Origin of the sequence: Arcicella sp. BE140, from assembly GCF_031456255.1 — a bacterium.
Lineage (GTDB): Bacteria > Bacteroidota > Bacteroidia > Cytophagales > Spirosomataceae > Arcicella > Arcicella aquatica.
The window spans coordinates 1-57671 of record NZ_JAVDUE010000005.1; the positions used below are offsets into that span (position 1 = coordinate 1).

Here is a 57671-nt window from a genome sequence, read left to right on the forward strand (position 1 = left end):
CCTTTTCAGGTTTATAATAAAGCAAAAGAAGGTGTATTGTAACTAATGAAATAGTTGAAAACCGTAAATTTTCGCACAAATGTTATGAGAACCTCGTATTTAATGATAGTACTTTTTTGAAAACATTAGACGAGCGTGACTGGCGTTCGGGTATTTCAGAAGCGGTAAAAGTGGCTCTTATCAAGGATATAACCTTCTTTGAATGGCTAGAAAACAAATCTGTTTTGTTGGCTCATAGAGATGAGGAGTCTATGAACGAGCATATTTTCCGTTGTGCTGAACTCCATGTACAGCATATTTCTAGTGGTGACCCTTTTGAAAGCGGTTCTGCACGTCCTTTAGATTTTGGTCACTGGGCGGCTCATAAATTAGAATATCTTACCAATTTTGAAATACGTCATGGCGAAGCCGTAGCTATTGGCATTGCCCTCGACTGTGTATATTCTTATTTAAAAGGCATGATTAGCGAAGATGCTTTGGATAGAATTTTGTTGGTTTTAGAAAATCTGGGCTTTGATTTATATCATCCTGCCTTAGCAGAAAATGACAAAATTAATCTTTGGAAAGGTCTTAATGAATTCCGTGAACATTTGGGCGGTCGCCTAACCATTACTTTATTAGAAGGTCTTGGAAAAGGAGTAGAAGTACACGAAATAGATTTCGAATTGGTAAAACAAGCAGTAGATTTTCTCGAAAAACGCTCATAAAAAATTATGCAAACTGCCTTTGGACTTTTAACATATTGTAGTAATATTCATCCTGGTGTAGACTGGAATCACCATTTTTCAGTACTCCAAAGTAGCATTCCTGAAATTAAAAATTCAGTCAGTAAAGATGCTTCGATGGGTATAGGCTTGCGTTTGGCTAATCAAGCGAGCATAGATTTATCCGAAGCAGAGAACTTTAAGGCTTTTCAACAATGGTTGACTGAAAACGATTGCTATGTATTTACCATGAATGGTTTTCCGTATGGTGGGTTTCATGACGTAGTAGTAAAAGACCAAGTACATGCCCCTGACTGGACAACCGTTGACAGAGTACAATATACTATCAGGATGTTTAAGTTGTTGGCTAAACTTTTACCTGCTGAGATGAACGAAGGAGGAATTTCGACATCACCACTTTCCTACCGTTTTTGGTGGAAAGTTGAAAGTCATACTCCATCTGAAAGCCTTCATTATGCTACTACATTAGCTACCCAAAATATGCTTTTGGTAGTTGATGAATTAATTGCGCTTAAAGAATCAACAGGAAAAACATTACATTTAGATATTGAGCCAGAACCAGATGGTATCTTGGAAAATTCTACCGAATTTATCACTTGGTATGAAGACTATCTAAGACCTCTCGCTATAGAATTTTTCGCAAAGAAAGGGATTTCTTCTGACGAAACATTACACATTTTACATACTCATATCCAATTATGTTATGATGTTTGTCATTTTGCGGTAAGTTATGAAAAGCCTGCCATCGTAGTTAAGCAATTATCAAAAGCAAATATTGCTGTTGGCAAAATTCAAATAAGCTCAGCTATTAAAGTAGATTTTACGAAAGATGCCGAGGCAAAATTAAAAGCCATTGCTCAGTACGATGAAGTCAGCTATTTACACCAAGTAGTTGCTAAGAAAGCTGATGGTACTTTTGAAAAATACCAAGATTTAAACCTTGCTATTCAAGCATTTGCACCAGAGAAATACGTAGAATGGCGAGTACATTTTCATGTGCCTTTATTTATTGAACAATACGGAGAGCTTTCTTCAACACAATCAGACATTGTAGATACCATAGCCATTCATAAACAAAAACCTTTTACTAATCATTTAGAAATTGAAACTTATACTTGGGGTGTTCTACCTCCTGAAGTGCAAGTCCCTCTGAATGAATCAATTGCTAGAGAGATTAGCTGGGTGAAAAGTTTATTGTAAGCTATTAGAAGTGAGCTTTGAGCTTTTTATTTCTTAATAATATAATGGAGATTTACTCATGGCATGACTTGAAGTCATGCCATGAGTAGTTGACTTCTAACAAAAATGCTGAAAGCTGACGACTGACAGCAGATAGCTAAAAAATAATATGCAAAAAACAGTAGTCATTGATGTAGTCGGATTGAGTACTAGTGTCATTGGAGAACATACTCCATTCATTAAAAAATATCTTTCTGAGCATCACCTTACACATATAAAACCTGTATTACCTGCCGTTACTACCACTTCACAAAGCTGTTATGTAACAGGAAAATTCCCTGATACCCACGGCATTGTTGGGAATGGCTGGTACGACCGTGAAGACAATGAGCATAAATTCTGGAAGCAATCTAACAAAATAGTAAAGGCAGAAAAAATTTGGGAAGCTGCTAAGCGTCAAGACCCGAATTTTACTTGTTCTAAAATGTTTTGGTGGTATAATATGTATTCTTCGGCTGATTATTCTGTAACGCCAAGACCACAATACCATGCTGATGGCGTGAAAGCCCCCGATTGTTATACACAACCAGCAGATTTGCGTGATAAACTTCAAGCTGATTTAGGCACTTTCCCATTATTTAGTTTTTGGGGACCGAATGCTAATATAAAATCTTCAAAGTGGATTGCTGATGCGTCTATCTGGGTTGACAAAGCGCATGACCCAACCTTAAGTTTAATTTACTTACCTCATTTAGATTATTGCTTACAAAAATATGGAGTAGATTTTTCTAAAATCCATAAAGAATTGGGAGAGGTAGATAAACTAGTGGAAGATTTGGTAACGCATTACCAAGCAAAAGATACTAACATCATCATTCTATCTGAATATGGTATCAATAGTGTGAACAATCCTATCCATATCAATAGAATATTCCGAGAAAATGGTTTGATTTCGGTAAGAGTAGAACGTGATTATGAATTATTAGATGCTGGTGTTTCAAAGGCTTTTGCTATTGCCGACCATCAGATTGCTCATATTTATATCAATGATAAAACTGAGGAAGCACGTGTAAAAAGTATTTTAGAAAATACCAAAGGCATTGCTCTAGTGTTGGACGAAGAAGGTAAAAAGGCTCATCACCTTAATCACGAACGTGCTGGGGATTTAGTTGTAATGGCAGATGCCGACAGTTGGTTTACTTACTATTACTGGTTAGATGATGCTAAAGCTCCTGATTATGCTCGTTTAGTAGATATTCATAGAAAACCTGGCTACGATCCTGTAGAGATGTTTATGAATCCTGCTAATCCATTTATCAAATTAAGAGCTGGCTATAAATTAGCCCGTAAATTATTAGGATTCAGGTATTTGATGGATGTTATTCCACTAGATGCGACGCTTGTAAAAGGCTCTCATGGAGGAATTAATATTGGTAAAGAGTATTATCCTGTATTGATTTCTGATAAAAAAATAAGCGATGGCGAAATTCAAGCAACCGACGTATATGATGTAATTTGGGAAGCTTTGTTTTCAAAATAAGATTAACATATATTTTATTACATAAGTCATCCTGAATTTTTCCTAAAATTGTGCGTTTTGGAGACAATTTGTAAGGTTTTCTACTTGATTATCGTCTAGTCCTTACTTTTCTTTCCTTGATGAAAGAAAAGTAACAAAAGAAAATCAAGAATTCCTAAACTCGCTCCGCTCAAACAGTAGGAATTCGTTGCCCGTCAATCATAAAAAAGCGGTCTAAATTAGTTTTTCGACCGCTTTTTTATGATTTTAAAATTCGGGATGACTCATGTTTTTGGAGATAAAAACATCACTTTAAGCCAAATCGACATTTATTCTTACATATCTACATATCGTATTTTCTATCCCTTATTATTTATAACTAATTCCATCTCCAAACTTAAACAGCGCATAGCCTTTCGGTTTTAAATATCCCGGCACATCGGATTGATTTTCTGAAACGGCTTTTTGTGAAACAGGTGTAGTAAAAGGCATTTTACCTGTTGGGTTAAATGCTCCACTTACTACATCTAAAAGTGCATCAGTTGTAGTACCAAATGTCGCTATTACTGTTTTTAAGTTTATACCATCGATTTCATCAATTACCCAAGGATTAGTAAAGTTAATGGCAACCACTGTAGGCTTAGCCTTGCTAATTTCATTTACATGGGCTACATCTATTTTATTTTTGGATAAACTCAATTCAATCGGTTTTCCTTGCGAACTAAACAAACTCCCACCATTAGGAATTAGCCATAATAAAACAACATCTGCTTCTTCTTTGCTTCCTACAAATTCAATATTAGGGTTCGAAATACTAGGTTTATTAACAGTAATGGGATTGGGATTTCTACCATTGTCATAATATGTCTCAAAATATACTTTTGTCTTTTTAGTAATAGGCAAAACCTTTGTGTCATTACGCAATAAAACGATAGATTTTCTCAGGGCTAAATCTGCTTTTTTCTGAAAAGCTGTATTTCCAACTGTTTTTACAGCTGTTTCTACATCAACGTAAGGGTTTTCAAAAAGACCTAATTCAAATTTTTCTTTCAAAAGTCTAGTAATCGACTCATTGATTCTTTCTTCGGAAACCAAGCCTTTTCTAACTGTTTCTAGTAATAAAGACGGGTCTGCACTTCCTGAGAAAATATCAACCCCAGCATCAATCGCTTTTTGATAACGCTGTAGAATCGACAAGTTTTCTACCCCCCAAGGCATCATATCAATAGGGCCTGTATCTGAATTAATAATTCCTTTAAACCCAAGTTTTTTTCTTAGCAAATCTTGGATAATTGCTTTGTTGTACGAAAATCCAACTTCTTCAAATCCATCTCCTTTAGGGGCAGAATAATAAGGCATAATAGCCGAAGTCCCTGCTGCAATGGCTGCTATAAAAGGCTTTAAATGGTATTCAAACATTCCGCCAGGATAATGTGCATTTTTCCCCCAATCAAAATGGGAATCTTGCCCACTAACTTGTGGTCCACCTCCTGGGAAATGTTTGGTAGTCATAGCTACTGAGTTTTTATTCAATTTATTGCCTTGAAAACCCAATACAATTTCGCGAATCATGCTTGATGTAAAATCAGCATTTTCACCAAAAGTGCCTTCAATCCGTTGCCAACGAGGTTCGGTAGACAAATCTGCCATATACATATAGCCTTTTCGTAAGCCTACAGACGACCATTCTTTACTAGCTATTTCAGCAAATTCATGAGTAAGTTTTAAATCTCGCATAGCAGCCAAGCCTAATTCTCCGGGCCATTTTGAAAAAACAGTTGTACCTACACTCAGTCCTATTGAGGCATCAATCGTAACATGATTACGAGGATTGGAAGCAACGATAGCAGGAATGCCAAGGCGTGATGTTTCGCATAATGCTTGCAGATTATTTGACCATTCTGCCATGATTTTGGCAGTGGTATTCGCTCTTAAAATAAAATGACGTAGATGATAATTCATTACGCCTTTTGTTGTTCCAGCGGCTGACATAGTAGGAACTGGCAAAGGCTTACGGGTAAACATATTGATGGGTTGCATCAAATCTTCTTCATTAAAACCACTCGAAATTTCAGCTTTGGGTGCATTAGGTTGAAAAGAATAATCACCAGCCAAACGGGTGCTACTAATAATCATAAACCCTATTTTCTCTTCTAAAGTCATTTGAGCAACCAAGTCTTTTACTCTCAAGTCAATGGGCAATCGCCAGTCTTCATATTTATCGAGTTTAGCATTCTTGTTTAAATCTTTAAATGTCAGATTTTTTACTTTCAAAAGGCTAACACTTCTATTGCCAAGTTCGGGCTGTATTATTTTCTGAGCATTTGAGCCTACCACAAAGAATGTTTGAAACACCACTACTGCTGTAACTTTTAAGTAAATATTCATATTTTAACTTTATTTTTAATGAACCAATTAGAAACAATCACCATTATTATAGTTAATTTACCCTTCAATACAAGCTCTATCATAGCGAAAGGCTTAATTCATAAAGCCTACTGTTATTAATTTATACTTATTTTTTATAAATAAAGTTATATTTTATAATCATATAGAGATGACAAACAATCTTAATATTTAAAACCATGAGTGACTCGAAATTCCCAGAGAAATCAATCTTTATTTGTGATGGAAGCAAGTGCGGAAAACACAAAGAAGTGCGTAAGATTTTTAAAGAAGCCATTAAAGAGAATGACTTAAAAGATACTGTTGAGATTTTTAAAATAGAATGTACTGACAGATGTAAACAAGCACCAGTTATATGCTTTCAACCACAAAACAAATGGTTTACTGAGGTTTCGATGTGGAAAGCCGAGAAGATTTTCAAGGAGATGATTTTAACTAATTAACGATTCAACAGCCTGAATTGCTCGGGCGTTTGATGAACATCTTTTTTGAACACCCTTATAAAATATGAGCAATCGTCATAACCAAGGTGATAGGCGATTTCGCAAATAGACATACTTGAATGCAATAAAAGCCTTTTGGCTTCCAAAATAATACGGTCGCGGATTAGCTCTCCAGCAGTTCTCCCTACTATTTTATTACAAATAGCATTCAGGTAATTAGCGGTGATGTTCAGTTGACTGGCATAGTCTTTCACAGATTTGTATTTTAGGTAATATCCTTCTATTAAGATTTCAAAAGTTTTGAATTTTGAAATGCTTAATGTAGAAGTATCGTCTTTGTAATTGGGTTGATATACCCTCAGTGCCTGTATTAGAATTTGCTTAAGAATCGTTTTGATGTAAGATTCATAATGTGCTTTTTTATCGGAATATTCTTGAATAATTTCTTCAAAAAGAGCTTCAATTACTTTGCCTGTTGACTCATCAAAAATAACCATTGGTTCATCATTCGGACTATTGTTGAAAAAGGGTAATCCATTCAAGGAAAGATTATTTTCATCTACTTCATAGAATTCTTTCTTAAAGAAAAAGGAATACCCTTCAATATCATCACTAAGGTTCCATTCATGTACCTGCCCTTCATTCATTAAAAAAAGTTGGTGCGGTACTACCTCGTAATGCCTGAAATCAATATCATGAGTACCCGACCCTCTTTTTATATAAATCAAATTATAAAAATCATGTCTATGCGGAAAATCAGCAGGAGTCAATGTTTTAGCATGAACCTCCAATCTTCTAATATCCATATTCATCATGATATGTGTACCACAACTATTTAGTTGCTCGATGGTGATGATTGGAATTGGTTTTTTCATGAATGATTTTGGGGGACTTTAAGATGAAGGACTTGAGGACTAAAGGATTTTATAGCTGTATCACTTTAAGCACTTTTAGTCCTCAAGTCTAAAAATCCTTTAGTCATATAATGAAACTTAATGCGGTAATTTATCTCTTAAATATCCGTACACCCACGTACCAGCAATAGCACTTATTAAAGTGACACTTACTACCGCAAAACCGCTACCGATTTGAGCGAACAATGGCCCTGGACAAGCACCAGTAATAGCCCAACCCAAGCCAAAAATTAAGCCTCCATAGATTTGCCCTTTATTGAATACCTTATCATGGAAAATGATTTTTTCGCCAGAAAGTGTTTTTATCTTAAATTTCTTAATTAGAAATACAGAAGTCATTCCTACTATCACAGCCATACCAATCACACCATACATAAAAAATGATTGTAACCGAAACATCTCTTGTATTCTGAACCATGAAACTATTTCAGCTTTCACGAATACTATCCCAAAGATGATACCTACTAGCATATATTTAAAGTTGCTAGCGAAGGATTCTTTTTTAATTTGTTCGTTTGGTGCATCACACACAAACTCTTCATTCATTAAAACATCTTGTTTTTGCATGGTCTTAGAAAAGGTTAAAGATAAGAGGTAACAGCAGGAATGTCATCAAAAAGCCCCCAATCATAAATGAAATAGTAGCAATTAATGACGGAAGCTGTAGGGTTGATAAACCCATGATAGCATGTCCAGAAGTACAACCGCCTGCATATCTTGTTCCAAAACCAACCATAAAACCACCCAATATAAAAAAGAAGAAGCCTTTCAAAGTAAAAATATTGTCAACGTTAAATAAATCAGCAGGCATTAAGTTTGAAAAATCTGTAATACCCAAAGCTTTCAAATCCGTAACCGTTTGTTCACTGATAACAATTGTATTGGGATTGGATAAAAAATTGGTAGCGATAAAACCTCCAATTAATACGCCTGCTACAAAAAACAAATTCCATATTTCTTTCTTCCAATCATATTTGAAGAAAGAAATATTAGCAGGAAAACAAGCTGCACAGATATGACGTAGAGACGATGAAATCCCAAAAGATTTATTCCCAATGATGAGCAAAGTGGGTACGGTTAGACCAATTAGTACTCCGGCAACTGCCCAATGCCAAGGCTGACGAATTAATTCTATCATTTTTCTCGATGTTAAATATTATTTTAATTTAGAAGGACATACAAAATCTGTTGTAGGAACAGCTGTTTTAGCAATCTCATTAAAACCTCCAGCCACATCTACTACATTATCAAAACCTCGGGCTTTTAAAATAGAGCTTGCCATCATAGAACGATATCCCCCCGCACAATGAATGTAATTGGTCTTTGTTTTTGAAAATTCAGCCATGTTATCACTTAATACCGCTAAAGGAATATTCATAGCTTCGTCAATATGCTCGGCTGTATACTCTGTTTGCTTACGAACATCCTTCACAATTAATTGCCCGTTAGCTTCTTCAAATCTTTTAGCAAATTCAGTCGCTGATATAGATTCTATACTATCTGTTTCTTTACCTGCCTTTATCCAAGCCTCGATACCACCTTCCAAATAACCAATCACATTGTCGTAACCAACTCGTGAAAGACGTGTAACAACATCATCGATATTTTCTTCATCTGCAATAAACAGAATTTCTTGTTCGATGTCAGTAATCAAAGTGCCAATCCACGGAGCAAAATCCCCTTTGATACCAATATTAATTGAATTAGGAATAAACGCATCTTTGAATACTTGTGCTGAACGAGTATCCAACACAACAGCTCCAGTTTCATTGGCAGCCGCCTCAAAGGCTTCTACCGATAAAGCCTGTACATTATTGACAATTTCCTTCATCGTTTTGATACCTGTTTTGTTCATCATTACGTTTTTAGGGAAATAATATGGGGGAGGCAACAAGCCATCCGTTACTGCTGCAATAAATTCTTCTTTGGTTTGTTCTTTCAAAGCATAGTTAGTCGCTTTCTGATTACCCAGTGTGTCAAAAGTTTCTTTGCTCATATTTTTACCACAAGCCGAGCCAGCACCATGCGCAGGAAAAATAATTAAATCATCTGGCAATGTCATTATTTTATTTCTTAACGAATCATATAAAAAACCTGCTAAATCGTTTGTCGTGATACTTCCCAATTTCTGAGCTAAATCTGGACGACCAACATCCCCAATAAAAAGGGTATCTCCAGAAAACAGACAATGTTGATGATCGTTCTCATCTGTTAGTAAAAAACATGCAGACTCCATCGTATGTCCTGGCGTATGCAGAACTTTGATACTTACTTTTCCAATTTGAAATACCTGACCATCTTCTGCGACAATACAATCGAAACTAGGATTGGCATTTGGGCCATAAACAATAGAAGCACCCGTTTGGCGAGATAAATCTAAATGCCCTGATACAAAATCTGCATGAAAATGGGTTTCAAAAATATATTTAATTTTTGCATTATTTCTAGCAGCCTTCGCAATATAAGGTTGTACTTCACGAAGAGGATCAATAATGGCAACTTCACCTTCTGATTGAATATAATAAGCACCTTGTGCTAAACAGCCTGTATAAATTTGTTCTACTATCATTGTTAATGAATACATCAATGAAATGTATTAGTTTATTGATTATTGATAAATAATATTAAATACTTAAAGTTTTTTCTTTAGAATTAGCACTGAAACGATACAATAGAATGCAACTGGCAACCACAAAATGGAGAGTGAACTATAAAAAAAGGAAGCGATTCCCCCGACTATGAATCCTATAATATTCAGCATTTTAACACTGAAAGCTTTCAAAAAATCTTTTCTACAATCTGCTGAAAACCCTCCAAAAAAATACTTGGCCATATCAAGCCCTGAAGCCATTACAACACCTGTAATCTGTGAAGCTCGAATCTGATTGTCGCTATGATTAGCCCCTAATGCATTTTGTGTGCTGGACACTAAAAAAAGTAGCCAAATAATTAAGTGCTGTGACCAAAGTGCATATAACAGAATAGTCAGATTTAGAAAAATTGGGAATATTTTCACATACGTTTTATTGGTCTTTTTACCATAATAAAAACATGAGGAAGTCCAAAAGGACCCTAACCAATACATAAAAACATACGAACACGTAATAAGAATATCTTTATTAGTTTCTGTTTTATTTAATAAAATACTTGTGCTATAATGCCCCGTGATATTTGTTACTACTAATCCTAAAAATTGTATGCCCAAAATATTAATAATTCCCGAAACAAACGAAAATGAAAATGAGGATATATATGTTCTTCGACTAATCATTAATGGTGGTATTAAAAATTAATATATGTTGTTTCTATCATATATAAATGTCAAAAATCTTACATATTACAATCACAATTCTCAATGCATTGCAATAGTTTTACGATTTCCTTCTCCTTCAAATCATAATATACATTCAGTCCATCTTTATGAGATTGAAGTATTCCACGGAGTTTCATATTAATCAGGTGATGAGAAATAAGCGATTGTTCACAATCTAAGGCTTTACAAATATCATTTACTCCCATTTCGCCTTGCTGATTGAGCAACTCTATAATGGCTAAACGAACAGGGTGTGCCACAGTCTTTAAGATATAGGCAGCCTTCTCCATTTTCTGTTTACTAGCTTGAAATCTTTCTTTAGGGGTGTTTTCTAATATTTCCATTGCTGTCTTGTTAATCACAATACAAATATATGATAATATTTTCATATATAAGTAAAGAATTGTTCAATTCGATGCCATTTAGGTAAATTGTACTGTAAATTTGTTGATTTGTTCGATAAAAACCATACTTAACCTTCTTTACTTTTTTGAATATCTTTTAAAATTTTATGGTCAATATAAAAAGTACCAAACGGTAAAATACTGGCTACTAAGACCTTCCAAGTTGTGGTCGAAAACTTCCAGTTTTCTTCTACACCCACACTTAAAGCATTTAAAATGAAAAGGATAAATAATGCCCCATGAATAGGTCCAAGTATTTTTGTTCCTGCTGGACTATCAAAATAATATTTCATCGGCGTAGCGATAAAAAGTAATAATAAAAATGATACTCCTTCAAGAAAAGCAATGATGCGCAAACGCCCAATATTGGTCGATAATAATGTTTTCATCTTAAAATTGTCTAAAAAATGGTCTATGTGCTAAAGGAGAAAATGGCCAAGGAATGGCTATGAAAATGATGAATAAAGCTAATGAAAACCAAACTAACATTGTCTTATATTTAACTTCATCGTTTTTTCTACGTTTTGCTAATGCCGAGCCAATGGTTAAAACTATGATGGCAATCGACATTAAAAGGATATGTATTAAACCGAAAAAAGTAAATTCTAAGTGCTGAATAGCCTGCTTAAAATTACTTAAAAAATATTTAACTGTTGGGCTTTTAATATAAAGATTAATCCCAACAACCAATTGGATATGAGCAATAGTAGCTGTCCAATGTCGGACTGAATTATCTGTTTTAGAAAAAGTAGTTTGATTTTTTAAACCAAGGTAAGCCCTCAATATCGCATAAATGATGCTGATTAAGACTAGCCACCTTAACAGAGAATGAATAAATAAGAGTATATGCATTGATATTTTCAGTTTTAATACTGCAAAGATACCCAAAAACATACCAAATGGTATGTTTTTGGGTAAAAATTATTCTAGTCGATTCAAATAGTTTTTTAACTCATTTAAATAGGCTCGATAATAATCAGCGTTCTCATATAATTTTCCTAAATTTCTGATACCTCCATAGCTAGCAGAAACGAAGATTGCGACTTGTTTACTATTAACATCTGCCCTTACCAAGTCCAAAGATTTTGCTCTTTCAACAGCTTTCTCAATACTTTGCAAAACATCATCCATAATTTTAGTAAGTGCTTTGCCAAAGTTTTCATTCAAAGGAGCCATTTCTTGAATCAGGTTGTTAGTAGGACAACCATACTTAATTTGTAAATAAGGTTCTTGCATTAATAAATATTCCATCATGTGATAAATAGCCATTAATGGGTTTTCAGCCGTCAAAAGTGGCTCTAATAACATTTTTCCCATCGTTTGCTGCATCATTTCGTTAATGACAGCAAGCCCCATTTCTTCTTTATTTTTAAAGTGATAAAAAAAAGCCCCCTTTGTTACTTTAGTAGTAGCAATAATATCGTCAATACTTGTAGCCTGATAGCCATTGATATAAATCAACTCAAAGGCTTTTTGTAGGATTGTCATTCGTGTTTCAGCAGCTTTTCCCATATTACTATTTCTAATTAATCTTATTTGGTGATACAAAGATGGCTGATTTATTGAAAAAACTCTTTAGTTCTGATAGTCTGAAAATTAAAAACCCTTGAACATCAAAGTTAAAACCTTCATGTTCAAGGGTCAATTCCTCAATAATATTTAAATTATAGTCAGCTATATTTTAAGCTTACTCTTCTTTACTAAATCAAATTTATCTCCCTTTTTCAAAAAGTACATTTTCATTTCATTCTTCTTTTGTTGGGTATCAAAAATCAACACCTGACTTTCGCCTAGTACTTCAGCTAATTTATTGTCTTGTACGTATACAGCTGTGTTTTCATCTATACCAATTCCCAATAAAGTTGGATTTTGAAGAATCAAGCCCATTAAGCGATTCTCTCGTTGTCTCTTTACAAAATGTTGATCTACAATTACATTGGGTAATAATCCTAAGCCTTTTTTAGTTTCAACCTGCGAACCGTCAATTACATCCAGTTTACCTTCGCCCGTAATCATCTTTTCAGACATGATGGCTGTTCCTGCACTAGTACCAGCAAAAACGATTTGTTTGTGATAACGTTCGTGCATAGCCTTGAATAAACTTTCGTCTTCCAACACCTTCATAATCCTAACTTGGTCGCCTCCTGTAAAGAAAACGCCTTTAGCCGTTTTTAATTGACTTAACAACACCTCTTTAGACTCTACTGTCAACGGAGAAACTGGGGCATGAACGACTTTAATAGGAGATAATGCTGAAATATCTTTTTTGATAGATTCAAAACTGGCCTCTTGTTCGCCACTTGCCCAAGTAATGATTAATATCTCGCCTTGGTCTTTACCACTTAATTCAATGAATTTTGTCAATACATCGGCAGGACGTTTTCCCCCTCCGATAATAATTAAACGTTCTTGAGCATAAGTCAAGCCCGAACACAATAAAATGATTGATAGAATTTTTAGAAGCATGTTTGTAAGAATTATTTGTTGAAGTATTTTCTTACAATATCGTAAATGTAATTTGTAAAAAATAGTATAAAGATATTCTGTTTGAGGTTTCTTATCTCTGAGTTTTATATTAAAAATTAAAATGATACTTTAGAGAGTTGAATAGATTGTTATTCTAACAATGTAAAAATCACTAAAAAAAGAGAAGGAAAAGTTATGCCACCCTATTATGATATTTACGGGCTTTCAAAACAGAGAGACAAAGTAACCGTTGAAAAGTTTTTAGACTATTTTTCTTACAGAGATAAAATTGAAAACAGAGAAAAGCAAGAAATTTTTGTATACAAAAATGAGCAGTATGATGTAGAAGAAACTTGGACATCAATTAGGACTTTAACAGAAGTAATTGATTATGGTCTTATCCATAGAAACTATGGATTTGCTTTTTATATTGGAGATAATTTAAAAAAAGAAGTAAATCACATAATATTAAAATTTACATTCGATGAAAAAATTATTTTTGGAATATCTGTTGAAGAAAAAAAGCTATTAAAGAATGGTAGCTTAATTGACAATTATGATAAAGCTTTTGAAGTGGAAAAACTAATTATCGAATTGACAAACGCAACAAAAACGTCCATACAAGTTGAATATCCCCCTTCAGATGATGAAGAAGAATTTGACAGTGATATTGAAATATGGAAAAATATGAATGAAGAAAAACGAAAGAAATAAGCACAAATCGTTAGTAAAACTACCAAGAGCAAAATGTAGCGGTAACCGCAAGGGTTACCGCTACATTTATCCAAAATATTATTTTCTCAAGCCGATTCAAATCAGAGATTTTGAAGAAAATACATTATTCCTTCAGTAATCTAATACTATAAATTGCCCCAGTACTCTGTTTATTTTTAGCTACAAACTTGATATTGATAGCTTTTGTATTCAATGCTTGTGGCAATTCATAATCAATATCAGATGGCTTTCTCGACTTTTTTGCTTCTAGTTGAATCGTTTTAAACAACTCACCATTGATAACAATATCGAATTCTCTTACTTTATTTTCATTCCCTACAGTAACTCTTAATTTCTTAGCAGTCTGCTCAGTATTTCTTAAATCATAGCTAATCCAATCGGTAGTGCTTCTCCAAAAAGCACCTAATTCTCCTCCTGTGTTTGATTGATTTCCTTGAAAATGATGGTCGGCTTCGGGTTGTTGTTCTCCTAAAGCTATTTGGTCTATGGTTTTCTGTTCCAATGCTAATTTCAATTCTTCTTTTTCCTTTATTTCCTGAATTTTACCAGCCAATTGTTCTTGATTCATTACTGGAAAATACATCATATAACGGGCATCGTGCAATTGATAAAAAGGAATTAAGGTGAGTAATTGGTATTTGCTTGGATAAAGTGCATCACCCATTGAAAACTGTAAAGCTGTATTTTTGATAGGCTGTATTTTAGATAAGTATTCATTTGAATTACTTACCAAAATCGGTGCTTCGTCTAAAGGATATAACTTCCCTGATGCTTCATGTCCCATACGACTGGCATCCGCAAAAAGCCCTTTTAGGTCTGTGGTATCTGTTTTGGCTGCTAATACAATCGGGCCATGTAGAAAAGAAACCCAAGATGAACCATCTGGAAGTGTTTCAGCAGTAGTTTCCATCGGGAAAGTTAGCGATACTTTATCCCCTGATTTCCAAGTTCTATTGATGGCAATAAACGAAGAAGGCTTTTCATTCACCACAAAGGCTTTGCCATTAACTTTTACTTGAAAAGCATTCTCTTTTACCCATTTGGGATAACGAACAAAAAGCGTAAAGGTCTGTGGCTTTGTAAGTTTTAAGCTAATCTCTGAATTTGAAGTATTAGGGAACTGGGTATTTTGGGTAAGTACTATTCCTTTTTCTTTCCAATTCAACGTTGAAGCCATAAAGAGGTTTACATATAAATCTTTGTCGGTATGGGCATAAATCATTTCACCATACTTCCCATGATTTTCTAATCCTGAGCCGACACAACACCAAAAGCCTTCTTGAGGTTGTGAATAAACACGGTAGTGACGAGGACGAATAGGCGTAAAATATACAAAACCTCCTTTAGTAGGATGTTGAGAAGACAAAATATGGTTGTATAAAGTACGTTCAAAGAAATCCATATAACTGGCTTTAGGTTCTGACAAAAACAAAGATTTAGTCAGTTTGAGCATATTATAGGAATTACAAGTTTCTGGTCCTTGATTAGATTCTAACATTGGCGTAAAATCATTAACAGGATTAAAATGTTCTCTGAAACTATTTCCGCCAAAAGAAACACTGCGTTTTGAGCTAACATTTTCCCAGAAAAAATTAGCGGCATTAGCCCAATCTTGGTTATTCGTCAAACTTGCTATACGCTGAAAACCAATCACTTTCGGGATTTGCGTATTAGCATGCAAGCCTGTCAGCGCATCTTTTTGTGCTAAGAGGGGATTTAAAATAGCACGATGAGAAATCTTCTGGGCTATCTCTAAATATTTTTTTTCTTTCGTAATTTCATACAACTCTGCATACACTTCATTCATTCCACCATGTTCTGTTTGAAGCATCTTTTGGATTTGAACTTCATTCAAGTTTTGAATCGTACCAGCAAACCAATCGCCTAATTTTACCAAAACCGTTAAGGCTTGTTTATTACCTCCTATCGTATAGGCATCGTATAATCCTGCAAATAATTTATGGATATTATACAAAGGCACCCAAGTATTGTTCAACCCAAATCCGCTACCATCTAAATCTCCTTTGGCAATCCTCGACCAAAATACTTTTCCCTGTGGAATACCTCCAACATAACCATCTCCATTTTTTTCTTGACATAAAGCCAATTCAGAAACCATGTAGTTTAGTCTTTTTTGCATTTCAGGGTTATTGGTGGAAGCGTACATCAACGCCAAGGCTGATAAATAGTGTCCTCCGATGTGTCCATCTAATCCAGAATTTTCCCAGTTTCCATATCGTTCTGCTTTTAATGGCAAGCCTGCATCTATGCGATATGGAGCTAACAGTCTATCAGGATTTAAGGCAATGATATATTTCATATCTACCTGCTGTGCATTCAAAAATGGTCCTGCTTGCAAACGAACAGCTTGTAAAGGAAAACTTTGAAGCTTTGGAGTAGTAGAAGACGTTTCTTGTTGAGCATAACTTGTTGTTAAAATGCTCATGAAAAACAAGAATAGAGAAAAGTGTTTGATAGACATTGTATTGTTCATGGATTAAAAATTGGACTTTGGTAAAAATCGTCCACATTTAAAATGTGTATTTTTGACACAAATATAATTACGCTTTTATAAATATAAGTTTTTACTTGTAAAAACAAGGCTGTTAAGCACCACATCCATAACGAGGGACTTAAGTCCTTCGTTATGGATAAATGATTTTAAATTTTTTACAATTCTACTTTTTGCATTTTGGGTGTCAGTAAATGAATAATGCCCCAAGCTAATAAATACGCAAAACCACAGACTAAGAAAATAATGTTGTATCCTCCGTTTAGATTTCCAAGCAGTTTGTATTCATCTAAAATAATTCCAATAAAGTAAGGGAACAAGACACCTCCTAAAGAACCTGCCATTCCTCCGATTCCTACTACGGAACTAATGGCTTTTTTAGGAAACATATCTGATACAGTAGTAAAAATATTAGCACTCCAAGCCTGATGAGCGGATGCTGCTAAGCTAATCAAAAATACTGCTTGCCAAATGTTAGTAGCATAACGCGCTAACACAATAGGTATAACGAATATGGCAAAAATCAACATGGCTGTTTTACGAGCTTTGAAAACTGGCCAGCCCTTTTTAATAAACCATCCTGATAAATAGCCCCCCCCAATACTGCCTATGGTAGTGAAAGTATATAAAACGGCTAAGTGTATGCTTGGCTTTTTTAAATCTAAAGCAAAAGTTGACGAAAAATAAGATGGTAACCAGAATAAGAAAAACCACCAGATAGGGTCCGTCAGAAATTTCCCCGTAACAAACGCCCACGTTTGCTTATATTTAAAAAGTTGTAGCCAAGGCACTGATACTGTAGTACCTTCTTCTTCTTCGTTATCGCTATGAATGTGCTGAAACTCTTTAGCTGAAAGGTTTTTCTTACGAGTGGGAATTTCATAAATAAACCACCAAAAAAGTAGCCATATAAAACCGATGGCTCCCGTGATGATAAATGCTTCTTCCCAACCATAAGCACCCAAAATCCAAGGCACCATGATAGGAGCAACTACTGCCCCAATGTTTGCTCCAGAATTAAAAATACCCGTTGCCAAAGCTCTTTCTTTTTTAGGAAACCATTCTGCAACCGATTTAATGGCCGCAGGAAAGTTTCCAGCTTCTCCAAAACCTAACGAGGCTCTTGCAATGCCAAAACCTAAAGTTGTTTTAGCTGCTGCATGAAAAATAGCGGCAATACTCCAAATAATAATAGAAATGGTATAACCGAGCTTTGTACCAATTTTATCAATAATGCGTCCGAAAATCAATAAGCCAATCGCATAAGCGGCTGTAAACGACATCACGATTTTTGAATAATCGCTTTCTGTCCAAGATAATTCTTTTTCGAGCGTTGGTTTCAATAGACCTATTACTTGTCTATCGAGATAATTGATGGTTGTGGCAAAGAATAATAAAGCTACAATCGTCCAACGGTAAGTACCTGAATTTTTCATAGAGAATGGTTAAAACTTAACAACTTCCCAAAATGCTTTTTTGGGCTTAAGGTTTTTATCAAATAAAAGCGGGAAGTCTTTTCTACCTGTTACAGGAAAATTATCCAACCAAGAATATTGGTCTGAAAGATTCCAGAATGTTACGCTGGTAATGTTTTGTTTATACTTTCTGAAAACATCAAAAACCATTTTATATTGCTGTATCTGCTTCTGTTCCATTTCATCCGTGAAAATACCTACTCCATCGTTTTCTCTCCTTTCACGTCTTTCATGTTCTTTTGGATACACCGAAATATCTAGTTCAGTAATCTGTATTTGCAAACCCAAACTCGCAAATTTGGTAATTGATTCTTCTAATTCACTTTGTGTAGGTTCATCAATAGACCAATGGGCTTGTAAACCGACGCCATGAATAGGCACTCCTTTTTGTTTGAGTCCTTTTAATAATTGATAGATTTTTTCTCTTTTAGCTTTACTTTCTGTGTTATAATCATTATAAAAAAGTAAGGCATTGGGGTCAGCTTCATGAGCATATTCAAAAGCTTTGGCGATGTATTCTTCTCCTATAATCTCATAAAATTTAGATTTTCTATACATTGAAAGTCCAGTGTCAGGCACAGCTTCATTGACTACATCCCAAACATAAATTTTGCCTTGATAACGTTTTACTACCTCAAAAATATGTGTTTTCAAACGAGCTAATAGTTCCTCTTTCGTAACAACTCTATTATCCTTTTTAAAGAACCATGCAGGTGTTTGGTTGTGCCAGCACAAATTATGCCCACGTACTTTCAAGCCATTTTGCTGAGCAAAGGCTACCATCTTGTCTGAGGCTTCCCAATTATACACATTCTCTTGAGGATGGATAGGGCCCATCTTCATAGAATTCTCAGGCGTAAGGCTATTGAATTGCTTTATAATAAAGGAAGATTCTGCACCCGCATTTACCATACGAGGGTTTACTGCAACACCAATAGGGAAATAGGCTTGATAATAATCTTTGAGTCCCTTGACCTTTTCGCTTTGAGCGAAAAGGCATAAAGAGCTACAAGTATATAAAACGGTTAAAAGGGTTTTCTTCATTTATTTGTAGGCAGTGATTGTTTGAATACTTCCATCTGGATTATACTTCAACTCTGTCACTTTTACATTTCTTAAATGTGTTTTTCCAGAAAGCTGTACATCGTGATAGAACAAATACCATTTTCCTTTGATTTCTACAATAGAATGATGGTTTGTCCAACCATCAACAGGATTCAAGACTACACCTTTGTAAGTAAATGGTCCATAAGGATTATCCCCAATAGCATAATTGATAAAATGGGTATCGCCTGTTGAATAAGAAAAATAATATTTTCCTTTGTATTTATGTAGCCACGAGGCCTCAAAAAAACGTTTGGTATTGTCGCCTGCCAATAATACTTTACCATTCTTATCTAGAATCTGTACATCTTTTGCTTCCTCGGCAAAACTTAGCATATCCTTACTCAATTTAGCTATTTTAGGGGTTAAAGCAGGTTGGTTATCATCTTGTAATTTTCCCTTAGGGTCATAGCTGCCAGTTTTCCAACGTTGCAATTGTCCTCCCCAAATACCTCCGAAATACATATAATAACTGCCGTCTGTATCTTTAAACACACAGGGGTCTATGCTATAACTCCCTTTAATAGGTTCCTTTTCTGCTTTGAATGGCCCTACGGGACTTTTACTAGTGGCTACGCCTATTTTAAAAACATCATTCTTGTCTTTTACTGGAAAATATAAATAATAGGTTCCGTTTTTAAACGCAGCGTCAGGAGCCCACAACTGACGACCAGCCCAAGGGATATTTTTAATATCTAAGGCTACGCCGTTGTCCGTTACTTTCCCTCCTATTTTATCCATTGATAAAATATGAAAATCTTTCATATCAAAATGTCCACCCTCATCGTCTTCTTTTACACCCGACTCAATATCATGTGAAGGATAAATATAGATTTTTCCATTAAATACATGGGCAGAAGGGTCGGCTGTGTAAATATGAGAAACCAAAGGTTGCGATATAGGCTTTTTCGCTTGTCCGAAGACAGACAAAGATGCAACCACTAAGCATAATGATAAGAATTGTTTTTTCATGGATAATTAAAATTAAGAGTGTGTAATAAGCAATTTTCAGTGCTTCACGTATTTATCAAACATTGATTTAAAAGCAAATATTATAATAATATCTGCTTTTTACAAGATTATTACAATAAAAAACTAGAACACATAAGAACTGTTTAAAACTATAGAGTCAATCGACTCTATAGTTGATGATGATTAATGGTTAGGTAATGATTAAAAACCGATTGAATTTCCGCCATCTACAGGCAACGAGGCTCCTGTAATATATTTGGCAGCTTCTGATGATAGAAATACGGCTGCCATACCAATATCTTCTGGTTTTCCAAAGTACCCCATAGGCGTGCGGTCGAGTGCTTTATGCTTTCTAGCAGGGTCAGAATTCATCGCAGTCTGTGACATGGCCGTTTCGATAAACCCTGGCGCAATCGCATTTACACGCACATTGTCGACAGAAAACTCCATTGCTAATGCCTTCACCATACCTTCTACACCACATTTTGATGCCGTGTATGCTACTACTCTGTCTATACCATAGTAGGCCGCCATCGAAGAAATCATCAAAATTGAGCCCTTCTTACGTGGTAACATTTTTTTAGCACAGGCACGGGTTAAAGCAAATACGGCATTCAAATTGGTATGCACAATACGGTTGAAATCTTCGTCGGTAACTTCTACTGCGAATTTTTTCATATTGATACCTGCATTATTTACTAAAATATCAATAGCTCCTATTTTAGTTTCAATTTGCTCTACCAAGCCTTCTAAGTGTTCTAAAACTGTTACATCATTCACAATATAAAAAGCGCTATCACCCAATTCAGCAACCGCATCTTTTAAGGCTTGCTCACGTCTACCTGTAATAACTACTTTCGCTCCTGCTGTAACCATGCATTGAGCAATGGCAAAGCCAATTCCACTTCCGCCCCCAGTAATTAGGGCAATTTTTCCTTCTAATGAAAACATGATTTTTTTAGCTTTAAGCTGATAGCTATGAGCCATTAGCTTTTTTACTATTGATTTTTTAAAATATTATAATAAATGTCTGTGCCTTACTAATTCAAGGTATCAAGAAAAAACTCATAGCTATTAGCTCATAGCTACCTCAATTGATACGTTTCTACTAATGTTTTTACTTCCTCCAGACTTCTTTCTGGTTTTGGGAAAGGAGCAGGAATTGGCATTTTTGAATATTGCTGAAAATACAACACACAAGCATCTCTCCACCAAATGGCTTCTCTTTCCTGTACAGCTAGTCTACCTGCTACATCTTCAAAAATCTCTTTATCAACATTCGACTTCACGGATGACCATTGCTGACGCATTTCTTTTACTGACGCTAATCCTGTATAATATCTAGTACAAAGTTCATCCCAAAGCGTATTCCCTGTTGATAATTTAGTTTTCCAGCCTACATGATGAAACCATAGTAAATAGGGCAATGGAGTTTTGTTGGGGTCATTCCATTGATTTTGTACTTCTGGTGCATACAGCAAAAGGGCTTCTGTGCCTTTTTTTGTTCTATCAAAACCAAGACCTACACTATCAGCACGATGATAATATGCAGAAGCCCAGTCAGGACGTGCACTTCTCTCTAACCAAGGCTCAGGGCCGTAATGAATGCCTTGTCCCATAATATGGTGAAGTCCCAACGGAGTAGTAAAATTCACATAGTTTTCACGCGAGGCTAACAATATATTCGTAACCGTTTTTACTGCTTTCTCGTCTTGACTTAAAGTCATTTTAGTCCATTCATCTGCGATTTGTGCTGATGATAATTCATGATTCCACGCCAATCTACCAAATGCATACCAATTAGCTTGCGACATAAAATGACCCGTCCAATTACGGTCAGAACCTGTATTGGCTACTCCAGCAATGGCCGTTAAATTATAATTATGCAAAGAACCATCAACCACTTTCGCTACTGTTGAGCCTTTACCTTTTACATAAGTATCTGATTCAAGACATTCTTTGAAGAGGGGCGCTAAATAAACCAAATTGGTAGAAAATCCCAGATACTCTTGGGTAATCTGAAATTCCATCGCCAGTGGTGTTTTAGGCATAGCCCCAAAAAGTGGATGAAAAGGCTCACGGGCTTGGAAATCAATCGGTCCATTTTTTACCTGAACAATCACCTTCTTATCAAATTGCCCATCTAACGGTTTGAAGTCATTATAAGCTTCTTTGTAGCGATCACCTTTAGGATCATCCTTTGAACTTGGTTTATAAACAAAGGCACGCCAAATAACTACCCCAGTGTAGGGTTTTAAGGCTTCGGCCAACATATTTGCACCGTCGGCATGTGTTCTTCCAAAATCCTGTGGGCCAGGCTCTCCTTCAGAATTAGCTTTTACCAAATACCCTCCAAAATCTGGAATAATACTGTAAATTTCCTTTGTTTTGGCTTGCCACCAAGCACGTACTTGAGGGTCGAGTGGGTCTGATGTTTTAGCTCCCTTTAAAATTTTAGGAGCAGCAAAATTTACCGATAAAAATATTTGAATGCCATACGGACGAAAAACATCTGCCAAGGCTTTTACCTTTAAAAGGTATTCTTTGGTCATGAATCTTGCACTAGCATTTACATTATTGACTACCGTTGCGTTAATACCAATTGAAGCATTCGCACGTGCATAATCTTTGTATCGAGGGTCGATATTTTCAGGTAATTCATACCATTTCCATAAAGATGAGCCTGCATAACCTCTTTCGATAGTTCCCAATGGATTATCCCAATGGTTCAACATCCGTAGTTTGATTTTAGGATTACTCGTTATAAAGATATTTGCTAACGATTTTCCAGTCTGAATGCTTCTTAGCAATTCAAATGTTCCATACAATATTCCTTTTTCGGTATTACCCGAAACCACTACATTGCCATTTTGATTGATAATGGTAAATCCTTCATCATTCAAAGCCTGATTTTTCGAAAGTTGCAATACAATTCCTCCTGTATTTTTTGAGGTACTCAATACTGAAACTTGCTTACCAAGCAATCCTTGTAAGCCACTTTTTAATTCATCAGTAGCTACTTTGATGATTTCATGTTGAGTATTGGCTACAATAAATTTTGTAAAATGCGTATAACTTTCTCGCTGTAGTTTATTACTGATTAAATCATATTTCAACCACAAACGATAACCATCATCGGCAAAGGTATTCATACTGACAAAAAACAGTAAAAATCCTAATATTTTTTTGTACATAATGCTATAATATTTTGACAATAATGTGAATTATTTCAGACTGCGTTCTATTCCTAATTCTAAACCTCTTAATTCTGCCAAGCCTTTTAAACGACCAATGGCAGAATAGCCTGGATACGATTTTTGCTTGCCTGTTTTCTCTAAATCATCCAACATCAAATGTCCGTGGTCGGGTCGCATAGGAATCGACACAACGCCATTATTAGTATCCTTTCTTCGGTTTTGTTCTAACACAATGGCTTTAACCACTTCATACATATCTACATCACCATCTAAATGAGCTGCTTCATGAAAATTGAGTGGATTCTCTTCTCGTTTAGTAGTACGCAAATGAATAAAATGAATCCGTTCTCCAAATCGCTGAATCATTTTTGGCAAATCATTATCTTCTCTTACGCCTAAAGAACCCGTACAAAAAGTAATACCGTTGGCTGTTACATCAGCCGCCGCCATTAGTTGTGCTAAATCATTTTCGGTACTTACTACTCTTGGCAAACCTAATAATGACTTCGGAGGATCATCAGGGTGAATACATAAGTTCACGCCTAGCTCTTGGGCTAAGGGTGCTATCTGCTGAACAAAATAATATAGATTTGCGCGCAATTCGGCATCACCAATATGTTTGTAATTATCTAAAAGTGCCTGAAAATTAGTTAATTCAAAGGCTTCTTCTGAACCGGGCAAACCTAATAAAACAGTGTTGGTAAGCAAAGCAATCTCTTCAGCAGACATTGCCTTCATTTTTGCTAAGGCTGAAATTTGTACAGCTTCTGTATAATCCTGTTCTGCATTGGGTCTTTTCAGAATGTATAAATCAAACAGCGCAAAATCTTCCCAAACAAACCTAAGGGCTTTAGCACCATCTGGCATTTCATAATTCAAATTAGTACGAGACCAATCCAATACGGGCATAAAGTTATAGCAAACCGTTTTGATGCCACAAGCCGCTAGGTTCTGTAACGATGTTTTGTAGTTTTCAATGTATTGCTCACGCGAAGGCAATCCTTTTTTGATGTCCTCGTGTACAGGTAAACTTTCTACCACCGCCCACGTAAGCGGACTATATTGTGCATTACCTTCTTCTATTATCTGAATGCGTTCCTTGATTTTTTCGACAGTCCAAACCTCTCCTACAGGAATTTGGTGTAAAGCCGAAACTACACCCGAGCAACCTGCTTGTCGAATGTGCATCAGTGAAACGGGGTCGTTGGGGCCAAACCAACGCATTGTGTGCATCATACTCATATTATGTAATCTAATAATTAAAAATCAATCGATACAAAAGCCTTATGCTTTTGTTAACTTATGTGCTAGTGTCTGCGCTTTAATAGATAATTCTGTTGCCAAAAAGCAATGTTCTTGCGTCATCGCCGTTTCTGTACGATTCACAATATCGTTCACTAATTGTTCTCCATAAGGTAAAAACTCGTTGCTACAATCTATGTATTTAGTTTCCTTGTTATTTACCAAGTATAAATTATTCCCGTGGTCATAGGTTGCTATGTCTATGTTCTTGCGAATCTCAATGTATCCTTCTGTACCCAAAATAGTAAGGCGGCCATCTCCCCAAGTTTTCAGCCCATCTGGTGTAAACCAGTCAACCCTAACATAGCCTGAGCCTTCATTTCCACGCAACATCACATCACCAAAATCCTCAAATAATGGGTATTGAGGATGATTGACATTAGCAATTTGTGAAGCCACTACTTCCGCTTTTGTCGAACCTGTAAAAAATAAAAACTGGTCGCATTGATGCGAACCAATGTCACACAGGATACCTCCAAATTGTTTTTTATCAAAAAACCAAGCAGGTCTTGAATTAGCATTAATTCTATGAGGGCCCAAACCAATAGTTTGTACTACCTTACCAATAGCACCAGCCTTTACAAGTTCTCCAGCCTTTACTGTCGCTTTATTTTCAAAGCGTTCGCTATACATGATAGAGTAAATTCGCTTGGTAGCTTTTTGTACTTTCCTTACTTCTGCCAATTGTTCAAGCGTTGTAATACCGGGTTTATCCGACATATAGTCTTTTCCATGCTTCATTACTCTGATACCTAGTGGAGCTCTTTCATTAGCAATAATCGAACTCAACACCAATTGTATCGACTTATCTTCCAGAATTTCTGTTTCGCTCGAAGCCAACTTAGCATTTGGATATTTTTTGGCAAAATTGGCTACTAAATCTGCCTCTTTAGCATAAAATGAAACCAATTCTCCTCCCCCACGAATTACTGCCTCAACTTGACTGTAAATATGGGCGTGGTTCATTCCTATTACTGCAAATTTAATTTTAGGCGCAAGGTGTCTATGAATATATGGTGAACTAATAGTTTCTATTTTGGTAGCACTAGCCATGATTTCTTGCGAAACACCCGACATTAACACCATGCCCGCTGCTGAAGAAAGCGTATTTTTAAGAAAATCTCTGCGATTGTTTTGTCCGTTTTCCATCGTTTTTTTCAGTTTTTCTACTTGTTAGATTGAGTTTTTTTAGCAATCTCCAAAGCCTTGGTTGTTGTGTAATATTTTGAAATCATATTGGGAACTTCCCAAGCGGGCAGTTTGCCTACTTTCAAAAAGTCTAAGTATTTTTCTGTAACTCTTCCAAAATGTGCCTCGTGACCTTCTTTATATTTTTCTGGTATCAACACTTCCCACCCTTTTGCATTTTTCTTTACAGCAATTCCTTCAAAATTCTTTTGCAAGGCTGTTACTGCTTTTAAAAGAGTAGGTTCGTAAGTATCAGCAGGATTGATAGGTTCTATATACAATGTTGGTTTATACCCTTGTTCTGCTCCCTGACGAATAATAAGATTAGCTTTTGTACCACGCATGATAGAATAATGCGTATCGCCACCACCCTCTGGTGCTTTATAAGCCCATATTACAGAAGCTTTGGCATGAACACCTTTTAGCTGATAATTGATTTCTGCATTTGCATATATTTTTAGGGTAGTATCATTGGCTAAGTCTTTCTTCAAAAATGCAGGAAAACCGTCTGTTTTAGTAATCGTTTTAAACTGACTCAAGGTCATGTCTGTCGTCCAACGCTTGGCATTCGTTATTTCAATATCTTTTTGGCAGTCAATTACTTGCTCAGGAAAACATTCCCATTGAATTAAATCAACTAAATGCGTTGTTACATCCACCATACCTTCGCCTTGTTGAGCAACATCCATAAACCAAGCTGGTCGCGTTAATACACTGCCAGATACATACTTATAAAAATGGTGAACGCTTTCTTTAGTAACTGCAGGATTATCAGGTGTTCCTTTTTCTAACGTACCAAACACATCAGGAATCCCTGAAAATGCCCTTTGAAGCATCGTGCTGATTTCATAGCGTTCTGTCATGATATCATAAAGCAGTACTTTCTTTTTAGCAGCATTGCTAAAAGTAGCTTTTAATCTCGTGAAATCTTTTGCATCAATTATCATCGGTTTGTCAGCAACCACATTGAATCCTGCATTGACCGATTTCTCTAAATAATCTGCTTTGATTCTATTGTTTCCAGCTATCACTATCACATTCCCTGCTTTTTCAGATAGCATCTTTTCAAGGTAATCGCTCCCAGTATATAACTTTTCTTGCCAATGAGTAGGATTATCTGCCCGAGCATTATAAGAATTGATTCTATCAATATGAAATTGTACGTCGTTTCCAACAGGAGCATAAACATGTACTATCGGACTTACATCTGGATACATATTTTTTTGAACTAGTGCCGCATGAAAATGCCCAGGGTCGAGGGTGATTATTTTTACTGCTGGCGCTGATTGTGCTTGTGCGTATACACTTGAACACAATCCTAATCCAATGCACAAAAGCGTTTTATTGATTACTTTCATTATTATCTCTTTTTATTCTCTAAATAACTCATTGTTAAATTTTGATAGCATAAGGTGCTCGTTGCTCTCTGGCTAACAGTAAATTTGCCTCTGGGTCATTGATAAATCTTTCTTGTTTTGGATTCCAAAATAGTTTTCTATCAAGCTTCATCGCTGCATGATGCAACAAACAAGCAGTACATGAACGATGTCCTATTTCTGTGGGCGCAATTGGTTCTTTTCTAGATACAATGCTTTCCAACCAGTTGCCATGATGGTCTTTACTAACTGTTAAGTGAGTTTCGTTATCACCAATGACAGACGTTATTATTTTAGGGTCGCTAGCGTCCAAGGCTTTTGGGGCATTTTGTTTCGCTGTAGGGTCGCTTGAAGTAACGGCAGCGTCTCCTCTTGATACAAAAATCCATCCTTCAGTTCCTTCAAATTTAATACCGTTGGGCAGTTCATTGCTTACAACCATCCTTACGCCGTTTTCATACATTGCCTCAGTTCTGAAAATTCCATGAACATTCCAAAGTCCTTTTTTAGGGAAATCTGCTTTACCCCAAATCTCAATAGGGCCTGTATGTTCTGTATTCATAGCCCAGTGTGCACAGTCTATATGGTGCGAACCCCATCCTGTTATCATACCAGCACCAAATTGTTCACAACGCAACCAACCGGGGCGGTCGAAACCTGATTGTGGGTGTACTCTTTTTTCAGTATAATATACGTCTGGCGTTGTTCCCAGCCACATATCATAATTAAGGTTTTTCGGGATAGGCATTTGAGGTTCTTCATCACCTGATGGGTCACCCGGCAAGCCCACATAAACAGTCTTTAAAGTACCTATTCTACCATTTCTTACCAATTCTGCGGCATACCTAAATTGGTTTGATGAACGTTGCTGACTTCCTACTTGTACTATTCTTCCTGATTTTTTCACGGCATTAGCCATCATTCTTCCTTCTGAAATAGTCAAAGAAGCGGGCTTTTGCATATATACATCTTTCTTGGCACCTACAGCATGAATCACTATTGGGGCATGCCAATGGTCGGGCGTACTTACCAATACCGCATCAATATCTTTGTTGAGTAACAGTTCTCGATAATCTGTATAGGTTTTTACACCGTCAAATTCTTTTCCTGTTTTCTTTGAATAAAAATCATTTACTAGCTTTTTAGCTGATTCAACACGATTGCTGTCTAAATCACACACAGCCATTATCTGAGCATTATCGAATTTCCAAACGCCAGGCATATCATGCCCTCTTGAAATTCTCCCTGTACCAATTGCCCCGATGTTTATTCTATTACTGGGAGCATTCTTCCCAAACACAGAAGCTGGAACAATGGTTGGAAAACCTGTAATGATAGAACTTGCTAAAGTTCCTTTAATACCTAAATCAAGAAATTGTCTTCTAGATATTACATTTTTCTGTTCTTGTGACATATCCGTTTTATATTCAAAAATTAAAAAGGTTCTTAATGCTTTACTTGATAACTAATGTGTTTTTTCATGCTACAAGCTTTTATTCACTATTTAAATCAGCATGCTTATTAAATCAATATTCAATAGTATCTTGTATAAATATTTTTATATTATTTGATGTAAAACAATGCTTATGTCGCTGGTATCAAAAGTATCATAGCGTAGTATATCTACTGGTTTATCCTACCTAAATATTGTTATTTTAATTGAGAATGTAAAGATGGAAATTAATTTTTATTATGCAATCGGTTGCATAAATATTTTATAATTATTCCAATTAAATATTTTACTATTCAGTTTCATAAAAAATGAAAAAGCTAAAATAGAAGTCAAAAAGGGCATAAATGACCATTAAATGATAAATCAGGTTAAGAAAGGTCAATTCATTTATAAACATTAATACTGTAATATTTTCAATTGTTGCATAAAATTGTTTTATAATTGTACCATAATTATCCAATGAAAGAAATCCCAAGCATGATATTCTAGCAATAGGAATCTAGAAGGGTCTTAAAATTTATATCATGAGTAAAGAAATAACTATTTACGACATCGCAAGTCAATTAAAGTTATCGCCTGCAACCGTCAGCAGGGCTTTAAATGATCATCCTGCCATTAATGAAAAAACGAAGTTATTAGTCAATGCCAGAGCCACCGAATTGGGTTATCGTTCTAATAAATTTGCGAGCAATCTTCGTAGACAAAAAACGAATACTATCGGTGTTATTGTGCCTAGATTGAATAGCTACATCATGTCTACTGTTATTGCGGGGATGGAGAAAGTGGCTAATGAAGAAGGTTTTAATTTGATTATTAGTCAATCGCTGGAATCACAAAAAAAAGAAATCGCCAATGCTAAAACAATGTTTAGCAGTCGGGTAGATGGCCTATTGGTTTCTGTAGCTTTTGATACTGATTCCTTTGAACATTTTCAGCCTTTTCTGAAAAAGAAAATTCCTTTGATTTTCTTCGACCGTATTTTTGAAAATAGTGATTGTCCAGATATCGTCATTGATAATGCCAAAGCGGGTTATGAAGCCACCAAACACTTGATTGAACAAGGACGAAGAAATATTGTCCATATTACAGGTAATTTAAAAAGGAATGTTTATTCCGACCGACTTAAAGGATATCAACAAGCACTTACAGAACAAGGCATTCCTCTGAATCAAGATAATGTTTGGGTTACAGCCCTCAACCTAGAGGCTGGTCGAGAAATAGCTCATCGAATAAAAGCATTAGCCAACAAACCCGATGCGCTTTTTATTGCCAGTGATTTATGTGCTGTTAGTTGTATCGCCACTTTGAAAGATTTGAATATAGATATCCCTAAAGATATTTCTGTAGTAGGTTTCAATAATGACCCTGTTGCACAAGTAATTTCACCTAAGCTAACTACTATTCATTATCCTGCTAAAGAAATGGGGGAAATGGCTGTAAAAAGTTTGATAAATCACTTAAAAGGCAATATGAATCTGGATACTACCACTACGATTACTTTACGTTCTGAATTGATTATTCGAGAATCAAGTTTGTTTTCGAAAGATTAGCTATCATTAAAAATTGCATTTTCAAAAAATATCCTCGACCTTAGAGGAATGCAATTTAATAATTAATTTATGCCAAATCTGAACGTTAAAATCAATAAAGATAATACCTACGATGCCATCGTGATTGGCTCTGGAATGAGTGGCGGTTGGGCTGCTAAAGAACTTTGTGAGAAAGGCTTAAAAACATTAGTCCTTGAAAAGGGAAGAATGGTAAACCATGTAGAAGATTACCCAACCATGATGTTGGATCATTGGGAACTTGAACATCGTGGTGGACTTTCGTATGAAGACCAACAAAAGCAACACATCCAGATACGAAGTGGGTTTGTTGGTGAATCCACCAAACATTTTTTTACAAATGATGTCGATAATCCATACCAAGAAAAACAACGTTTCGACTGGATTCGGGGTAATCATGTTGGGGGGCGTTCACTCACTTGGGGAAAACACGTGTATCGTTGGAGCGATTTAGATTTTGAAGCCAATGCAAAAGATGGTATTGCTATCGACTGGCCAATTCGTTACAAAGATTTGGCTCCTTGGTATTCTTATGTAGAAAAATTTGTGGGCGTAAGTGGCGAGAAATTAGGTCTTGACCATTTGCCAGATGGAGAATTTCTTCCTCCATTTGAATTAAACTGCCTAGAAAAACACTTTAAAACTGAAGTAGCTAAAAAATTCAATGGTCGCCCAGTAACTACAGGACGTGTAGCACACCTTACTGAGCCACAACCACAGCACTTAGCTTTAGGGCGTGGCAAATGTCAAAACCGTAACCGATGCTCAAGGGGTTGTCCGTTCGGGGCATACTTTAGTAGTAATTCTGCTACTTTACCCGCTGCAAACAATACCGGCAACTTTTCTATTCGTCCAAACTCTATCGTTCATTCTATCATTTATGACGAAAAAACACAACGTGCTACGGGTGTAAGAGTAATTGATAGCGAGACAAAAGAAGAGATTATTTTCAAAGCCAAAATTATTTTTAGCTGTGCTTCTACTTTAGCCACCACTCAGATTTTATTAAATTCCAAATCAAGCCGTTTTCCGAATGGAATGGGGAATGATAGTGGAGAATTAGGGCATAATTTAATGGATCATCACTATAGAACAGGAGCCATGGGGTCTTATGATGGTTTTGAAGACCAATACTACAAAGGGCGTAAACCAACAGGTTTATTCATTCCAAGGTATGTAAATTTGAATGACGCGTCTAAAAATCCAAACTTTATTCGTGGTTATGATTATCAAGGAGCAGGTGGTGGCAGAGGCAACTGGGGAAGAGGTGTAAGCGAAGAGGGCGTTGGGGCAGCCTTTAAGGAGTCGTTATTTAAGCCAGGAGGCTGGGGAATGGCATTGATGGGTTTTGGGGAAGTATTACCATACCACGACAATATGGTAAGCTTAGACTCAGAGAAAACCGACAAATGGGGAATTCCACAATTGGTTTTTGATGCCGGATTGAAAGAAAATGAAATGAAAATGCGTGAGCAAATCAGGATAGATGCTGCTGAAATGTTGGAAAATGCAGGTTTTAAAAATGTAAAAACATTTGATAATGCTGGTGGACTAGGCGTAGGCGTGCATGAAATGGGAACGGCTAGAATGGGAAAAGACCCTAAAACTTCTGTACTCAACGGCAATAATCAAATTCATACAGTGCCTAATGTATTTGTAACAGACGGGGCTTGTATGACGTCTGCTTCTTGTGTTAATCCTTCTATTACTTATATGGCACTTACAGCACGTGCTGTCGATTTTGCTGTGAATGAGTTAAACCGTAAAAATTTGTAACATCATGAATCGCAGAGAAGTCCTTAAAAATACATCCTTATTCTTAGGTTACAGTTTATCAGCCGGTGCCTTGTCCGAACTTTTTATTGCTTGCCAAAAAGAAGCGCAGTTAAACTGGAAGCCTGTTTTTCTTTCAAACAATCAGGCTAACCTGATTGCAGAAATCACAGAAACGATTTTACCTAAAACAGAAACACCCGGAGCAAAAGAGCTTGGCGTGCCTCAGTTTATCGATAAAATGTTAAAAGATATGCTTTCGGAAGAAGACCAGAAAGCCTTTGTAAAAGATTTAGAAAAGTTTGATGAAAGTTGTGAAGAAGCCTACAAAAAGCCCTTCATTGAATGTACGCAGGCTGAAAGAGAAGCCTTTTTATTAAAAGCAGATAAAGAAGCAGGCAAACTCCCTCCTAGTGCTTGGGGCATTACTTTAGTAGCAAAACCAGACCCTATTTCATTTTTCAGGAGGCTCAAAAGCCTGACATTATTGGGTTATTATACTTCTGAAAAAGTAGGTAAAGAAATACTTTCGTATGACCCTATCCCGGGAGAATTTATTGCTTGTATGCCTTTGGATAAAGTCGGTAATGCTTGGAATGAATAATATTACCCCTATCAAAAAAGAGTATTCAAACTTACTTTTGTCTTTTGGGTGTATCACTCAAAAATATAACATAATAAAATGAAAAGATTTTGTCTTGCCCTTGATTTAGTTGACGACCCGCAGCTCATCGCTGAATATGAAGCCTATCATCAAAACGTTTGGGAAGAAATAAAAGCTAGTATTTTGAACGCTGGGGTTATAGATATGGAAATCTATCGAATTATGAACAGACTGTTCATGATTATGGAAACGGAAGACGATTTTTCGTTTGATAAAAAAGGAGAAATGGATGCTAATAATCCTAAAGTACAAGAATGGGAAAAACTAATGTGGAAATACCAATCAGCCTTACCTGTTGCCAAAGAGGGTGAAAAGTGGCTTTTAATGGATAGGATTTTTAAGTTAGTATAAAGTGAAATGCCTAAACTTTTGAAAAGTTTAGGCATTTCACTTTACAGCCTAGACAATTTTTATACTTTCAACTTTGCCAACTCATATTTTTCTCTAAGAAGCTGATTCCTATCATTTGCGATGATACAAATTTTAATTACTATTGCATTTACATCATCAGTTATAAACGACACTCCCATTAACCATGAAAAACAAAATCTTATTCGCATTAGTAATTGTATTAGTATTAATCCAATTTATCCGCCCTGAAAGAAATCTTTCCGACGACCAAACCTATAATATTTCTACTAAATATGTAGTAACAAATGAAGTGAAGGATATTTTAAAGGTAGCCTGCAACGACTGCCACAGTAACAAAACAGCATATCCGTGGTACGCTAACATTCAGCCAGTTGCTTTTTGGCTTAATCATCATGTAGAAGAAGGGAAAGAAGAACTTAATTTTTCAACTTTCACTAAACTTCCCATTGCTGTACAAAACCATAAATTAAAAGAAACAGTTGAACAAATAGAAAAAGGAGAAATGCCTTTACCTTCATACACTTATTTAGGTTTACACAAAGAAGCTAATCTGACAGAAGCGCAAAAGAAAGTACTTATTGATTGGGCAAAAGCTCAGATGGACACGTTAAAGGCTACTTATCCAGCGGATAGTCTTGTATTGAAAAGAAGGAAAAAGCCTGTGACCGATTAATTATGTAAGTTTTACCCATAATTATATAATATGTCTGCTAATACTTTACCATAATTTTGTGTTATTAAAATATCTCACAAATCATGGAAAGCGAAACAGGTATTCAACATAACATCAAAACTTTGGTTATCCCCGTAACGGGGATGACGTGTGCTGCTTGTGCTAGCAGTGTTGAAAATATCCTTCATAAGCAAAATGGCGTATTAGCATCAAGTGTAAATTTTGCAAGCGAATCGGCTAAAATTCAATTTGATACCAATCTTACTTCTCCAGAATTTTTACAGGGAAAACTCCAAGCTATCGGCTACGGCTTAATTTTAGGAACACCCGAAAAAGCCAAAGAACAACAAACCCTCATTAAACAAAATCATTATAGAACACTCAAACAAAACTTAATCTGGGCGAGTATTCTTACGCTCCCTGTGGTAATCATTGGGATGTTTTTGATGGATATGCCTTATGCTAATTGGATAGAGTTGGTACTTACTACCCCTGTTCTTCTCTGGTTTGGGCGACAATTCTTTGTCAATGCGCTTAAACAAACCCGTGCTGGAAGTGCTAATATGGATACACTTGTGGCTTTGAGTACTGGTATTGCCTTTTTATTTAGTTTATACAACACGCTGTTCCCTGAGTTTTGGCATCATAGAGGCTTACATGCACATGTATATTATGAAGCTGCTGCGGTGGTCATTGTATTTATTATGTTGGGCAAATTATTAGAAGAAAACGCTAAAGCAAATACTTCTACTGCCATCAAAAAGTTAATGGGTTTACAGCCCAAAACAGTTTTAATAATTGATAATGGCGTAGAAAAAGAAATAGCTATTGCTGATGTACAAGTAAGTGATAGAATTTTGATTCGTCCGGGCGATAAGATACCTGTAGATGGGAAAGTACTTTCTGGAAATTCATTTGTAGATGAAAGCATGATGAGTGGTGAGCCTTTGCCTGTAGAAAAAAGTAAGGGTTCAAAGGTATATTCTGGTACTGTAAATCAGCAAGGTAGTTTCAAATTCATTGCTGAAAAAGTAGGTGATGAAACATTCTTAGCCCAGATTATCCAATTGGTACAAGAAGCCCAAGGCAGTAAAGCTCCCGTACAAAAATTAGTCGATAAAATTGCTAGTATTTTCGTCCCTATCGTTTTAGGCATTGCGGTGGTAACTTTTATCGTTTGGATAATTTTCGGAGGAGAAAATGCTTTGACGCATGCTTTATTAACTTCAGTTTCAGTGTTAGTTATTGCCTGTCCCTGTGCTTTAGGCTTGGCTACACCTACCGCTATTATGGTTGGTGTAGGGAAAGGTGCCGAAAACGGAATTTTGATAAAAGATGCTGAAAGTTTGGAAATTGCCCACAGGGTTAATGCCATTATTTTAGATAAAACAGGCACAATAACCGAAGGCAGACCTTCTGTAAGTGATTTAATATGGGTAAGTGAACCTAATAACGAAACTTTCAAAAGTATTTTACTATCCCTTGAAAGTCTTTCTACACATCCTTTAGCAGAAGCTGTGACTCAATATCTAAAATCAGAAGGAACAAAACCTTTAACGCTTATTGATTTTGAAAATATCGTCGGCAAAGGAATACAGGCTACATTTGAAGGTAGAAAGTATTTTGTCGGCAGTCCGAAATGGATAGAAAATATCGTAAAGACTATTGATAATAAAGCAGTTATCTCTTTAGAAAAGTCAGGGAAAACTGTGGTTCTTTTTGCAAATGAGGCTCAGGTAATAGCCATCATTGCTATAACAGATAAAATCAAAAGTTCTTCTGCTGAAGCCATTCAACAATTACAAAAACAGGGCATTGACGTATATATGCTGACAGGTGATAATGCTTTAACAGCAGAAAAAGTATCAAGCCAAGTAGGTATTACAAATGTACAGGCGGGCTTACTACCCAATGATAAAGCACTGTTTATTAAACAATTGCAAAAAGAAGGCAAAGTAGTGGCGATGGTTGGTGATGGTATCAACGACTCGCAAGCGTTAGCCCAAGCAGATATTAGCATTGCGATGGGCAAAGGCTCGGATATAGCAATGGACGTAGCCAAAATGACTATAATATCTTCTGATTTACTAAAAATTCCGAATGCCTTACGGCTTTCTAGGCAAACGGTATCAACTATTCATCAGAATTTATTTTGGGCATTCATTTATAACCTAATAGGCATCCCATTAGCAGCAGGCGTATTATTCCCATTCAATGGTTTTTTGCTCAATCCCATGATAGCAGGAGCGGCAATGGCACTCAGTTCGGTTTCAGTAGTAAGTAATAGTATTCGTTTAAAATATAGATGATTGGTATCATCATTAAATCACAATCCAAGATGGCAACTTTAACATTCAAAACCAATATCAATTGCAATAATTGCGTAGCTAAAGTAAAACCTTTTCTCAACCAAGTAGAGAATATAGAAAATTGGCAAGTGGATATTGAAAATCCTGATAAAACCCTTAAAGTATCAGGTGAAGACGAACTAACGAGTCAAGAGGTAATTGAGGCTGTGCAGAAAGCTGGCTTTACTATACAACCAAAGTAAACAATTCAACCTGTGTACAAAAGTTTATCCTTCATTTCCATGAAGGATAAACAAATAGATATAGCTCGCTTATTTAATAATTAAAATCTTAGCATTTTCGAGGCATAATAATTCGTGCAGAGCTTTCCCTGGAAAATGAATAAAATCACCCGTTTGAAAAATATTCGCCACCCCTTCAAGCTTAATTTCCATTTTCCCTAATTGCACTATCACAAATACGTCTGTTGGGTTACTATGCGATGGCATTTTATCTCCTGTTTCAAACGACTTATATATAATTTTTGCCCCTGCTATTTCTTGGAGTACTTGCATCTTTTTCTCAACAAGTAGGTATTGTCCTCTTAATAAACTTCCGATTTCCATGATATTTGATTTCCTATTAGGGTGTGACTTAAGTCACACCCTAATAGGAAGTTATGTTAAAGAGTATTCTTAACAAGTTTGGTTTTTATATGCTAGCTCAATATATTGAAGCCAATGATAAAACTATGGACTATCGCACTAATCCAGAAAATGGTTACCCCAATTTTGACTGGCATAGCTGAAAGGATAGGAACAAGTACACTAAAAAAACAAAGGACACAAGCTGCTAATTGCCAGTCGCCACCGTTATAGACATTCATACTCACTAAAGTAAGGGGAGTCAAAATATTGGCTTGAATCATCAGTGAAAATCCATTCCAGAAAGCACGATTATTTTCTTGTTGTTCAAAAAAAATGGCATATTGATTTGTTAGCGCATTCATAATTATTTTGTGTTTGATTATGATACAAATTTGCAAGTAGCCTACCACTCCAGTTTATGACCTAAATCATATTATAAAAAATAATGCTGAGGATAGAAGTTTAACATCGTGTTACAAACAATCTGTAATTTTATATTCCATCGTTATCTTTGTTAAAATCTTGTATGCAATGATTCCTCCAGCTATTTTAGAAAAATTTGGTGCCACGCGTAAAATATTGGTGAAAACTGAAGTGCTTTTTGAAGAAGGAACGGATGCACATTTCTATTATCAAATTATCAATGGCGAGATTAAAGTATTGAATTGGTCGGAAGATGGTAAGGAATTTATTCAAGGTATTTTCTCGGATGGTCAAAGTTTAGGCGAACCTCCATTATTAGGGCTTTTCCCCTACCCTGCTACAGCCATCGCCACTACAATTACCGAAGTATATAAGTTATCCTATCAGGCAATGATAGCTTTATTACAAGATAATTTTGATATTCATTTAAAACTCACACATATTCTTTCGAATAGGCTACAATACAAAGCCATGATCATGAAAGATATGAGCACACAGGATGCTGAACACCGCATCGTTTCGATGCTTAGTTACTTAAAGAAAAAAGAAGGCGTTAAAGGGGTTTTTGAAGTAAATCTTACTCGACAAAATCTTGCTGATTTAACGGGATTAAGGGTAGAAACGGTAATCAGAACGATTAAACTAATGCAAGAGCAAAAGAAATTAAAGATAAAAGGAAGAAAAATTTGGTTTGAATAGTTGTTTTAAAAATCTAGTAAGAGAAAATTTTTACTCATCTTTGAAGTGTAAAATATGGTCAAAAAGGGCTATTTTTTCAAAACTATTAAAGCCTTATTATCGCTACAAAAATCAATTATTTAAAAAGCTAGTTAAGAAATCAGCACATTTTGTTAAAAAAATTAAGTATATTTAAAGATTAAGTGTCTTTTTTTATTGAAAACGCAATTATTTTAACTGAATGACCCCAAAGTTTTTATATGATGAAAAGGAACTGTTAACGCTTGCGTCATCTGGCCATGAACAAGCTTTTACGATGCTTTTTCATGCTTATAAAAATAAGTTATATGGCTATTTGTATCGATTGACAGACTCTAACGAAATAACAGAAGACATTATTCAAGAGCTTTTTTTGAAACTTTGGAAGGATAAAAGTGAGCTAGTCAATATCGTTCAGTTTGATGCTTATTTGTTCAGGATGGCAAAAAATCAAGCCTTGAATGCTTTTAAAAGCATGGCAAGGCAGACGCTTTTGTATGCTGAATATTTTGATACTCAAAGCATCGAAGTATATTCAACTGATAATATTATCCAATTTGATGAAACACAAAAACTGTTGAAGCAAATTATTGAAAACCTTCCTCCCCAACAAAAACTTATCTTTAAATTAAGTCGTGAACAACATTTAAAACACGATGAAATTGCAGATATGCTCAATCTGTCACCTTCTACAGTAAAAAACCACATCATTCAAGCCCTCAACACGATAAAACATAAGCTTAAATATCAAGCTGCATTCTACCTTTTTTACATGTTTTGGATTGCCATAAAAAAATAATTTAAAAATTATTTAACATCGACTAGTCCTATCTTTTCCCAGAATTGTCTTCTATTTAGTTAACCTCAAAAAACAGTGGTTTTATTGATTGTTGACTTATCAATATTATAATCTAAAAGGGACGAAATCCATTGATGTGATATGCCTTCAGAGAGAATCAGTTTTTTAGTGGAAAGATATTTCAGTAATACTTGTACTGAAGCAGAAAAGTATGAACTGATGCAATGGGCAAATACGGCTTCTGAAACTGAACTTGAAGAGATTTTGCATAGTTCATGGCAAAACTATGAATCAAATCTGGAGATGCCTACAGAAATGTCTGACAGGATAATGTCTAAAATATTTACACAAAATCCAGTTGTTGAAGAAGATAATGAATATTCAGAGGAAGAAAATAAACCAAGTATTGGCTTTTGGCGTATTAATTACAGTATAGCAGCCTCGATTGCCTTAATTATTTCAGTTGGGTTGTTCGCATGGTTTCAATATAACACGGTTGATAAAAGAACAGAAAACAGAATAGTTCAAGTAAAAGAATTTGAAAAAAATGATGTATTGCCCGGTAGCGACAAAGCGATTCTAACATTTGATGATGGAACTAAAGTAGCATTGGATGATTCGAAAAACGGAAGTCTAGGGAAACAAGGGGAAACCAATATCCTTAAGCCAGAAAAAGGACAACTAGTATATCAATCTAACAAAACCGCTGTCGCCCAACCAATGTATAATACCGTCACGACACCAAAAGGCGGGCAGTATCAGGTGGTACTATCAGATGGCACCAAAGTATGGTTGAATGCGGCATCTAGCCTAAGATTTCCATTAGTTTTTGAAGGGAATGAACGGAAAGTGGAAATGACTGGCGAGGTATATTTTGAAGTAGCGAAAAATGCTAAAAAGCCGTTTAAAGTCATCTGCAACGGGCAAGAGGTTGAAGTATTGGGAACACATTTTAATATCATGGCTTATCCTAACGAAAAAGCCATTAAGACTACCTTATTAGAAGGTTCAGTAAAAGTTAGTAAAGATGACCATTCAACGATATTAGAGCCTGGTCAACAAGCAAAAGTGGGCTTTAATAATAATATTTTCAGAACGATAAATGATGTTAGTCTGGAAGAAGAGCTTGCTTGGAAAAACGGATATTTTCAGTTCAATAATGCTAGTTTAGAGATGATTATGCGACAGATAGAACGTTGGTACGATGTTGACATTCAATATATTGGCAAAATACCTGATGAACATTTTACGGGCAAACTCCAACGAAATACCAACTTATCGAACGTATTGAAAATATTATCAATGAGCGAAGTACAATTTAAGATAGAGGGCAAAAAAATAGTGATAACACCATAGTTTAGTAAGCTTAAAAATACTGAGTATAAATAAAAAATTGTTAAACATATTTTCAGTGAAAGTGGCACTCAATCCACAAAAAGGCATTAAACAACGAAAAAGCGAAAACGCGGCAACGTTTTCGCTCTAAATCGGAGTTTGATTAAAATAATTTTTCCAAGTATCTCATTTAACCCCAAAACAAAAGTATGAATCGCAATCCTATTTTCCAAATTAGGCTGGGTTTGCCGTGTAATTCGGCGTCCTGTCGTGGACAACAATTTTCCACTAAATTTTTCAGGGTCATGAAACTAACCTTTATTTTATCATTGACGATATATTTACAGGTAAGCGCTGTTGGGTTTTCACAAAGGTTTAATTTAAATCTTAGAAATACCGCTATTAATAAAGTATTCAACGAGATTGAAAAACAAAGCGATTATACTTTTTGGTATAAAACAGATTTGTTGTTAAATGCAGAAAAGGTTTCTATCAATCTTAAAAATGCTAAGCTTGAAGAAGTCCTTGAGAATTGTTTTGCCAATCAACCCCTCGATTATTTGATTGTTGATAAAACCATTGTCATCAAATCCAAAAAAGTTAATCCTAAATTAGAACTTCCTATTGAAATACTATTACAAACTGTTAAAGGAAAAGTAATCTCCTCTACTGATTCAAAACCATTAGTAGGCGTAAATATTGCTATAAAAGGCACATCCAGAGGAACCACAACAGATCCAAACGGAGAGTTCTCCTTAAATGCTACCAAAAACGAAATCCTTGTGTTTTCTTATATTGGCTATAAATCAAAAGAAGTATTGGTAGGTAACCAAACATTTATTTCGATTAATTTACAAGAAATAGCTACATCTTTGGCTGAAATTGCAGTGGTAGGTTACGGAAACCAATCACGTAAAACACTTTCAAGTGCTGTTAGTACTATTAAAACTGAAGAGCTTAACAAAGGGGCAATTACAGACCTCGGACAATTACTACAAGGTAAAGTACCAGGGTTAAATATCACCGCCAATGGTGACCCTAACAAACCTGCTGCTGTGATTTTGAGGGGTGCTTCAACCTTGAATAGCTCACAAGGTCCATTTTATGTAATTGATGGAGTACCGGGTGCTGATATTTCAACTATTGCACCAGACGATGTTGCTTCAATTGATGTGCTGAAAGATGCCGCAGCAACAGCTATTTATGGAAACCGTGCCGCCAATGGGGTAATCATGGTGACAACACGAAAAGGCAAGAAAGGACAAACACAAGTTTCGTACAGTTCATTTGTAGGTCTCGAAAAAGTATCTAATAAACTAGATATGATGACGGCTTCAGAATTGCGTGCGTTTATGCAAAAACTGAATATTTCTTTCTCTCCAAAAGACGATAAAGGTGCTGATACTGATTGGCAATCTGCTATCCAAAAGAAACAGGCTATTTCAACTAACCACAACCTTTCTGTAAGTGGTGGTGGCGAGCATACTTCTTATAGTGCAAGCTTAAATTATGTAAAGAAGGATGGTATTTTGTTGAATAGCTCTTTAGAAAGAGTAATCGCTCGTTTGTCGATTGAACAATTAGCTTTGAAAGACAAATTAAAATTTGCTTTCTCCATCACTAATTCAAGCAGTGATGCTGAGGATATTCCTTATAGAAATACTGTTCTTTTACAGTCAACATCTTATTTGCCTGTATCGCCAATTACAAATGCTGATGGTACTTATTTTGAGAATTTAGAAAACTCTGGTTATTACAATCCAGTTGCGATGGTTAATAATAGTCAAATGAGAACCAAGTATAGTAATTTGATTGGAAGTTTTAAAACTCAGTTAGAATTGCCTTTTGGTCTAACTTATAATTTAGACCTTTCTTACATGAATTCTAATACACTACAAGGTACATATTACAATAAATATTATACAAGTACTTATAACAATATGTATGACAACCCAGATCCTGGTCTAGGTTTTCACTATCAGCAAACATTTGGTAAGGACGGTCAAGCTAGTAGAAGTTCGTACCAGAATACGAACAAAATTTTAGAAACATATTTAACTTGGAATAAAGAGTTTGGCAATCACACAATTAATGCAGTACTAGGTTATTCTTGGCAAAACAATAAAATTGGTGATGGTTTCCAAGTAACAACCAGTAATTTACCTGTTGACAACATAGGTTATAACAACTTAGCACTAAGTAACCCTTATGGAATCTCAGGCTATCAGATTAGTTTTGGACCAGACGGTGTTTATCAAGAGACTCAATTAATTTCAGACTTTGCTAGATTCAATTATAATTACAACAATAAATACTTATTACAAGGCTCAGTAAGAAGAGATGGTAGTTCAGTATTTGGCAAAAATAATCAGTGGGGATATTTCCCTTCAGTGGGTGCTGCTTGGAGAATCAGTCAAGAAGATTTTATGGCAAATCAGGATATCTTGAGTGATTTGAAATTAAGAGCAAGTTATGGTGTAACAGGTAACGCTTCAGGGTTTAATGCTTATACTTCTCAATTTATTTCAGGAGGTTTAGGAACATATTACTATAATGGTACATTAGTAGCAGCAAACGGGCCAACTAAAGCGGCAAACCCAGATTTGAAATGGGAAAAAACAGCCACAACGAACATCGGTCTAGATTTTGCAACGGCTAATAATAAAATTAGTGGTTCATTAGAATTGTATAATAAAAATACTACTGGAATGATTTATTCTTATAGTGTTGACCCAATTCTTGTACCAGTAGGAAGTATTGTTGCTAATGGTGGAAGTATCAACAACAAAGGGATTGAATTAACTGTTAATGCAAAAGTAATCAATAAGGGCAAATTTAACTGGGCAACTACCATTAACCTTGCACATAACAGTAACGTAATTACAAGTTTAACCAATCCTTTATTTGCAGGTGGAGATTCTGTACTTTTATCTCGCCCAGAAGGTGGCGGACAATCAGGACGTTCATTACAAATTCTAAAATCAGGAAGACCACTCGGACAATTTTTTGCTTTAGAATATGCAGGAAAAAATGCTTCAGGAGTTTCTCAGTTTGTTGGTGCTGATGGTAAATTAACGACTACACCGAAAGAAGGAGTTGATTATCATTACTTAGGTAGTGCACAACCAAAATTATTATTAGGTTGGAACAATACATTCAAGTATAAAAATTGGGATTTGAATGTATTCATCAGAGGCGTTTTTGGCAATAAAATTTTCAATGCTACGCGTGCAGACTTATTCAGACCAAACACAGTACAATATGCTAATATCTTGGCAGATGCAGCCAACGAATCGGCTTCAGATTATAATGCATATTTTTATTCATCACGTTTTATTGAAGATGGAAGTTTTATCAGATTTGATAATGCTACTTTGGGTCATAACTTCAAAAACTTAGGTTCAGCAGTTAAAAACCTAAGAGTTTACGGTTCTGTCAATAACCTTTTTGTGATAACAAAATATACAGGTGTTGACCCAGAAGTTAACCAAGGAGGTATCGCTCCAGGGGTAGATTATAATAACTTCTATCCAAAAACGCGTACTTTCTTAATAGGTGTAAATGTTTCATTTTAATTGTTAAAAATCTGAAATTATGAAAAAGTCATATTTATATACATTACTATCAGTACTACTTTCGGGTGTACTGTTCTCTTGCCATGATTTAGTCGTGCCAGTAACGACTGAACTAACTCCAGACGTTTTTCCGACCAATACTGAACAATATATTTCGGCATCTGGTCCTGTATATGTTTCACTAAGAGGTAATTATGCTGTTGAACATTTCCAACAACAATCTTATAGTACAGATGAATCTATTATGCCAGCAAGAGGTGGGAACTGGTTTGACGGTGGACAATGCCAAACGATGCATTATCATACTTGGACAAAAGACAATGGTTTTATTAACGGGAACTGGACTTGGCTATCGACAACTATTGGCGTTGCCAACCAAACGTTAAATATTCTATCGACAACCATGCCAGCAGGTGCCACTAAAAATACAAGTCTTGCTGAAATAAAGATGGTAAGAGCTTTTACGTATTTTTTGATGATGGACAGTTACGGTAACGTACCGATTGATACGGTTTATGGAGATTTTACGCCCAAAACCAATGTAGCAAGAGCAGATGTATTCAAATTTATTGAGAAAGAAATTAATGCTGCTCTTCCTTATCTTAGTGAAACTTCGGGTGTGGTTACTTATGGAAGACCTAATAAATGGACGGCCTATGCTCTATTAGCAAAAATGTATTTGAATGCAGAGTATTACACTGGAACAAAGAGATACGATGATTGTATTGCAGCTACTGACAAGATAATCAATTCGGGGTTATTTGCTATTGAACCTAGAAGTACCTATCTAAAAATGTTTTATCCTGATAATGGTCCTTCTAAAAAGGAATTTATTTTTGCGATTCCTTATGATGCAACTTCAACCAATAGCTTTCCGTTTAGATCAACAAACTTGCATGCTCGTTATAGTATTCCAAGAAGTATGCGTGCAAAATTTAAGTTGCCATTTACACCAAGTGGCCCTGAAAGTACTTTGCCAGAATACTATGCCTACTTTAACGATGCTAATGATGTAAGAAACGGTCAGTGGTTAACTGGATTACAATATATGGATGATGGTTCTCCAATAACTGTTCAAACAACAAAATTAGGTCTTGACCAATTCTATAAAGGAAGCGATGGAGCTACTCCGGTTACTTATCAAGTAAATTTAACACCAGAAGTAATTCTTCGTCAAGATGTTGCTGCTTTTGATGCAGGAAATGATGAAATTGCTTGGAATATGGGTTATCGTAACAATAAATTTTATGCAGATGGTACTTCATTAAGCAGAAATCAAAATAATGACATTCCTATTTTCCGTTATTCTGATATACTGTTGATGAAAGCAGAAGCTATTCTTAGAGGTGGCGCAGCTACATTAGGACAAACTGCTCTTTCTCTGACAAATCAAGTAAGATCTGAAAGAACTACTTCTGCTTCATTAACAAGTGTAAATTTAGAGTCACTTTATGGAGAAAGAGTAAGAGAGTTTGCTTATGAAGGATGGCATAGAAATGATATGATTCGCTTTGGTAAGTTTGAGGGTAAATGGGGTTATAAAACAGATTCAGATGTTAATCATAGAATTTTCCCAATCCCAAGAGTTGCCTTACAGCTTAACCCAAATTTAAAGCAAAATCCTGGTTATTAATTAAATCGACCATTTTTTAAGGTCTTGTCAATATATAGTGTTCACAAACGTATATTATACATAGTTCAATTGTGAAATGATTTTTATTATAACATTTTATTACCCGTTATGCGCTAACTCCCGCCAGAGCTTAGCGTATAACTTACAAACAGATACTTACTCATGACTAGACTAACTTACCAAATTTTCTTATTGGTCATTGTGGTGCTTTTTAGTAGCCATTATGCTGTGGCTCAGCTTAATAAACAAGAAGCTTTAGCACTTATTAGCAGGGTTATTCCTAAACAAGCACATAACTTTGAAGTAAAGTCATTACCAAGTACTGCCCCAAAAGACCTTTTTGAAATAGAGAGCAAAAATCAAAAAATTGTTTTGAGTGGAAACAATGGCGTAGCTGTAGCTTCTGCTCTATATTATTACTTAACAGAATATTGTCACTGCCAGATTACGTGGAATGGTACAAATCTGGATTTACCTACAACTTTACCCAAACTTTCCACTAAAATCACTAAAAAAACACCCTACCAATATCGCTATTATCTTAATTATTGCACATTCAACTACAGTATGTCTTGGTGGAATTGGGAAAGATGGCAAAAAGAAATAGACTGGATGGCGATGCATGGCATCAATATGCCTTTGGCCATTACAGGAGAAGAATATACTTGGCGAGAAGTATATAATGAAATGGGATTTTCGGATACAGACCTAAAAGATTTCTTCAGTGGGCCTGCTTATTTCTCGTGGTTTTGGATGGGAAATCTTGATGGTTGGGGTGGACCACTTCCACTCAGTTGGATGAAATCTCATAAGGATTTACAAGTAAAAATATTGGCAAGAGAACGTGCCTTGGGTATGAAGCCTGTTTTACCTGCTTTTACCGGACACGTACCTTCGGCTTTTAAAAAGAAATATCCACAAGCCAAACTAAAAGCAACCAACTGGACAAACGGTTTTGGCGACACTTATATTCTTGATGCAGAAGACCCACTTTTTGCAGAACTTGGCAAAAAGTTTATCAAAAAACAAACACAGTTATTTGGCACAAATCATTTGTATTCTGCTGATACTTTTAATGAAAACGAGCCTCCGACTGACGAACCAGCCTTTTTGTCTAAGCTAACGGCTAAAATTTATGATGGCATGAAGCAAGCCGACCCTGAAGCTATTTGGGTAATGCAGGGATGGTTGTTTTATAGTGATAGAAAATTTTGGAAAGCTCCACAGATAGAAGCTTTATTAAATGCTGTACCAGACGACAAGATGCTTTTGTTAGACTTGGCTACCGAAATAGAACCTGTTTGGAAAAGAACAAATGCTTTTCATGGTAAGCCTTGGATTTGGAATATGCTCAATAATTTTGGCGGAAACGTCAATCTTTTTGGACGCATGGATGGTGTAGCAAGTGGCCCTGCTGTGGCTTTGAATGACCCTAATTCGAAGAATTTACAAGGAATAGGGCTAACAATGGAGGCAATAGAACAAAACCCTGTGATTTATGAATTGATGATGCAACATACTTGGCAAGATACACCTGTTGAGCTAAACGATTGGTTAGTAAAATATGCTAAGAATCGTTATAAAACAGATGATAAAACCTTGGTAGATGCTTGGCAAGTATTAAGACAAACAGCTTACAATGGAAAGGATATTAGAGATGGTGCAGAGTCAATCGTTACTGGTCGCCCTACATTTGATTCGACTACTGTTTGGACAAGAACAAAGCTCAATTATCCTCCGAAAGACTTTTTGAAAGCTTGGGATCTATTTGTACAAGCTTCTCAACATGGAGTTGATTCGGACGGATTTCAGTATGACCTTGTAGATATTACACGACAAGTGTTGGCAAACTATGCGTTAGTTTTGCAGAAAAAATGGAAGAATTCTTACAAAGCAAAAGATGAAACTCAATTCAAAAAAGATGCCCAAGCATTTATTGATTTGATTGCAGATATGGATGAGCTATTGGCTACCAGAAAAGATTTTATGCTTGGCCCGTGGATTAGCTCGGCTAGAAGTTGGGGAAATACTAGTGAAGAAAAAGCCTTGTATGAACAAAATGCTAGGGACATTATCACGCTATGGGGCGATGCCAACAGTCCTTTGCATGAATATGCTAACCGCCAATGGAGTGGTCTATTGAATGATTTTTATAAACCAAGATGGCAAATGTTTTTTACAGAACTAAATCAAGCATTAAATACGAAGAGAGAACCAGATTTAGCACACTTTGACCGTACCATTCGTGAATGGGAATGGAATTGGGTAAAAGCACATCAAGATTTTCCTGTTGTACCAAAAGGAAATAGTCATTCATTGGCATTGAAAATGTATAAAAAATACCGTGATGCCTTAACGGTAGCTTATCCTTGAGGGAGTCATACATTCTACGACTTACCAAAGCATTCAACAACAAACTACCAAAACTATGAATAACAATCCAAAAAGTATAAGACTCGTTTCCCTAGATGCACTCAGGGGATTCGATATGTTTTGGATAATGAGTGGCGAACACATTATTCACGCTTTAGCAGAAACAACGCATATTCCACTGTTTGAATGGATGTCTGAACAATTACATCATACTGCTTGGAATGGGATTACTTTTTATGATATGATATTCCCGCTTTTTCTTTTCATTGCTGGGGCGTCTATGCCCTTTTCGATGCAGAAGAAAGTAAATGAAGCTTCTGTTGAGTCTGCCTATGAATTACCGAATGTAGTAAAAAGGTCACTATACGTTGCGATGGTAAAACGAACAGTAATATTGATATTTTTAGGCATTGTAGTGAACGGACTTTTTAAATGGAATGGTTACGAACAGACACGCATCGCCAGTGTATTAGGCAGAATTGGCTTGGCTTGGTTTTTTGCAGGAATTATCTATTTGAATAACAACACATTGAAACAAATTTATTGGTTTGTATTTATTCTAGTAAGTTATTGGTTAATCATGAAGTTTGTACCCGTACCAGGTTTTGGTGCAGGCGTACTGACCAAAGAAGGTTCTTTAGAATCGTATATTGATAGAATTTTATTACCCGGACGATTACACAGCAAAGTACATGACCCCGAGGGAATTTTATCTACTATTCCCGCCATCGGAACGGCTATGTTAGGCGTATTTACAGCTACCTTTTTAAAAGCCAAAAATACTTTTTCAGCTTATCAAAAAGTATTAGTGATGGTCTTAGCTGCATTTATATTAATCGTCATAGGCTTATTATGGGATTATTCTTTTCCTATTAACAAACGCCTTTGGTCAAGTTCATTTGTGTGTTTCGTTGGGGGATGTTCAGTCTTGCTTTTTACGTTGTTTTATTTGATAATAGACCTCTGGAAACTACAAAAATGGGCGTTGCCTTTCGTTTGGATTGGTTCTAATTCCATCTTGATTTATATGGCATCCGAAGGTATTATTAATTTTGGGTACACTGCTAATTTTTTATTTGGTGGAATGATTTCATATACACCAGAAATTTGGCAACCTGTCTTTACTGCTTGTTCTATTACAGTTACTCAAATTATATTACTGTATATTCTCTTCAAGAAGAAAGTTTTTTTGAAGATATAGTTTTTACGCATGACCTAATGAAAAATGGACATATAAAAATAGTTCTACATTTAGATTTTCTCCCATAACAAGATTAATACATCTATTAAATAAAGAATGATAGCAAATAGCCATTAAGAAGTAGTTAAAAGTGATTATCTCCACAATATTTTTGATATATTGCCTGTTACAATGGAATAACTCAATTAAGTATCTATCAAAAATGACTACAGAAATCCTCATATCACTCATTACACTTATCGTTCTTGAAATTGTCTTAGGTATCGACAATATCATCTTTATTTCTATTCTATCCGACAAACTACCCGTTGATAAACGTAAAAAAGCTCGTCTGGTTGGTTTAAGTTTGGCATTAATTACCCGTTTGATTCTGCTTGCTGGAATCAGCTGGATTATGAAGCTCGATAAAACACTTTTCGTGGTTTCGGGGATTGATATTTCTGGGAAAGACTTAATTTTGATAGTAGGAGGTTTATTTCTGTTGTACAAGAGTAACAAAGAAATCTTTGAAAAAACCGAAGATGAACACGAAGACAAACCCTTTGTTTATACGTCTTTTTCAAAAATCATCGGGCAAATCATTATACTAGATTTAGTATTTTCTATCGATAGTATCATCACAGCGGTAGGTTTGGTGGAAGAACTGTGGGTGATGTATGCAGCCGTAATCGTTTCTATTTCAATTATGATGATGGTCGCTGGAACGATTAGTGCCTTTATTAGTAAACATCCATCTTTAAAAATATTAGCCCTTTGCTTCTTGATGATGATTGGTATTACGTTGATTGCAGAAGGCTTAAACTTCCATATTCCTAAACAATATATTTATTTCTCAATGGCGTTTTCATTCTTAGTGAATGTGATACAGATTAGAAAAAATGCAAAGTAATGATATACAAATTTAGGACATCCTAAATTTGTATATTAAAATAGCAAAATTTGAAATCTTTAAATTTATACTCGTCCTTACTTTTTGCCTTGATGCAAAAAGTAACCGCAACGGCGGACCGTAAAAAAATCAAGAATTCCTAATCGCATCGGCGAACCGACTCGCTTCGCTCAAACAGTAGGAATTCGTTATGCATCAATCACAAAAAAGCGGTCAGAATTAATTTCTTGACCGCTTTTTTTATGATTTTAAATTTAGGGATAACTTATATTTTAGTATTCATTATTATCTATCTTACTTCTCTTTACGCTCAATCTCTCTAAGGTTTTCTAATTTTTTATTTCTAAGAAAACCAGTGATGTCTTCAAAATGTTCTTTTACTCGTTTGTTTCCAAATTCAAATACTTTGGTAGCAAGTCCGTCTAAGAAATCCCTATCGTGAGAAATCAAGATAATTGTACCTTCAAAACTCTTTAAAGCATCCTTTAAAATATCTTTCGTTTTTAAATCCAAATGGTTGGTAGGTTCATCTAGAATCAATAGGTTTACAGGTTCTAACAATAATTTCACCATTGCCAAACGTGTTTTTTCTCCTCCAGACAATACCCTTACTTTTTTATTGACACTATCTCCACCAAACATAAATGCACCAAGAATATCTTTGATTTTAGTACGTACTTCACCTACAGCAATGTTATCAATGGTTTGAAAAACGGTTAAATCTTCATCTAATAATGAAGCCTGATTTTGTGCAAAATAGCCAATCATTGAATTATGTCCCAATTTCAAGTCGCCTTCAAAAGGTATTTCCCCCATAATGGCTTTCACCATGGTTGATTTACCTTCTCCATTCTTTCCTACAAAAGCTATTTTCTCCCCTCTTTCAATGGTCAATGAGGCATCTTTGAATACCAGATGGTCGTCATAGCTTTTACTTACATTATCAACAATCACAGGATAATTACCTGAGCGTGGCGCAGGTGGAAATTTAAGATTCAGTGCCGAAGTATCTATTTCATCAACTTCTACAATCTCAATCTTCTCCAACATTTTTACCCTAGACTGCACCTGCAAAGTTTTCGAATACGTTCCTTTGAAACGGTCGATAAACTCTTGGGTTTCAGCAATCATTTTTTGCTGGTCATTGAACTGCTTTTGTTGCTGTTCCTGACGCTCTTTTCTGAGTTGTAAATACTGAGAATAGTTTACTTTGTAGTCATAAATACGTCCCATTGTCAACTCAATGGTACGGTTAGTAATATTATCTACAAAAGCTCTATCGTGAGAAATAACAATAACGGCTTTAGCATTATTAATCAAGAAATCCTCTAACCACTGAATCGACTCTATATCCATGTGGTTGGTCGGCTCATCTAGTAATATCAAGTCTGGATTTTGTAATAAGATTTTTGCTAATTCGATTCTCATACGCCATCCCCCGCTAAATTCGCTAGTTTGACGAGTGAAATCCGAACGTAAAAAACCTAAACCCAACAAGGTTTTTTCTACTTCTGCATCAAAATTGATTTCTTCAATAGAATAATATTTTTCACTCAATTCAGATACCTTTTCGATAATCTGCATATACTCGTCTGATTCATAATCAGTACGTGTTTCTAATTGAGTATTTAATTCGTCTATCTCTGCTTTCATATTCAACACTGTAGAGAACGCTTTTGAGGTTTCTTCAAAAACAGTACTGTTATCTTCTGTAAGCAAGTGCTGAGGTAAATAAGCAATTACAGCATCATTAGGCGCAGATATTTTTCCTTTGGTAGGCTTATCAACACCAGCTATGATTTTTAGGAGGGTCGATTTTCCCGCTCCATTTTTTCCCATTAGGGCAACTTTATCTTTGTCGTTGATGTTGAAAGTGACATCACTAAAAAGAGCTCTTCCACCGAACTCTACCGCTACGTTATCTATTGAAATCATTTTATTTTATTATGAAATACAAAGATAAGGAAAGTTTTTTTGAGTGAGGAGTTTTGAGTTTTGAATGCTGAGTGATAAATTCTGATTATCTAATATGAATAGAAATCATAATCATTTACTAATGCCAATGACAACTATGTAAATATGTATTTCTCTACAATTTTACCCGCAGATTTACGGAGATTTTTTCCGCAGATTTTCGCAGAGAATAATATCTGCGAAAATCTGCGGAAAAAATCTCCGTAAATCTGCGGGTAAAAAATCAAAAACTCTCTTAAATTATTCTTCTATTTTAGGTTTTGAAGCAGATTTAGCTTGGTTTAGTCGGTAACTCAACGTCAAATTGATTTGTCTTTGTCGAGGTAAAAAATCTCTGTTTGAATAAAAATTAACGCCTTCTATAACTGTTCTAATTCGTCGACTATTGAAAACGTCCAGAATATTCAAGGTTAATGTTCCTTTACCTTTTAATACATCTTTATTCACAGCCAAGTCGGTATAAAACAGATAGCCCCTCCTACCCTGCGGTAATTGTTGCGGTGCTTCATAATTGGCACGTACTTGTAAATCTATGCCACGAGGTAAATTGAATTTAGAAGTTTGTCGGGCAAACCAACTATAGGTATCACTTTTATAAGTAGCTGAAACATTTGAACCATCAGTAATAGCTCTAAAAAAACTCCAACTCAAATCTAGTTTCCACCATTTTTCAGGAGAATAGGTCGTAGCGAATTCAGCACCAAAAGAGTTTTGTCCAACTAAATTCAAGGGTAAAGTTGTAGAAATACCCGCGCTGTTTACCGAACGGATGGATTCTATTTTGCCATCAGTTTGTCGATAATAAACCGATGAAGAAAGTGACCCTTTTTCAAAATATTTCACATGTCCTAACTCAAAGGCATTAGTAAACTCAGGGTTCAAATTAGGATTTCCACTGAAATAATTTCTTTGGTCAGAGAAAGTAACGAAAGGACTTAAATCATTATACGTTGGTCGTCGAACTCTTCTTGAATATGAAATTTGTAAGGCATTTTCATTGGGGAGATTTACAGTAAAATGTGTGCTTGGAAACAAATTAGCATATTTTCGTGGGTTTACTTCATTTGTTTGTTTTAGCGTAGTCGTTACGTTGGTCAGTTCTGCACGTAGCCCTACTTGATATGAAAAGAGTTTCCCTTTATTGCCAATGATGCCATAAGCAGCCGAAATATTCTCATCATATACAAAATTGTTGGTAAGCCCAGGTAGTGAGACAAACGCACCCGAAGCATTTTGTTGCGTCACATTATAATCATTAGTCATGTTTCTGAAACTTGTTCTTAAACCAGTCTCAATTTTGCCTTCCTTACTAATCGGTTGGATATAGTCAACTTGTAATAATATTTGTTTTTCTGCCTCATCATTAAGTGCTTTTTGTAGTTTGGTATTCGCTGGATTCGGTTTGCCATCTACCCAAAAACCATTTTGCGTAAATGTTTGGTCAGAACGCTCCCAATAATCCAAATAGCGCACATCGGCGACTAACTCTTGTCCTTTTTTATCAAAATTCTTCTTATAGGTTATCGAGTATTCTGAATTAGGTTCCGTTTCGGTTTCGTCTTGTTGGCGATACGTAATAGTGTGTAATGCTTCCGTTCTATTATTTGAATCATCATAACGAAAATCTGTGATACGTCTCACATCACTTCTTCTGAATAAATACGAAGCCGTAAAAATATCTTTATCAGTCAAGAAAAAATCTAATCCTCCTTTTATGTTATTGTTCAATCCTTTTACACTTCCGCTGTTGGTTTGATTGAGCGTGAAAGTAGTATCATTAGAAAAAACGTTTTGAAATAATTTCCCATTCCCTCTTAAATCACGATACGAAATCCCATAATTGATAAAGAAATTCACCTTTCTATGACGGTAATTCACATTGGCTGAAACTCCATAGTTGGCTGGTGTTCCAGATATTAATTCAAACGAGCCATTAAAACCTTGCTTTTGCTCTTTTTTCAGAATGATATTAATAATACCCGACATACCTTCTGCTTCATAACGTGCCGAAGGATTGGTAATAATTTCAACTCTTTCTATCAAACTTCCTTGCAATTGCTGTAACCCTGCTCCACCTTTAAAACTTACTAAACCCGACGGTTTGCCATCAATTAAAATCCTGACGTTATCACTTCCACGTAATTTTACACCCCCTTCCGCATCAACAGAAATAGAAGGAATATTGCTGAGAATATCAGAAGCCGAACCACCAGCATTAGATAAATCTTTGCCCACATTAAATATCTTTTTATCCAAAGTCAATTCCATCGTACTTTTTTCAGCTTGTACTACTACTTCATCTAAAGTACTGCTTGACGAAGTCAACAGTATTAAGCCTAAATCTATCGTTTTCTTGTCTTTAGATATGGTAAAAACGGGCGACTTAAATGCTTTATATCCAATAAATTCTACCAAGGCATAGTATGTACCATAAGGATTGGCAATCGAAAATTCGCCAGCATCACTAGCAATATTGCCCCCAACTAACTTTTGGTCAGCATCATTATAAATTCTTATTGTTGAAAAACTTAATGGAGTAGCCGTTTGGGCATCTTTTACTTGCCCTTTAATAATACCTTGTGCTATTCCTAAAAAAGGTAATAAAGTAAGGAGTATTAGAAAGAAGAGATGTTTTTGAGTTTTTGTAAAATATAGCATATTGGATAATTAATCATTCATTTGATAAAAGGATGAGGTAGGTATTATTTACTGTATCGTAATCAAGAGCAATTTAGAAAAGTATTGAGACTTCTGTGGTGGTAATTGTAGGTAACAAATATTTAGTTCTCCCCTAAGTTTGGTTATTTTGCTATCTTTATAAACTTTTTCCAGATTTTGTTAGTTTATAAATCATACTGTATAAAATCTGATTTTATTTATTGCTCTAAACATATTGTAGTTTAATATTATCTAACAGTGTTAAATAGTTTATTTTATTAAAATGGCAAGTAAGGACAGAATATTAAGGTTGAAGGAAGAGACCCGAAATAATATATTAGATGCAGCATGCAAGATAGTGAAGGAAGAAGGATGGCAGGGGCTAAGTTTACGAAAAATTGCCGATGCTATTGAATATACCGCGCCCATTATTTATGAATACTTTGCTAATAAAGAAGCAATACTTCAAGAATTAACGAAGAAAGGTTACTTAGTATTGAATAAAGACTTGATTCAAGCAAAGAAAAGTAAAGGTAATCCAGCTGAACAATTAGAGGCTATGTGGTTGGCTTACTGGAAGTTTGCTTTTGAAAATAAAGAAATGTATCAGCTAATGTTTGGCGTTGAAATGACAACTTGCCACATGGTAGCTTTTCCAGAGGTACAAACTCCTTATGACCTATTTACCGAAACAATTATTGAAGTGATGGGCGATAAAAATCCAAGTGAGGATATTATTTGTCAGAAATATTATACTTATTACTCAGTAGTTCATGGGTTAATTTCAATTAATCTCGTAGGTAATGGTTTGCCAAATGACATTAATCTTCAGATATTGAAAGACGCAATTACAGGTATCACAAGATCTTTAAATTAATTTCTTATAGAAATTTTAGGAAAAAATACAGCATAAAAGAGCTCAATAAAAGACATTTATTATCTAAAAGAGTATTTTTATTTAACGCCGTTAAATAATTTATTCTCATTAATGAACTAAAAATATTGAATATTGATTTTATATAATAAGGAGCAATATTTTTTTGCACTATAATCTAACACTGTTAAATAATTTACTTACTATAATTAAGCGTCAAGTAAACGCAATTTGTAGTTCTTTTAACACTAAAGTTTTTTTGAACAACCACTTAACAGTGTTAAATAGTTAATTAACATTAAATACCCTCAAATTTTAAACTAAATAATCCTTATGAATAAACTCCCTAAACACAGCAGTAATGTATTTCAAGGCAAATGCACTGCAAACAATCAATTATAACATAGTTTTAAACATTCCATTAAGTCAATCAAGTTTTAACAAATCAAATTAGTCATGAAGAATATATTCTTAAGTGTATTAATCCTTTATACATTATCTGCTTGTTCAGAAAAGAAACCTATAGCCCAGACCGTTACCGCTCCTTCATTACCTGTTATCAACATTAACAGCACATCAGCACTAACCAGTTCTGAATATCCAGCTTCCATACAAGGAGCAGTAAATGTTGAGATTCGTCCACAAATAAGTGGAAATTTAGAAAGAGTATTTGTCGATGAAGGCGTATACGTAAGCAAAGGTCAATCACTTTTCAAAATCAATGATTTACCTTTCCGTGCCCAACTAAATAGTGCCATTGCTAGTCTTCATGCCGCCGAGTCGGCCGCAAACAATGCTCAACTGGAAGTAGATAAATTAACTCCATTGGTACAAAACAAAGTTGTTTCTGAATATCAATTAAAAACGGCACAGGCTAATTATAAAACAGCCTTAGCGAATATTGCTCAAGCCAAAGCAATGGTTAATACTGCTGAAATCAATTTAGGTTATACGTTGATTAAAGCTCCAGTAAGTGGTTTTATCGGAAGGCTTCCTAAAAAACAAGGTAGTTTAGTATCACCTGCTGATATTGAAGCCCTGACCCAACTTTCTGATGTTCATGAAGTTCACGTGTATTTCTCATTGGGTGAAAGTGATTTTATTGCCTTTAAATCACAATATGAGGGTTTTTCAATCAGTGATAAAATCAAAAACTTACCACCAGTTTCGTTGATATTGCCAGACAATTCCCTGTATTCAGAAAAAGGAAAAATCGATATGGTAGACGGACAATTTGATAAAAACACTGGAGCTATTACCTTGCGTGCTACCTTCCCAAATGCTAAAGGATTACTTCGTTCGGGTAATACAGGCAAAGTAAATTTAAGTGTTCAGCATGAAAATGCCTTGTTGATTCCACAAGAGGCTACCATCGAAATTCAGGATAAAATATTTGTTTTTACGGTTGATAAAAGCAATAAAGTAACCAAACAGCCCATCACTATTGCTGGAAAAAGTGGCACCAATTATTTAGTGAAAGATGGTATAAAAGACGGGAATAGAATCGTATTCAAAGGTTTCGAAAATTTGCAAGAAGGCACCATCATCGCGCCTGAAAATACTGATAAAGAAGTTGCAAAAAACTAATTCACAAGTTATTCAATATCCATTATGTTTAAGAAATTTATAGACAGGCCTGTGTTGGCTACTGTCATATCCATCCTATTGGTAATCCTAGGTGTTTTAGGCCTTGCCAAATTACCATTACAACAATTCCCTGATATTGCTCCACCAGCGGTACAGGTAATGGCAATGTATCCGGGTGCAAATGCCGAAACAGTATTGCGTTCGGTAGCTCCTTCCCTTGAAGAATCAATCAATGGGGTAGAAAACATGAGTTACATGAGTTCGACCGCCAGTAATGATGGTTCATTAGTCATCACAGTATTCTTTAAATTAGGTACTAATCCTGACCAAGCAGCCGTAAACGTACAAAACCGCGTAGCACAAGCTACTAGTCAGTTACCTGCTGAAGTTGTCCAAGCGGGTATTACTACTGCCAAACAACAAAATAGTTTGATGATGGTAGTTGATATGTATTCTGAAGATGAAAAAACGTATGACCAGACTTTTCTAGCCAACTATGCTCAGATTAACATCATTCCAGAAATCAAAAGGATTCCTGGGGTAGGGCAATCGATGATATTTGGAGGGAATAAAGACTATTCAATGCGTGTGTGGCTCAATCCTGCTCAAATGACTAGCTATAACCTTACACCAAAAGAAGTAATGGCAGCTATTCAAGACAAAAACCTAGAGGCTGCTCCAGGAAAATTTGGAGAAAGTAGCAAAGAGTCTTTTGAATACGTAATCAAATACAAGGGTAAACTCAATAAACCTGCTGAATATGAAAACATCGTAATTCGCTCTAATGCAGATGGTTCGGTATTACGTTTAAAAGATGTTGCGAAGATTGAATTTGGAGCCTATACGTATGGAAACTTTACAAGAGTAAATGGCAAACAGGGTATCAACATTGCATCGATGCAATTGGCGGGTTCTAATGCCAACGAAATCCAGATAGCCATTGCTAAACTAATGGAAAAGGCTTC

47 protein-coding genes and 1 pseudogene (1 of these 48 running past the window's edge) are annotated in these 57671 nt (G+C 35.5%); 23 read left to right on the forward strand and 25 right to left on the reverse strand.

The window, feature by feature from the left end:
- Positions 1-95: 95 nt before the first annotated feature.
- The 3 genes and pseudogenes from aroB to J2Y60_RS09635 form a co-directional block, all read left to right on the forward strand.
- Positions 96-707: pseudogene (gene aroB, locus J2Y60_RS09625) on the forward strand (3-dehydroquinate synthase); the annotation flags it as partial.
- A gap of 6 nt (positions 708-713) precedes the next feature.
- On the forward strand, positions 714-1925 hold the full coding sequence (gene eboE / locus J2Y60_RS09630; protein ID WP_309916910.1) for a metabolite traffic protein EboE: 1212 nt from the start codon (positions 714-716) through the stop codon (positions 1923-1925).
- 148 nt (positions 1926-2073) lie between these two features.
- Positions 2074-3444: an alkaline phosphatase family protein gene (locus J2Y60_RS09635; RefSeq protein ID WP_309916914.1), complete on the forward strand. Its 1371-nt coding sequence runs from the start codon at positions 2074-2076 to the stop codon at positions 3442-3444.
- A gap of 348 nt (positions 3445-3792) precedes the next feature.
- Here J2Y60_RS09635 and J2Y60_RS09640 read toward each other — a convergent pair whose 3' ends face one another.
- Complete coding sequence (locus tag J2Y60_RS09640; protein ID WP_309916917.1) at positions 3793-5811, reverse strand: glycoside hydrolase family 3 N-terminal domain-containing protein; 2019 nt, start codon at positions 5809-5811, stop codon at positions 3793-3795.
- A gap of 197 nt (positions 5812-6008) precedes the next feature.
- Between J2Y60_RS09640 and J2Y60_RS09645 the strand changes: the two genes are divergently transcribed.
- Positions 6009-6272, forward strand: a complete 264-nt coding sequence (locus J2Y60_RS09645) for a (2Fe-2S) ferredoxin domain-containing protein (protein ID WP_309916920.1) — start codon at positions 6009-6011, stop codon at positions 6270-6272.
- On the opposite strand, the gene J2Y60_RS09650 is transcribed toward J2Y60_RS09645, so the two are convergent.
- The 10 genes from J2Y60_RS09650 to J2Y60_RS09695 all read right to left on the reverse strand — a co-directional run bounded on the left by J2Y60_RS09650 (position 6269) and on the right by J2Y60_RS09695 (position 13369).
- On the reverse strand, positions 6269-7147 hold the full coding sequence (locus tag J2Y60_RS09650; RefSeq protein WP_309916923.1) for an AraC family transcriptional regulator: 879 nt from the start codon (positions 7145-7147) through the stop codon (positions 6269-6271). The two genes, J2Y60_RS09645 and J2Y60_RS09650, sit on opposite strands and share 4 nt — an antisense overlap.
- 117 nt (positions 7148-7264) lie before the next feature.
- Positions 7265-7753: a DUF6691 family protein gene (locus J2Y60_RS09655; protein WP_309916925.1), complete on the reverse strand. Its 489-nt coding sequence runs from the start codon at positions 7751-7753 to the stop codon at positions 7265-7267.
- Positions 7754-7757: 4 nt separating this feature from the next.
- The gene (locus J2Y60_RS09660; protein ID WP_309916929.1) at positions 7758-8324 is read right to left on the reverse strand and encodes a YeeE/YedE thiosulfate transporter family protein; all 567 of its coding nucleotides are present in this window, start codon (positions 8322-8324) and stop codon (positions 7758-7760) included.
- An 18-nt stretch (positions 8325-8342) separates the two neighbouring features.
- Complete coding sequence (locus J2Y60_RS09665) at positions 8343-9755, reverse strand: MBL fold metallo-hydrolase (RefSeq protein ID WP_309916932.1); 1413 nt, start codon at positions 9753-9755, stop codon at positions 8343-8345.
- A 63-nt stretch (positions 9756-9818) separates the two neighbouring features.
- Positions 9819-10457, reverse strand: coding sequence for a DUF1275 family protein (locus tag J2Y60_RS09670; RefSeq protein ID WP_309916935.1), 639 nt, complete (start codon positions 10455-10457; stop codon positions 9819-9821).
- 59 nt (positions 10458-10516) lie between these two features.
- Positions 10517-10843, reverse strand: a complete 327-nt coding sequence (locus J2Y60_RS09675; RefSeq protein WP_309916937.1) for a metalloregulator ArsR/SmtB family transcription factor — start codon at positions 10841-10843, stop codon at positions 10517-10519.
- Positions 10844-10971: 128 nt separating this feature from the next.
- The gene (locus J2Y60_RS09680; protein ID WP_309916941.1) at positions 10972-11292 is read right to left on the reverse strand and encodes a DUF3817 domain-containing protein; all 321 of its coding nucleotides are present in this window, start codon (positions 11290-11292) and stop codon (positions 10972-10974) included.
- 1 nt (position 11293) lies between these two features.
- Positions 11294-11755, reverse strand: a complete 462-nt coding sequence (locus tag J2Y60_RS09685) for a hypothetical protein (protein ID WP_309916945.1) — start codon at positions 11753-11755, stop codon at positions 11294-11296.
- Between the two features lie 69 nt (positions 11756-11824).
- Positions 11825-12415 (reverse strand): TetR/AcrR family transcriptional regulator, encoded by a 591-nt coding sequence (locus tag J2Y60_RS09690; RefSeq protein WP_309959048.1) that lies wholly within the window; start codon positions 12413-12415, stop codon positions 11825-11827.
- Positions 12416-12577: 162 nt separating this feature from the next.
- Positions 12578-13369: a cyanophycinase gene (locus J2Y60_RS09695; RefSeq protein ID WP_309916951.1), complete on the reverse strand. Its 792-nt coding sequence runs from the start codon at positions 13367-13369 to the stop codon at positions 12578-12580.
- A 195-nt stretch (positions 13370-13564) separates the two neighbouring features.
- On the opposite strand from J2Y60_RS09695, the gene J2Y60_RS09700 reads away from it, so the two are divergent.
- Positions 13565-14083 carry a hypothetical protein gene (locus tag J2Y60_RS09700; protein ID WP_309916953.1) on the forward strand — a complete coding sequence of 173 codons (519 nt, stop codon included), beginning with the start codon at positions 13565-13567 and terminating at the stop codon, positions 14081-14083.
- 124 nt (positions 14084-14207) lie between these two features.
- On the opposite strand, the gene J2Y60_RS09705 is transcribed toward J2Y60_RS09700, so the two are convergent.
- The 10 genes from J2Y60_RS09705 to J2Y60_RS09750 form a co-directional block, all read right to left on the reverse strand.
- Positions 14208-16550, reverse strand: a complete 2343-nt coding sequence (locus J2Y60_RS09705) for a glycoside hydrolase family 127 protein (protein WP_309916955.1) — start codon at positions 16548-16550, stop codon at positions 14208-14210.
- 224 nt (positions 16551-16774) lie between these two features.
- Entirely contained in the window at positions 16775-18052 is a 1278-nt protein-coding gene (locus J2Y60_RS09710; RefSeq protein WP_309916958.1) for an MFS transporter, read from the reverse strand.
- A gap of 9 nt (positions 18053-18061) precedes the next feature.
- Entirely contained in the window at positions 18062-19135 is a 1074-nt protein-coding gene (locus J2Y60_RS09715; RefSeq protein WP_309916961.1) for an endo-1,4-beta-xylanase, read from the reverse strand.
- On the reverse strand, positions 19136-20167 hold the full coding sequence (locus J2Y60_RS09720; protein ID WP_309916964.1) for a glycoside hydrolase family 43 protein: 1032 nt from the start codon (positions 20165-20167) through the stop codon (positions 19136-19138).
- A gap of 201 nt (positions 20168-20368) precedes the next feature.
- The gene (locus J2Y60_RS09725) at positions 20369-21118 is read right to left on the reverse strand and encodes a glucose 1-dehydrogenase (RefSeq protein ID WP_309916967.1); all 750 of its coding nucleotides are present in this window, start codon (positions 21116-21118) and stop codon (positions 20369-20371) included.
- A gap of 134 nt (positions 21119-21252) precedes the next feature.
- Positions 21253-23361 (reverse strand): alpha-glucuronidase family glycosyl hydrolase, encoded by a 2109-nt coding sequence (locus J2Y60_RS09730; RefSeq protein ID WP_309916971.1) that lies wholly within the window; start codon positions 23359-23361, stop codon positions 21253-21255.
- A 30-nt stretch (positions 23362-23391) separates the two neighbouring features.
- On the reverse strand, positions 23392-24606 hold the full coding sequence (gene uxuA / locus J2Y60_RS09735) for a mannonate dehydratase (RefSeq protein ID WP_309916973.1): 1215 nt from the start codon (positions 24604-24606) through the stop codon (positions 23392-23394).
- 42 nt (positions 24607-24648) lie between these two features.
- Entirely contained in the window at positions 24649-25815 is a 1167-nt protein-coding gene (locus tag J2Y60_RS09740) for a Gfo/Idh/MocA family oxidoreductase (RefSeq protein WP_309916977.1), read from the reverse strand.
- Positions 25816-25832: 17 nt separating this feature from the next.
- Positions 25833-27212, reverse strand: coding sequence for a putative oxidoreductase C-terminal domain-containing protein (locus tag J2Y60_RS09745; protein ID WP_309916980.1), 1380 nt, complete (start codon positions 27210-27212; stop codon positions 25833-25835).
- A 34-nt stretch (positions 27213-27246) separates the two neighbouring features.
- Entirely contained in the window at positions 27247-28644 is a 1398-nt protein-coding gene (locus J2Y60_RS09750; RefSeq protein WP_309916983.1) for a Gfo/Idh/MocA family oxidoreductase, read from the reverse strand.
- Between the two features lie 563 nt (positions 28645-29207).
- Between J2Y60_RS09750 and J2Y60_RS09755 the strand changes: the two genes are divergently transcribed.
- The 7 genes from J2Y60_RS09755 to J2Y60_RS09785 all read left to right on the forward strand — a co-directional run bounded on the left by J2Y60_RS09755 (position 29208) and on the right by J2Y60_RS09785 (position 36284).
- A complete protein-coding gene (locus J2Y60_RS09755) occupies positions 29208-30233 on the forward strand; it encodes a LacI family DNA-binding transcriptional regulator (RefSeq protein WP_309916986.1) in 1026 nt (341 codons plus the stop codon).
- 69 nt (positions 30234-30302) lie between these two features.
- Positions 30303-32027, forward strand: a complete 1725-nt coding sequence (locus tag J2Y60_RS09760; protein ID WP_309916989.1) for a GMC family oxidoreductase — start codon at positions 30303-30305, stop codon at positions 32025-32027.
- 4 nt (positions 32028-32031) lie between these two features.
- Positions 32032-32628: a gluconate 2-dehydrogenase subunit 3 family protein gene (locus J2Y60_RS09765; RefSeq protein ID WP_309916992.1), complete on the forward strand. Its 597-nt coding sequence runs from the start codon at positions 32032-32034 to the stop codon at positions 32626-32628.
- 78 nt (positions 32629-32706) lie between these two features.
- Complete coding sequence (locus tag J2Y60_RS09770; RefSeq protein ID WP_309916994.1) at positions 32707-33039, forward strand: L-rhamnose mutarotase; 333 nt, start codon at positions 32707-32709, stop codon at positions 33037-33039.
- 184 nt (positions 33040-33223) lie between these two features.
- Positions 33224-33733, forward strand: coding sequence for a heme-binding domain-containing protein (locus tag J2Y60_RS09775; RefSeq protein ID WP_309916996.1), 510 nt, complete (start codon positions 33224-33226; stop codon positions 33731-33733).
- Between the two features lie 83 nt (positions 33734-33816).
- Entirely contained in the window at positions 33817-36042 is a 2226-nt protein-coding gene (locus tag J2Y60_RS09780) for a heavy metal translocating P-type ATPase (protein ID WP_309916999.1), read from the forward strand.
- 29 nt (positions 36043-36071) lie between these two features.
- Positions 36072-36284 carry a heavy-metal-associated domain-containing protein gene (locus tag J2Y60_RS09785; RefSeq protein ID WP_309917003.1) on the forward strand — a complete coding sequence of 71 codons (213 nt, stop codon included), beginning with the start codon at positions 36072-36074 and terminating at the stop codon, positions 36282-36284.
- Positions 36285-36353: 69 nt separating this feature from the next.
- On the opposite strand, the gene J2Y60_RS09790 is transcribed toward J2Y60_RS09785, so the two are convergent.
- Together J2Y60_RS09790 and J2Y60_RS09795 are read right to left on the reverse strand one after the other, a co-directional pair.
- Positions 36354-36647 carry a cupin domain-containing protein gene (locus J2Y60_RS09790; protein WP_309917006.1) on the reverse strand — a complete coding sequence of 98 codons (294 nt, stop codon included), beginning with the start codon at positions 36645-36647 and terminating at the stop codon, positions 36354-36356.
- A gap of 92 nt (positions 36648-36739) precedes the next feature.
- Positions 36740-37030, reverse strand: coding sequence for a hypothetical protein (locus tag J2Y60_RS09795; RefSeq protein WP_309917009.1), 291 nt, complete (start codon positions 37028-37030; stop codon positions 36740-36742).
- 169 nt (positions 37031-37199) lie between these two features.
- Here J2Y60_RS09795 and J2Y60_RS09800 point away from each other — a divergent pair, with 169 nt between their 5' ends.
- From J2Y60_RS09800 to J2Y60_RS09835, 8 genes are all read left to right on the forward strand, one after another.
- Positions 37200-37790, forward strand: coding sequence for a Crp/Fnr family transcriptional regulator (locus J2Y60_RS09800; RefSeq protein ID WP_309917012.1), 591 nt, complete (start codon positions 37200-37202; stop codon positions 37788-37790).
- Positions 37791-38010: 220 nt separating this feature from the next.
- The gene (locus J2Y60_RS09805) at positions 38011-38607 is read left to right on the forward strand and encodes an RNA polymerase sigma-70 factor (RefSeq protein WP_309917015.1); all 597 of its coding nucleotides are present in this window, start codon (positions 38011-38013) and stop codon (positions 38605-38607) included.
- A 141-nt stretch (positions 38608-38748) separates the two neighbouring features.
- Complete coding sequence (locus J2Y60_RS09810) at positions 38749-39963, forward strand: FecR family protein (protein ID WP_309917018.1); 1215 nt, start codon at positions 38749-38751, stop codon at positions 39961-39963.
- 284 nt (positions 39964-40247) lie between these two features.
- Complete coding sequence (locus tag J2Y60_RS09815; RefSeq protein ID WP_309917020.1) at positions 40248-43517, forward strand: TonB-dependent receptor; 3270 nt, start codon at positions 40248-40250, stop codon at positions 43515-43517.
- Positions 43518-43536: 19 nt separating this feature from the next.
- Positions 43537-45150: a RagB/SusD family nutrient uptake outer membrane protein gene (locus J2Y60_RS09820; protein ID WP_309917023.1), complete on the forward strand. Its 1614-nt coding sequence runs from the start codon at positions 43537-43539 to the stop codon at positions 45148-45150.
- 162 nt (positions 45151-45312) lie between these two features.
- On the forward strand, positions 45313-47523 hold the full coding sequence (locus tag J2Y60_RS09825; RefSeq protein WP_309917026.1) for an alpha-N-acetylglucosaminidase: 2211 nt from the start codon (positions 45313-45315) through the stop codon (positions 47521-47523).
- Positions 47524-47578: 55 nt separating this feature from the next.
- On the forward strand, positions 47579-48724 hold the full coding sequence (locus J2Y60_RS09830; RefSeq protein WP_309917029.1) for a DUF5009 domain-containing protein: 1146 nt from the start codon (positions 47579-47581) through the stop codon (positions 48722-48724).
- 202 nt (positions 48725-48926) lie between these two features.
- Positions 48927-49613, forward strand: a complete 687-nt coding sequence (locus tag J2Y60_RS09835; RefSeq protein WP_309917033.1) for a TerC family protein — start codon at positions 48927-48929, stop codon at positions 49611-49613.
- Between the two features lie 294 nt (positions 49614-49907).
- Here the strand turns inward: J2Y60_RS09835 and J2Y60_RS09840 are convergent, their stop codons facing one another.
- Positions 49908-51548, reverse strand: a complete 1641-nt coding sequence (locus J2Y60_RS09840; protein WP_309917036.1) for an ABC-F family ATP-binding cassette domain-containing protein — start codon at positions 51546-51548, stop codon at positions 49908-49910.
- Between the two features lie 279 nt (positions 51549-51827).
- Positions 51828-54245 (reverse strand): outer membrane beta-barrel family protein, encoded by a 2418-nt coding sequence (locus tag J2Y60_RS09845; protein WP_309917039.1) that lies wholly within the window; start codon positions 54243-54245, stop codon positions 51828-51830.
- 283 nt (positions 54246-54528) lie between these two features.
- Between J2Y60_RS09845 and J2Y60_RS09850 the strand changes: the two genes are divergently transcribed.
- From J2Y60_RS09850 to J2Y60_RS09860, 3 genes are all read left to right on the forward strand, one after another.
- On the forward strand, positions 54529-55122 hold the full coding sequence (locus J2Y60_RS09850; RefSeq protein WP_309917041.1) for a TetR/AcrR family transcriptional regulator: 594 nt from the start codon (positions 54529-54531) through the stop codon (positions 55120-55122).
- Positions 55123-55575: 453 nt separating this feature from the next.
- A complete protein-coding gene (locus J2Y60_RS09855; protein WP_309917045.1) occupies positions 55576-56706 on the forward strand; it encodes an efflux RND transporter periplasmic adaptor subunit in 1131 nt (376 codons plus the stop codon).
- Positions 56707-56730: 24 nt separating this feature from the next.
- A protein-coding gene (locus J2Y60_RS09860; RefSeq protein ID WP_309917048.1) for an efflux RND transporter permease subunit crosses the window boundary here: on the forward strand, positions 56731-57671 show its beginning. It continues 2239 nt past the right edge of the window; the window shows 941 of its 3180 coding nt (coding positions 1-941); it begins with the start codon at positions 56731-56733; its stop codon lies off the right edge, out of view.

Excerpts from the sequence above, each read along its gene's own strand:
- J2Y60_RS09790 (WP_309917006.1), bottom strand. The coding sequence starts at position 36,647 with ATGGAAATCGGAAGTTTATTAAGAGGACAATACCTACTTGTTGAGAAA.
- J2Y60_RS09805 (WP_309917015.1), top strand. The coding sequence starts at position 38,011 with ATGACCCCAAAGTTTTTATATGATGAAAAGGAACTGTTAACGCTTGCG.
- J2Y60_RS09655 (WP_309916925.1), bottom strand. The coding sequence starts at position 7,753 with ATGCAAAAACAAGATGTTTTAATGAATGAAGAGTTTGTGTGTGATGCA.
- uxuA (WP_309916973.1), bottom strand. The coding sequence starts at position 24,606 with ATGAGTATGATGCACACAATGCGTTGGTTTGGCCCCAACGACCCCGTT.
- J2Y60_RS09810 (WP_309917018.1), top strand. The coding sequence starts at position 38,749 with ATGCCTTCAGAGAGAATCAGTTTTTTAGTGGAAAGATATTTCAGTAAT.
- J2Y60_RS09700 (WP_309916953.1), top strand. The coding sequence starts at position 13,565 with ATGCCACCCTATTATGATATTTACGGGCTTTCAAAACAGAGAGACAAA.
- J2Y60_RS09840 (WP_309917036.1), bottom strand. The coding sequence starts at position 51,548 with ATGATTTCAATAGATAACGTAGCGGTAGAGTTCGGTGGAAGAGCTCTT.
- J2Y60_RS09825 (WP_309917026.1), top strand. The coding sequence starts at position 45,313 with ATGACTAGACTAACTTACCAAATTTTCTTATTGGTCATTGTGGTGCTT.
- J2Y60_RS09650 (WP_309916923.1), bottom strand. The coding sequence starts at position 7,147 with ATGAAAAAACCAATTCCAATCATCACCATCGAGCAACTAAATAGTTGT.
- J2Y60_RS09815 (WP_309917020.1), top strand. The coding sequence starts at position 40,248 with ATGAAACTAACCTTTATTTTATCATTGACGATATATTTACAGGTAAGC.
- J2Y60_RS09635 (WP_309916914.1), top strand. The coding sequence starts at position 2,074 with ATGCAAAAAACAGTAGTCATTGATGTAGTCGGATTGAGTACTAGTGTC.
- J2Y60_RS09640 (WP_309916917.1), bottom strand. The coding sequence starts at position 5,811 with ATGAATATTTACTTAAAAGTTACAGCAGTAGTGGTGTTTCAAACATTC.
- J2Y60_RS09710 (WP_309916958.1), bottom strand. The coding sequence starts at position 18,052 with ATGAAAAATTCAGGTACTTACCGTTGGACGATTGTAGCTTTATTATTC.
- J2Y60_RS09725 (WP_309916967.1), bottom strand. The coding sequence starts at position 21,118 with ATGTTTTCATTAGAAGGAAAAATTGCCCTAATTACTGGGGGCGGAAGT.
- J2Y60_RS09765 (WP_309916992.1), top strand. The coding sequence starts at position 32,032 with ATGAATCGCAGAGAAGTCCTTAAAAATACATCCTTATTCTTAGGTTAC.
- J2Y60_RS09695 (WP_309916951.1), bottom strand. The coding sequence starts at position 13,369 with ATGCTTCTAAAAATTCTATCAATCATTTTATTGTGTTCGGGCTTGACT.
- J2Y60_RS09775 (WP_309916996.1), top strand. The coding sequence starts at position 33,224 with ATGAAAAACAAAATCTTATTCGCATTAGTAATTGTATTAGTATTAATC.
- J2Y60_RS09750 (WP_309916983.1), bottom strand. The coding sequence starts at position 28,644 with ATGTCACAAGAACAGAAAAATGTAATATCTAGAAGACAATTTCTTGAT.
- J2Y60_RS09680 (WP_309916941.1), bottom strand. The coding sequence starts at position 11,292 with ATGAAAACATTATTATCGACCAATATTGGGCGTTTGCGCATCATTGCT.
- J2Y60_RS09745 (WP_309916980.1), bottom strand. The coding sequence starts at position 27,212 with ATGAAAGTAATCAATAAAACGCTTTTGTGCATTGGATTAGGATTGTGT.
- J2Y60_RS09705 (WP_309916955.1), bottom strand. The coding sequence starts at position 16,550 with ATGAGCATTTTAACAACAAGTTATGCTCAACAAGAAACGTCTTCTACT.
- J2Y60_RS09755 (WP_309916986.1), top strand. The coding sequence starts at position 29,208 with ATGAGTAAAGAAATAACTATTTACGACATCGCAAGTCAATTAAAGTTA.
- J2Y60_RS09660 (WP_309916929.1), bottom strand. The coding sequence starts at position 8,324 with ATGATAGAATTAATTCGTCAGCCTTGGCATTGGGCAGTTGCCGGAGTA.
- J2Y60_RS09795 (WP_309917009.1), bottom strand. The coding sequence starts at position 37,030 with ATGAATGCGCTAACAAATCAATATGCCATTTTTTTTGAACAACAAGAA.
- J2Y60_RS09830 (WP_309917029.1), top strand. The coding sequence starts at position 47,579 with ATGAATAACAATCCAAAAAGTATAAGACTCGTTTCCCTAGATGCACTC.
- J2Y60_RS09820 (WP_309917023.1), top strand. The coding sequence starts at position 43,537 with ATGAAAAAGTCATATTTATATACATTACTATCAGTACTACTTTCGGGT.
- J2Y60_RS09855 (WP_309917045.1), top strand. The coding sequence starts at position 55,576 with ATGAAGAATATATTCTTAAGTGTATTAATCCTTTATACATTATCTGCT.
- J2Y60_RS09740 (WP_309916977.1), bottom strand. The coding sequence starts at position 25,815 with ATGGAAAACGGACAAAACAATCGCAGAGATTTTCTTAAAAATACGCTT.
- J2Y60_RS09780 (WP_309916999.1), top strand. The coding sequence starts at position 33,817 with ATGGAAAGCGAAACAGGTATTCAACATAACATCAAAACTTTGGTTATC.
- eboE (WP_309916910.1), top strand. The coding sequence starts at position 714 with ATGCAAACTGCCTTTGGACTTTTAACATATTGTAGTAATATTCATCCT.
- J2Y60_RS09690 (WP_309959048.1), bottom strand. The coding sequence starts at position 12,415 with ATGGGAAAAGCTGCTGAAACACGAATGACAATCCTACAAAAAGCCTTT.
- J2Y60_RS09770 (WP_309916994.1), top strand. The coding sequence starts at position 32,707 with ATGAAAAGATTTTGTCTTGCCCTTGATTTAGTTGACGACCCGCAGCTC.
- J2Y60_RS09850 (WP_309917041.1), top strand. The coding sequence starts at position 54,529 with ATGGCAAGTAAGGACAGAATATTAAGGTTGAAGGAAGAGACCCGAAAT.
- J2Y60_RS09785 (WP_309917003.1), top strand. The coding sequence starts at position 36,072 with ATGGCAACTTTAACATTCAAAACCAATATCAATTGCAATAATTGCGTA.
- J2Y60_RS09715 (WP_309916961.1), bottom strand. The coding sequence starts at position 19,135 with ATGAAGAAAACCCTTTTAACCGTTTTATATACTTGTAGCTCTTTATGC.
- J2Y60_RS09685 (WP_309916945.1), bottom strand. The coding sequence starts at position 11,755 with ATGCATATACTCTTATTTATTCATTCTCTGTTAAGGTGGCTAGTCTTA.
- J2Y60_RS09670 (WP_309916935.1), bottom strand. The coding sequence starts at position 10,457 with ATGATTAGTCGAAGAACATATATATCCTCATTTTCATTTTCGTTTGTT.
- J2Y60_RS09800 (WP_309917012.1), top strand. The coding sequence starts at position 37,200 with ATGATTCCTCCAGCTATTTTAGAAAAATTTGGTGCCACGCGTAAAATA.
- J2Y60_RS09845 (WP_309917039.1), bottom strand. The coding sequence starts at position 54,245 with ATGCTATATTTTACAAAAACTCAAAAACATCTCTTCTTTCTAATACTC.
- J2Y60_RS09665 (WP_309916932.1), bottom strand. The coding sequence starts at position 9,755 with ATGATAGTAGAACAAATTTATACAGGCTGTTTAGCACAAGGTGCTTAT.
- J2Y60_RS09760 (WP_309916989.1), top strand. The coding sequence starts at position 30,303 with ATGCCAAATCTGAACGTTAAAATCAATAAAGATAATACCTACGATGCC.
- J2Y60_RS09835 (WP_309917033.1), top strand. The coding sequence starts at position 48,927 with ATGACTACAGAAATCCTCATATCACTCATTACACTTATCGTTCTTGAA.
- J2Y60_RS09730 (WP_309916971.1), bottom strand. The coding sequence starts at position 23,361 with ATGTACAAAAAAATATTAGGATTTTTACTGTTTTTTGTCAGTATGAAT.
- J2Y60_RS09645 (WP_309916920.1), top strand. The coding sequence starts at position 6,009 with ATGAGTGACTCGAAATTCCCAGAGAAATCAATCTTTATTTGTGATGGA.
- J2Y60_RS09675 (WP_309916937.1), bottom strand. The coding sequence starts at position 10,843 with ATGGAAATATTAGAAAACACCCCTAAAGAAAGATTTCAAGCTAGTAAA.
- J2Y60_RS09720 (WP_309916964.1), bottom strand. The coding sequence starts at position 20,167 with ATGAAAAAACAATTCTTATCATTATGCTTAGTGGTTGCATCTTTGTCT.